This is a genomic window from Rhizobium sp. Leaf311 (assembly GCF_001423445.1).
Lineage (GTDB): Bacteria > Pseudomonadota > Alphaproteobacteria > Rhizobiales > Rhizobiaceae > Agrobacterium.
This window is the reverse complement of the sequence record NZ_LMNZ01000016.1, coordinates 1-57552: the sequence shown is the minus strand read 5'-3', so window position 1 is coordinate 57552 and position 57552 is coordinate 1. Positions and strand designations below refer to the sequence as shown.

The 57552-nt window shown below is 57.4% G+C and carries 52 protein-coding genes and 1 tRNA gene (1 of these 53 only partly in view); 24 read left to right on the top strand and 29 right to left on the bottom strand.

Translation table 11 applies throughout. The features are described 5' to 3' along the window. The 3 genes in view from ASF69_RS15380 to ASF69_RS15370 are tightly spaced (at most 38 nt apart) and all read left to right on the top strand, a layout consistent with a single transcriptional unit that may run on beyond the window. Positions 1-505, top strand: partial view of an ABC transporter permease gene (locus tag ASF69_RS15380; RefSeq protein WP_062588957.1) — the 3' portion only. Its footprint begins 440 nt before the window's first position; the window shows 505 of its 945 coding nt (coding positions 441-945); its start codon lies beyond the left edge, outside the window; its stop codon occupies positions 503-505. Beyond that, the gene (locus ASF69_RS15375) at positions 502-1452 is read left to right on the top strand and encodes an ABC transporter permease (protein ID WP_062588955.1); all 951 of its coding nucleotides are present in this window, start codon (positions 502-504) and stop codon (positions 1450-1452) included. The genes ASF69_RS15380 and ASF69_RS15375 overlap by 4 nt, the downstream gene beginning before the upstream one ends. A gap of 38 nt (positions 1453-1490) precedes the next feature. After that, a complete protein-coding gene (locus ASF69_RS15370; protein ID WP_062588953.1) occupies positions 1491-2411 on the top strand; it encodes an SMP-30/gluconolactonase/LRE family protein in 921 nt (306 codons plus the stop codon). A gap of 67 nt (positions 2412-2478) precedes the next feature. On the opposite strand, the gene treZ is transcribed toward ASF69_RS15370, so the two are convergent. From treZ to ASF69_RS15350, 4 genes are all read right to left on the bottom strand, one after another. Continuing rightward, complete coding sequence (gene treZ, locus ASF69_RS15365; protein WP_062588951.1) at positions 2479-4269, bottom strand: malto-oligosyltrehalose trehalohydrolase; 1791 nt, start codon at positions 4267-4269, stop codon at positions 2479-2481. A 55-nt stretch (positions 4270-4324) separates the two neighbouring features. Next, a complete protein-coding gene (locus tag ASF69_RS15360) occupies positions 4325-5488 on the bottom strand; it encodes a zinc-dependent alcohol dehydrogenase (RefSeq protein WP_062588950.1) in 1164 nt (387 codons plus the stop codon). Between the two features lie 296 nt (positions 5489-5784). Next, positions 5785-5860 (bottom strand) — tRNA-Ala (locus tag ASF69_RS15355). 149 nt (positions 5861-6009) lie between these two features. Next, entirely contained in the window at positions 6010-6396 is a 387-nt protein-coding gene (locus tag ASF69_RS15350; protein WP_062588948.1) for a TIGR02300 family protein, read from the bottom strand. 226 nt (positions 6397-6622) lie between these two features. On the opposite strand from ASF69_RS15350, the gene cmk reads away from it, so the two are divergent. Continuing rightward, on the top strand, positions 6623-7255 hold the full coding sequence (gene cmk / locus ASF69_RS15345; RefSeq protein ID WP_062588946.1) for a (d)CMP kinase: 633 nt from the start codon (positions 6623-6625) through the stop codon (positions 7253-7255). A gap of 170 nt (positions 7256-7425) precedes the next feature. After that, positions 7426-9126: a 30S ribosomal protein S1 gene (rpsA, locus tag ASF69_RS15340; protein WP_062588945.1), complete on the top strand. Its 1701-nt coding sequence runs from the start codon at positions 7426-7428 to the stop codon at positions 9124-9126. A 101-nt stretch (positions 9127-9227) separates the two neighbouring features. On the opposite strand, the gene ASF69_RS15335 is transcribed toward rpsA, so the two are convergent. Both ASF69_RS15335 and ASF69_RS15330 read right to left on the bottom strand, forming a co-directional pair. Beyond that, positions 9228-10838, bottom strand: a complete 1611-nt coding sequence (locus tag ASF69_RS15335; RefSeq protein ID WP_062588943.1) for a hypothetical protein — start codon at positions 10836-10838, stop codon at positions 9228-9230. A 278-nt stretch (positions 10839-11116) separates the two neighbouring features. Then, positions 11117-11743: a ribonuclease D gene (locus ASF69_RS15330; RefSeq protein WP_062588982.1), complete on the bottom strand. Its 627-nt coding sequence runs from the start codon at positions 11741-11743 to the stop codon at positions 11117-11119. A 162-nt stretch (positions 11744-11905) separates the two neighbouring features. Here ASF69_RS15330 and ASF69_RS15325 point away from each other — a divergent pair, with 162 nt between their 5' ends. Continuing rightward, on the top strand, positions 11906-12487 hold the full coding sequence (locus ASF69_RS15325; RefSeq protein WP_062588942.1) for a nucleoside 2-deoxyribosyltransferase: 582 nt from the start codon (positions 11906-11908) through the stop codon (positions 12485-12487). Positions 12488-12504: 17 nt separating this feature from the next. Continuing rightward, entirely contained in the window at positions 12505-13254 is a 750-nt protein-coding gene (locus tag ASF69_RS15320; protein ID WP_062588940.1) for an SDR family NAD(P)-dependent oxidoreductase, read from the top strand. Positions 13255-13529: 275 nt separating this feature from the next. Here the strand turns inward: ASF69_RS15320 and ASF69_RS15315 are convergent, their stop codons facing one another. The 7 genes from ASF69_RS15315 to ASF69_RS15285 all read right to left on the bottom strand — a co-directional run bounded on the left by ASF69_RS15315 (position 13530) and on the right by ASF69_RS15285 (position 21116). Beyond that, on the bottom strand, positions 13530-14867 hold the full coding sequence (locus ASF69_RS15315; RefSeq protein WP_280136389.1) for a Gfo/Idh/MocA family oxidoreductase: 1338 nt from the start codon (positions 14865-14867) through the stop codon (positions 13530-13532). Between the two features lie 170 nt (positions 14868-15037). Beyond that, positions 15038-16087, bottom strand: coding sequence for a Gfo/Idh/MocA family oxidoreductase (locus ASF69_RS15310; protein ID WP_062588936.1), 1050 nt, complete (start codon positions 16085-16087; stop codon positions 15038-15040). A 6-nt stretch (positions 16088-16093) separates the two neighbouring features. Then, on the bottom strand, positions 16094-16879 hold the full coding sequence (locus ASF69_RS15305; protein ID WP_062588934.1) for a ThuA domain-containing protein: 786 nt from the start codon (positions 16877-16879) through the stop codon (positions 16094-16096). A gap of 60 nt (positions 16880-16939) precedes the next feature. After that, positions 16940-17968, bottom strand: coding sequence for an ABC transporter ATP-binding protein (locus ASF69_RS15300; protein ID WP_062588933.1), 1029 nt, complete (start codon positions 17966-17968; stop codon positions 16940-16942). An 11-nt stretch (positions 17969-17979) separates the two neighbouring features. Next, entirely contained in the window at positions 17980-18813 is an 834-nt protein-coding gene (locus tag ASF69_RS15295; RefSeq protein WP_062588931.1) for a carbohydrate ABC transporter permease, read from the bottom strand. Further along, positions 18810-19784 carry a sugar ABC transporter permease gene (locus ASF69_RS15290; protein WP_062588929.1) on the bottom strand — a complete coding sequence of 325 codons (975 nt, stop codon included), beginning with the start codon at positions 19782-19784 and terminating at the stop codon, positions 18810-18812. The genes ASF69_RS15295 and ASF69_RS15290 overlap by 4 nt, the downstream gene beginning before the upstream one ends. A 66-nt stretch (positions 19785-19850) precedes the next feature. Next, positions 19851-21116 carry an ABC transporter substrate-binding protein gene (locus tag ASF69_RS15285; RefSeq protein WP_062588927.1) on the bottom strand — a complete coding sequence of 422 codons (1266 nt, stop codon included), beginning with the start codon at positions 21114-21116 and terminating at the stop codon, positions 19851-19853. A gap of 268 nt (positions 21117-21384) precedes the next feature. Here ASF69_RS15285 and ASF69_RS15280 point away from each other — a divergent pair, with 268 nt between their 5' ends. The 3 genes from ASF69_RS15280 (at position 21385) to ASF69_RS23385 (ending at position 23055) form a co-directional block, all read left to right on the top strand. Further along, on the top strand, positions 21385-22401 hold the full coding sequence (locus tag ASF69_RS15280) for a substrate-binding domain-containing protein (RefSeq protein ID WP_062588979.1): 1017 nt from the start codon (positions 21385-21387) through the stop codon (positions 22399-22401). Positions 22402-22541: 140 nt separating this feature from the next. Next, positions 22542-22736: a hypothetical protein gene (locus ASF69_RS15275; protein WP_062588925.1), complete on the top strand. Its 195-nt coding sequence runs from the start codon at positions 22542-22544 to the stop codon at positions 22734-22736. 151 nt (positions 22737-22887) lie between these two features. Next, entirely contained in the window at positions 22888-23055 is a 168-nt protein-coding gene (locus ASF69_RS23385; RefSeq protein ID WP_200939097.1) for a hypothetical protein, read from the top strand. A gap of 27 nt (positions 23056-23082) precedes the next feature. On the opposite strand, the gene ASF69_RS15270 is transcribed toward ASF69_RS23385, so the two are convergent. From ASF69_RS15270 to ASF69_RS15255, 4 genes are all read right to left on the bottom strand, one after another. Next, complete coding sequence (locus ASF69_RS15270) at positions 23083-23271, bottom strand: hypothetical protein (RefSeq protein ID WP_062588924.1); 189 nt, start codon at positions 23269-23271, stop codon at positions 23083-23085. A 137-nt stretch (positions 23272-23408) separates the two neighbouring features. After that, positions 23409-23792, bottom strand: a complete 384-nt coding sequence (locus ASF69_RS15265; RefSeq protein WP_062588923.1) for a response regulator — start codon at positions 23790-23792, stop codon at positions 23409-23411. Then, the gene (locus tag ASF69_RS15260) at positions 23782-27192 is read right to left on the bottom strand and encodes a chemotaxis protein CheB (protein ID WP_062588977.1); all 3411 of its coding nucleotides are present in this window, start codon (positions 27190-27192) and stop codon (positions 23782-23784) included. The genes ASF69_RS15265 and ASF69_RS15260 overlap by 11 nt, the downstream gene beginning before the upstream one ends. A 32-nt stretch (positions 27193-27224) precedes the next feature. After that, positions 27225-27809: a PAS domain-containing protein gene (locus tag ASF69_RS15255; RefSeq protein WP_244475491.1), complete on the bottom strand. Its 585-nt coding sequence runs from the start codon at positions 27807-27809 to the stop codon at positions 27225-27227. Positions 27810-28156: 347 nt separating this feature from the next. Here ASF69_RS15255 and ASF69_RS15250 point away from each other — a divergent pair, with 347 nt between their 5' ends. Beyond that, positions 28157-28330, top strand: a complete 174-nt coding sequence (locus ASF69_RS15250) for a Flp family type IVb pilin (RefSeq protein WP_244475490.1) — start codon at positions 28157-28159, stop codon at positions 28328-28330. Positions 28331-28345: 15 nt separating this feature from the next. On the opposite strand, the gene ASF69_RS15245 is transcribed toward ASF69_RS15250, so the two are convergent. Beyond that, positions 28346-29239 (bottom strand): methyltransferase domain-containing protein, encoded by an 894-nt coding sequence (locus ASF69_RS15245; protein ID WP_062588972.1) that lies wholly within the window; start codon positions 29237-29239, stop codon positions 28346-28348. 61 nt (positions 29240-29300) lie between these two features. On the opposite strand from ASF69_RS15245, the gene ASF69_RS15240 reads away from it, so the two are divergent. The 4 genes from ASF69_RS15240 to ASF69_RS15225 are packed head-to-tail and all read left to right on the top strand — an operon-like array spanning position 29301 to position 31701. Continuing rightward, positions 29301-30077: a ComF family protein gene (locus tag ASF69_RS15240; RefSeq protein WP_062588921.1), complete on the top strand. Its 777-nt coding sequence runs from the start codon at positions 29301-29303 to the stop codon at positions 30075-30077. 49 nt (positions 30078-30126) lie between these two features. Beyond that, complete coding sequence (gene grxC / locus ASF69_RS15235) at positions 30127-30381, top strand: glutaredoxin 3 (RefSeq protein WP_062588920.1); 255 nt, start codon at positions 30127-30129, stop codon at positions 30379-30381. A gap of 34 nt (positions 30382-30415) precedes the next feature. Continuing rightward, positions 30416-31276, top strand: coding sequence for a carbon-nitrogen hydrolase family protein (locus ASF69_RS15230; protein ID WP_062588919.1), 861 nt, complete (start codon positions 30416-30418; stop codon positions 31274-31276). Next, positions 31273-31701 (top strand): DUF1178 family protein, encoded by a 429-nt coding sequence (locus tag ASF69_RS15225; RefSeq protein WP_062588917.1) that lies wholly within the window; start codon positions 31273-31275, stop codon positions 31699-31701. Before ASF69_RS15230 ends, ASF69_RS15225 begins: the two co-directional genes overlap by 4 nt. 18 nt (positions 31702-31719) lie before the next feature. Here the strand turns inward: ASF69_RS15225 and ubiG are convergent, their stop codons facing one another. Next, positions 31720-32466 carry a bifunctional 2-polyprenyl-6-hydroxyphenol methylase/3-demethylubiquinol 3-O-methyltransferase UbiG gene (gene ubiG, locus ASF69_RS15220; RefSeq protein WP_062588915.1) on the bottom strand — a complete coding sequence of 249 codons (747 nt, stop codon included), beginning with the start codon at positions 32464-32466 and terminating at the stop codon, positions 31720-31722. A gap of 52 nt (positions 32467-32518) precedes the next feature. Continuing rightward, complete coding sequence (locus tag ASF69_RS23120; RefSeq protein WP_156462076.1) at positions 32519-32662, bottom strand: hypothetical protein; 144 nt, start codon at positions 32660-32662, stop codon at positions 32519-32521. Positions 32663-32685: 23 nt separating this feature from the next. On the opposite strand from ASF69_RS23120, the gene ASF69_RS15215 reads away from it, so the two are divergent. After that, on the top strand, positions 32686-33510 hold the full coding sequence (locus ASF69_RS15215; RefSeq protein ID WP_062588913.1) for an SH3 domain-containing protein: 825 nt from the start codon (positions 32686-32688) through the stop codon (positions 33508-33510). A 58-nt stretch (positions 33511-33568) separates the two neighbouring features. Here ASF69_RS15215 and ASF69_RS15210 read toward each other — a convergent pair whose 3' ends face one another. Beyond that, positions 33569-35425, bottom strand: a complete 1857-nt coding sequence (locus tag ASF69_RS15210; protein ID WP_062588911.1) for a DEAD/DEAH box helicase — start codon at positions 35423-35425, stop codon at positions 33569-33571. A gap of 354 nt (positions 35426-35779) precedes the next feature. Here ASF69_RS15210 and ASF69_RS15205 point away from each other — a divergent pair, with 354 nt between their 5' ends. From ASF69_RS15205 to ASF69_RS15185, 5 genes are all read left to right on the top strand, one after another. Beyond that, on the top strand, positions 35780-37057 hold the full coding sequence (locus ASF69_RS15205) for an aspartate kinase (protein ID WP_062588909.1): 1278 nt from the start codon (positions 35780-35782) through the stop codon (positions 37055-37057). Between the two features lie 170 nt (positions 37058-37227). Then, positions 37228-39495 (top strand): phosphoenolpyruvate--protein phosphotransferase, encoded by a 2268-nt coding sequence (gene ptsP, locus ASF69_RS15200; RefSeq protein WP_062588906.1) that lies wholly within the window; start codon positions 37228-37230, stop codon positions 39493-39495. Between the two features lie 29 nt (positions 39496-39524). Next, a complete protein-coding gene (gene prfA, locus ASF69_RS15195) occupies positions 39525-40604 on the top strand; it encodes a peptide chain release factor 1 (RefSeq protein WP_062588904.1) in 1080 nt (359 codons plus the stop codon). Further along, positions 40601-41467, top strand: a complete 867-nt coding sequence (gene prmC / locus ASF69_RS15190) for a peptide chain release factor N(5)-glutamine methyltransferase (protein WP_280136388.1) — start codon at positions 40601-40603, stop codon at positions 41465-41467. The genes prfA and prmC overlap by 4 nt, the downstream gene beginning before the upstream one ends. A 388-nt stretch (positions 41468-41855) precedes the next feature. Beyond that, the gene (locus tag ASF69_RS15185) at positions 41856-42713 is read left to right on the top strand and encodes a DUF4167 domain-containing protein (protein ID WP_062588902.1); all 858 of its coding nucleotides are present in this window, start codon (positions 41856-41858) and stop codon (positions 42711-42713) included. Between the two features lie 190 nt (positions 42714-42903). On the opposite strand, the gene hydA is transcribed toward ASF69_RS15185, so the two are convergent. Genes hydA through ASF69_RS15160 form a run of 5 tightly spaced genes read right to left on the bottom strand, consistent with a single transcriptional unit; the run spans position 42904 to position 47876 of the window. Further along, positions 42904-44352 carry a dihydropyrimidinase gene (hydA, locus tag ASF69_RS15180; RefSeq protein WP_062588900.1) on the bottom strand — a complete coding sequence of 483 codons (1449 nt, stop codon included), beginning with the start codon at positions 44350-44352 and terminating at the stop codon, positions 42904-42906. A 17-nt stretch (positions 44353-44369) separates the two neighbouring features. After that, the gene (locus tag ASF69_RS15175; RefSeq protein WP_062588898.1) at positions 44370-45635 is read right to left on the bottom strand and encodes a cysteine desulfurase-like protein; all 1266 of its coding nucleotides are present in this window, start codon (positions 45633-45635) and stop codon (positions 44370-44372) included. 23 nt (positions 45636-45658) lie between these two features. Then, the gene (locus ASF69_RS15170; protein WP_062588897.1) at positions 45659-46408 is read right to left on the bottom strand and encodes an amino acid ABC transporter ATP-binding protein; all 750 of its coding nucleotides are present in this window, start codon (positions 46406-46408) and stop codon (positions 45659-45661) included. Then, entirely contained in the window at positions 46405-47079 is a 675-nt protein-coding gene (locus tag ASF69_RS15165; protein WP_062588895.1) for an amino acid ABC transporter permease, read from the bottom strand. Before ASF69_RS15165 ends, ASF69_RS15170 begins: the two co-directional genes overlap by 4 nt. Positions 47080-47135: 56 nt before the next feature. Beyond that, positions 47136-47876, bottom strand: a complete 741-nt coding sequence (locus ASF69_RS15160) for an ABC transporter substrate-binding protein (RefSeq protein ID WP_156462078.1) — start codon at positions 47874-47876, stop codon at positions 47136-47138. Positions 47877-48081: 205 nt separating this feature from the next. Here ASF69_RS15160 and ASF69_RS15155 point away from each other — a divergent pair, with 205 nt between their 5' ends. Next, positions 48082-48780, top strand: a complete 699-nt coding sequence (locus ASF69_RS15155; protein ID WP_062588891.1) for a FadR/GntR family transcriptional regulator — start codon at positions 48082-48084, stop codon at positions 48778-48780. A gap of 123 nt (positions 48781-48903) precedes the next feature. Here the strand turns inward: ASF69_RS15155 and ASF69_RS15150 are convergent, their stop codons facing one another. From ASF69_RS15150 to ASF69_RS15140, 3 genes are read right to left on the bottom strand one after another with little or no spacing between them, the layout of a single operon-like run. Then, positions 48904-50220, bottom strand: a complete 1317-nt coding sequence (locus ASF69_RS15150; protein ID WP_062588889.1) for a cytochrome c — start codon at positions 50218-50220, stop codon at positions 48904-48906. An 11-nt stretch (positions 50221-50231) separates the two neighbouring features. Next, positions 50232-52001 carry a GMC family oxidoreductase gene (locus ASF69_RS15145; RefSeq protein WP_062588887.1) on the bottom strand — a complete coding sequence of 590 codons (1770 nt, stop codon included), beginning with the start codon at positions 51999-52001 and terminating at the stop codon, positions 50232-50234. Between the two features lie 3 nt (positions 52002-52004). Then, positions 52005-52709: a gluconate 2-dehydrogenase subunit 3 family protein gene (locus ASF69_RS15140; RefSeq protein ID WP_062588886.1), complete on the bottom strand. Its 705-nt coding sequence runs from the start codon at positions 52707-52709 to the stop codon at positions 52005-52007. Between the two features lie 1054 nt (positions 52710-53763). Between ASF69_RS15140 and ASF69_RS15130 the strand changes: the two genes are divergently transcribed. After that, positions 53764-54951, top strand: coding sequence for an acetate/propionate family kinase (locus ASF69_RS15130; RefSeq protein WP_062588968.1), 1188 nt, complete (start codon positions 53764-53766; stop codon positions 54949-54951). After that, positions 54944-57322 (top strand): phosphoketolase family protein, encoded by a 2379-nt coding sequence (locus ASF69_RS15125; RefSeq protein WP_062588882.1) that lies wholly within the window; start codon positions 54944-54946, stop codon positions 57320-57322. Before ASF69_RS15130 ends, ASF69_RS15125 begins: the two co-directional genes overlap by 8 nt. The last annotated feature ends 230 nt before the right edge of the window (positions 57323-57552 follow it).

Below are 57552 nucleotides of genomic sequence, written 5' to 3'. Positions count from 1 at the left end.
CGTGTTGATTTCAAAGCCGCCCGTGGTGCCCATGGCCATTGTCGCCAGCGTGGTGATTGCTGTCGTCTCCCATCTGCTGATCATGCGCAGCACATTCGGCGTCTTGCTTCGCGGCGTCGGTGGCAACAGCCGGTCCGTTGCCCGCGCGGGCTGGTCCGTGCTGGCGCTGAAAGGTGCCACATATGCCACCGCTGCCGTTTTCGCCGTTGCTGCCGGCATGGCCCTTGTGGGGTTGACGACCTCGGCGGATGCCAACATCGCCCTTCGCTACACCTTGCTGTCGATTGCGGGCGTCATCCTCGGTGGTGGTGAGTTTGTTGGTGGCAAAGTCTCGCCGGTTGGTGCCGTCATCGGCGCGCTAACGCTGACCCTCGCCGGGTCCTTCCTGTCCTTTCTGCGCATTTCACCGGATTGGCAGATCGGCGCGCAGGGCGCCATCCTCATCATCGTGCTGGCCTTGCGCCTTGTCATCAATCGCCGCGGACGGCAGGAGAAGACGCTATGAACCGCCTGGCAAAGCTTTCCCGGAAGCCCTGGCTGTGGTCCTTCGTTGCAGCCCTCGCAACGTGGCTCGTGACCATTCTCTTTACCGGCGGCGCCAGCACGGCCAGCCTTTCGCAGGCCACGCTCACCTTTGCCGCTTTCTCCGTCATCGTCGGTCTGGGGCAGATGCTGGTCATTACGCTCGGGCCGGGTAATGTCGATCTTTCCGTTCCGGCAACGATCACGCTATCGGGCACGGTGGCGTTGAAGGTCATGGATGGGCAGGACAACATGATCCTGCTCGGCCTTCTGGTCTCTGTTACGATTGGCCTTGCCATCGGCATTCTCAATTATGGCCTGATCAAATATCTGCGCATACCGCCCATCATCGCCACCCTGTCGATGAGCTTTCTCGTGCAGTCCTCGGCCATCTGGTACAATCGCGGCCTGCGGGTCAAACCGCCTGAAGCGCTCGCCTCCTTCAGCACAGGCACAAGTTTCGGGGTGCCCAACACGGCCATCGTTGCGCTTCTCATGTCGCTTTGCGTCTGGTGGCTGCTGGACAGATCGATGTTCGGGCGCTGGATTTCTGCCATCGGACAGAACGCCTTTGCAGCCCGCATGGCCGGAATTGCCGTGAATGGTTGCCGGTTGGCCACCTATGTCCTTTGTGCCGTCCTTGCCTCCGTCTGCGGTTACTTTCTGGCCAGCTTTTCCGGCGGTGCCGCCCTCAACATGGGCGCGGAATATCTGCTCATGTCGATTGCGGTCGTCGTTATCGGCGGGTCGGCGGTGGCGGGCGGAAACTCCAATGTGCCCGGCATCTGGGGTGCCTCGTTGTTCATGTTCCTGGTTGTGTCGATGCTGAATACCTACGGGTTCGGTGCCGGCGTGCGGCTGATCATGACGGGTCTCATCATCATCAGTGTCATCGTTGCCGCCAGCCGACCCGCCGGATCGGCGCGTTGAACAACATGAAATCACAACAACAATTACCGGAAACCATCATGCCGAACGCCCGCGCCGGGATTTACGAAATCCACGATCCACGCTTCCGCCACCTGATTGTCCCGAGTTCGGCTCTGGAAGAATTGTACAGCGATTGCCGCTGGGCCGAGGGGCCGGTCTGGTTCGCTGATCTGGAATGCGTGATTTTCAGCGATATCCCGAACCAGCGTTTGCTGCGCTACGCATCCGGCGGCGACGTTTCCATCTTTCGAGCACCGTCCAACTTCGCCAACGGCAACACGCGGGATCGAGAGGGCCGCTTGATCACATGCGAACATGGCGGGCGCCGCGTGACGCGCACCGAACTGGATGGCCGCATCACGGTGCTGGCCGAAAGCTTTGAAGGCAAGCGGCTGAATTCTCCCAATGACGTGGTCGTTCGGTCGGATGGCAGCATCTGGTTTACCGATCCAAGCTACGGCATCATGTCCGATTATGAGGGCTATAAGGCGAAGCCCGAGCTTGCCACCCGCAACGTGTTTCGTCTCGATCCTCTAAGCGGGGACCTCACCATCGTCGCAGATGATTTCGGCCAGCCCAACGGCCTGGCGTTCTCTCCCTGCGAAAAATTCCTCTACATCGCTGACTCGGCTTCGAGCCACGACGAGGCATGGCCAAGACACATCCGTGTCTTTGACGTGATGGATGGCTGCCGTCTGACCAATGGCCGTGTTTTTGCAACCATCGACAAGGGGTTGCCGGACGGCTTTCGTCTGGACACTGAGGGTAATGTCTGGACGAGTGCTGGAGATGGAGTCCACTGTTTTGCGCCTGATGGAACGCTTCTCGGCAAAATCCTTGTGCCGCAGACAATTGCCAACCTCACTTTTGGCGGACCGCGCCGCAACCGCTTGTTCATTACGGCAACTAGGTCGCTATATTCCGTGTATGTCTGCGCCACCGGCGCCCAGCACCCCTGACGCAGTATGAGAGTCTCACCTCGGAAGAGGTCGATTTCCGGCCCTATGCAGGCCGGAAATCAGCACATCAGGGATGTTTGAAGAAAAACGAAACGCTTCGGGGGATGACATCTGAAGAAGCCGCGGCACTCTGTTCCGGCCATATGCGTTCTCCGACATCATGAACGGAAACGGGCTGATCGGAGAGGTTGAGGCGCAACTGCAGGATGGCGCTTCCTATTTTCCAGTCGACAAACACGCAGTCGTCTGGCGCTTCCACCACTCGGCCGGAATATGCTCCAGCTTCTGGAAGCCAGGGCATGATTGTCTCACGACGAATTTCGATCAACCGCCGAAGCAGGGCCGACCATTCCTTGCCATCGGCAGTATCCGCCTTCGCCCAATCGAGCTTTGATCCTTCGAACGTGGCCTCAGCATTGGGGTCGGGAATATCCTTCTCTGATTTTCCTTCAGGATAGCCACCAAAATTCTCAGCCTGCGGCGGCCGATTATCGCGGATGGATTTCGCGAGTTCCCCGGTGTAGTCGGAAAAGAAATGGAACGGCCTTTCATCCTTATAGGTGTCCCCCATGAATAGCAGCGGCACCTGCGGGGACAAGATCAGCATCGCCGTCAGTGCCCGGTAAAAATCATCGTCTGCTGTCATATGCAACCGGTCGCCCATGGCCCGGTTTCCAACCTGATCGTGATTTTGTAGGAAGTGAATGAAGGCGGTAGGGGGCAGGCATTCGCTCGGAGGAAGCTCCGTGCCGACAATCGGCTCGCCAGGCTCCAGATATCCGGCGGACATAATCTTGCGCAGCTTGTCGAACGGGTGGTCGGCAAATTTTTCAAAGATACCGGACGTTTCGCCGGTGGCTATGCGACGAATGACGTGGTGGAATCCGTCATTCCAGTCCGCGATAAAAAGCCCCTCCGTGAGAAGGTCAGTGCCATTCGGCGGGTTTTCGATCATCAGATGCACCTGACGGTCGGTGAAAGACCGCCGAACCGTTGAGGAAATTTCCTCGAGAATATGAGGCTTGGTTTCATCCTTGATCGCGTCTACCGCATCCAGCCGTAGACCGTCCAGGTGGTACTCTCTCAGCCAATAGATCGCATTGTCGATGAAATAACGTCTTACAGGCTGTCGACTGAAATCGATTTGCGCACCCCAGTCGTTGTCTTGCCCCTCGCGGAAGAATTCAGGCGCGTAGACACCGAGGAAGTTCCCCTCGGGGCCGAAGTGATTATAGACAACGTCGAGGAAAACCATCAGGCCGAGCCCATGCGCCTTGTCGACAAAGGCCTTCAGGTCATCGGGAGAGCCATAAGCGCTATGCGGCGCATATTGCAGCACGCCATCATAGCCCCATCCCCTTGATCCAGGGAAATGCGCGAGCGGCATGATTTCGACCGCAGTTATTCCGATCTGTGCAATGTGTTCGAGCTTTTCCGCTGCTGCCGCAAAGGTTCCCGCTTCCGTAAAGGTACCTATGTGGATCTCCTGGACCAGCGTTTCGTGCCAGGGTCGCCCGCGCCAGTCCTGGTTTTCCCAGTTGTAAGCACGGGGGTCGGTCAGTACCGACGGGCCGAAAACATCGCCCTGTTGCTGGCGCGAGGCGGGATCTGCCACCACGCGCCCGTCGTCCAGCACGAACCCGTAAGTTTCCCCGAAAGGCTGGTGGTCGATGAAGACATCAAACCAGCCATCGTCGGAACGGGTCATTGCATGGTCGCCGGAAAGGCGGAGTTTTACTTGTTGCTGAGCGGGAGCCCACAGGCGAAACCTAGTTCCGCCTGCAACAAAAACAGGTCCCCAGGCTTCTTCGGCCCGGCTGTTTCCCTGTCCATCCTTAAGAGCCAGATTATCAAGCATGTAACGAACCCTGTAATTGCAAAAATACTGACGCTTTGGTTGCTCGTTCGGTGTGTCAGCCGTGCGGGCGAATGACGACCTTGACGCAACCATCGGTCTTGTCGCGGAAAGTCTTGTAGGCATCTGGCCCTTCTTGGAGGCCAATGCGGTGCGTGATCAGGAACGATGGATCAATCTTGCCATCCACAATCAGCTGCATCAGTGGCTCGAGGTAGCGCTGGACATGCGTCTGCCCGGTTTTCATGGTCAGGCCCTTGCCCACAAAGGCACCGAGCGGCGTTGGTACGGCAGAGCCGATGAAAACGCCGGGGAGCGAAACTGTGCCACCGGGGCGGCACGCAAGAATGGCCTGGCTGAGGGCATAGGGCCGCTCTGTCGATGTCATCTTGCTCTGAAGCGTTTCCATGACGCCTCCGGTCCCATGGCTTTCCATGCCGACCGCCTCGATTACGGCGTCGGGGCCCTGGCCGTTGGTCATGTCGAGAATGCGCTGCTGCAGGTCCTCGTCGTCATAATCCAGCGTTTCAGCGCCAGACTGCTGGGCAAGTGCCAGACGTTCCGGAATAGTGTCGATAGCGATGACGCGTTCTGCACCCAAGAGGAAAGCAGACTTGATCGCGAAAAGGCCTACGGGTCCGCAGCCAAATACGGCAATGGTCTGCCCGGGTTTGATATCGCAATTTTCCGCGGCCATATAACCTGTCGGAAAAATGTCACTTAGAAACAGAACTTGTTCGTCGCTGAGACCTTCAGGCACCTTGATGGGCCCGACATCCGCGTAGGGAATACGAAGATATTCAGCCTGGCCACCAGGGAACCGACCGTACATTTCGGAGTAGCCAAACAGTCCGGCTGTGGGATAACCGATTTGCTTGGCCTGCATTGCGCCGGATGGGTTTGAACGTTCGCAAAGCGAAAACAGGCCGCTCTTGCACATGCGGCAATCGCCGCAGGAAATGGTGAATGGGACGACGACCCGGTCTCCAACCTTAAGCTTGGAATTTCCGCGACCCACTTCCACCACTTCGCCCATGGTCTCGTGGCCCATGACATCGCCTGAATGCATGCCGGGCACGAACCCGCCATAAAGGTGAAGGTCCGATCCACAGATTGCGCAACTGGTCACCTTGATGATCGCGTCCCGGTCGTCCTGGATGATAGGGTCATCCACCACTTCACAACGAATATCGCCGCTTCCGTGCCATGTCAGAGCTTTCATGTGGGCGTTCCTTCTTGCTGAGTTCCAGAAGACGGATCAGGCCAACGGTCAAACTCTACCAACCTCATCATATCGAGGGCGAGCATCGTTCGGTTGTGATGGTCTTTTCAGTCAGGTTGAATGGGGAACACGCCAGAGGACCGAATGTTCCTCGATATTATCGCACCGCAAACAGGACGCGGACTGTTTCTTCAATGAAACGCACTTGAACGACGCAACAGCGACGGATTCGTTCTAGGATGAGCAATGCGCCGGATGATGATTTGAAATAGCGTGGAGAAACGATTTGAAGGATTTGGTGGAGCTAAGCGGGATCGAACCGCTGACCTCTTGCATGCCATGCAAGCGCTCTCCCAGCTGAGCTATAGCCCCATGAGGGTTCCGGCATTTATCCGGTTCCGGGAACCGAAGCGTTTGATTGCGTTCGGTGGCGGCTTGATACTTGCGCTGTGGTGCATTGGCAAGCCGAAAAATTCGCCCGACGACATTTTTTTGACGCCGGGCGAAAAATTGTGTGGAAATCAGGACTCGTCGTCGTCGCCGTTCACGCCGATGATGTCGGAAACATCGTCGTCATCTTCGTCTTCGTCGGCTTCCAGGAATGTATCGTCGTCATCGTCGAGTTCGACATCGTCGTCGCCGTCGATATCTGGAATTTCATCAGCGCTGGCATCGCCATCGGCGTCTTCCAGAGGCACCAGTTCGACTTCCGTGTTTTCGGTATCGACTTCGGCAACATCTTCCTCTTCAGCCTGCTCCATCTTTGCAGCGGCAGTCGTTTCCTCGAAGAAGGAAAGCGGCCAGGACTTGCCCGTATAAGGAGATACGATGGGATCGCGGTTCAGGTCGTAAAATTTCTTGCCGGTATCCGGGTCTGTGCGCTTGGTTCCAAGGTCCGCTTTTGCCACTGTCTAAGCCTCAAATTGTGAGATGAGTTCGGTGTTTACGCCGTGTTTCCGGCAGTAGACGGTAAATTCTAGCCGGTCCCATTAATCGCTGATGCCTTTCCTGTCAAAGATAAACTTCAAGAGCGGTCTGAGCGCTCCAGGTTCACGCCTCTCTTGATGATCGGTATCGGCACTTATAAGAAGCACCAGCATCATCCTTCGTTACGCCAGAGCAGGATATATTATAATGACTTTCACCATTGCTATCGATGGCCCAGCTGCCGCAGGCAAAGGCACGCTGTCGCGAAGGATCGCCGAGGTCTACGGCTTTCACCATCTGGACACGGGTTTGACGTATCGCGCCACAGCCAAGGCGTTGCTGGATGCTGGCCTGCCGCTGGATGACGAGGCCGTTGCTGAACGAACAGCGCTGACGCTGGATCTGGCGGGGCTGGACCGCGCTGTGCTGGCAAGACATGAGGTGGGGGAGGCCGCATCCAAAGTGGCGGTCATGCCGGCTGTAAGGCGCGCGTTGGTTGAGGCGCAACGTGGCTTTGCGGGCAAGGAGCCGGGCACCGTGCTGGATGGCAGGGATATCGGTACGGTCGTCTGCCCGGATGCGCAGGTAAAGCTCTATGTCACGGCTTCGCCGGAGGTCCGTGCGCGGCGCCGATATGACGAGATTGTTGCCTCTGGCAATGCCGCGGATTTCGACGCCGTTTTCGCGGATGTGAAGAAGCGTGACGAGCGCGATATGGGTCGCGCCGACAGTCCGTTGAAACCAGCTGAAGACGCGCACTTGCTTGATACGTCGGAAATGGGTATAGAGGCGGCGTTTCAGGCAGCCAAGTCGATCATCGATGCTGCTCTGAAGAAATGAGATTTGCGGGGACCCCGAAAGTTCGGACCCCGTTTAGACCGGAATGTCCCGAAAGCATGTCCTGCGCCGGAAAGCCTCACAATGTTCAAGAGGCGGGCATGGATTTCGGGAGTGATCAACGCGAACCCCCGGCGCTTTGTGCTCCTTGCGGAGCACTCTCAGGAGATTTAATGTCAGTAGCTACACCCACGCGCGACGATTTCGCAGCCCTGCTCGAAGAGTCCTTTTCTTCCAACGACCTTGCTGAAGGCTATGTTGCCAAAGGTATCGTTACGGCGATCGAAAAGGATGTTGCAATCGTTGACGTCGGCCTCAAGGTCGAAGGCCGCGTTCCGCTGAAGGAATTCGGTGCGAAGTCCAAGGACGGCACTCTCAAGGTCGGCGACGAAGTCGAAGTTTATGTTGAGCGCATTGAAAACGCTCTGGGCGAAGCCGTTCTGTCGCGCGAGAAGGCTCGCCGCGAAGAGAGCTGGGTCAAGCTCGAAGCCAAGTTCGAAGCTGGCGAGCGCGTCGAAGGCGTTATCTTCAACCAGGTCAAGGGTGGCTTCACCGTCGATCTGGATGGCGCTGTTGCCTTCCTTCCACGTTCGCAGGTCGACATTCGTCCGATCCGCGACGTAACGCCTCTGATGCACAACCCGCAGCCCTTCGAAATCCTCAAGATGGACAAGCGTCGCGGCAACATCGTTGTATCGCGTCGTACGGTTCTTGAAGAGTCCCGCGCCGAGCAGCGTTCTGAAATCGTTCAGAACCTCGAAGAAGGCCAGGTTGTTGACGGCGTCGTCAAGAACATCACCGATTACGGTGCGTTCGTTGACCTCGGCGGCATCGACGGCCTGCTGCACGTCACCGACATGGCATGGCGCCGCGTCAACCATCCTTCGGAAATCCTTAACATTGGCCAGTCGGTCAAGGTTCAGATCATCCGTATCAACCAGGAAACCCACCGTATCTCGCTCGGCATGAAGCAGCTCGAGTCGGATCCATGGGATGGCATCTCTGCCAAGTACCCGGTTGGCAAGAAGATCTCTGGTACCGTCACGAACATCACCGACTACGGTGCATTCGTCGAGCTGGAGCCAGGCATCGAAGGCCTGATCCACATTTCCGAAATGTCCTGGACCAAGAAGAACGTACATCCCGGCAAGATCCTGTCCACAAGCCAGGAAGTCGACGTTGTCGTTCTCGAAGTCGATCCTTCCAAGCGTCGTATTTCGCTCGGTCTCAAGCAGACCCTCGAAAACCCATGGCAGGCATTTGCCTACAGCCATCCGGCCGGCACTGAAGTTGAAGGCGAAGTCAAGAACAAGACCGAATTCGGCCTGTTCATCGGCCTCGAAGGCGACGTTGACGGCATGGTTCACCTGTCTGACCTCGACTGGAACCGTCCAGGCGAGCAGGTCATCGAGGAATACAACAAGGGCGATACCGTCAAGGCCGTCGTTCTGGATGTAGACGTCGAGAAGGAACGCATCTCGCTCGGTATCAAGCAGCTCGGCAAGGATGCTGTCGGCGAAGCCGCAACATCTGGCGAACTGCGCAAGAACGCCGTTGTTTCCGCTGAAGTCATCGGCGTGAACGAAGGTGGCATCGAAGTGAAGCTCGTTGCACACGAAGACCTCACATCCTTCATCCGCCGCAACGACCTGGCACGTGATCGTGACGATCAGCGTCCTGAGCGTTTCTCGGTTGGTCAGGTTCTCGACGCACGCGTCGTCAACTTCTCCAAGAAGGATCGCAAAGTCATGCTTTCGATCAAGGCTCTGGAAATCGCAGAAGAGAAGGAAGCTGTTGCTCAGTTCGGTTCGTCCGACAGCGGCGCTTCGCTCGGCGACATTCTTGGCGCGGCTCTGAAGAACCGCGGCGAGTAATCGTCCCTGCCTTTGAAATGAGAAACCCGCCGGAGCAATCCGGCGGGTTTTTTAGTTTTTGTCGCCCCATGCAGGCGCCAGCTGTTTGATCTGCTCAAGTCTCAGGACGCGTCGCTCATCCGCAGATAATAGGATTCGGCACTGCCCGCCGATGCATCATCATTCGCGCCATCGGAAAGGGAGTGGTCGATAATCTCGTCATTGGCGGCCGCACGCTCCTCCTGATCGGAGCCGCCGTCTGGTTGGCCTTCGCCACTGTCCTCCTCATATCCGCCTTCCGAGGACGGCCACCGCCCGCGCGGCGGCGCATCGCCCTCATGCTCGTCTTCGCCAGCGGGATAATGAACGAAGGGAAGCGGAATTCCTTCCTTGGCCATCATCGCTGCTGCTGCGGAATGCGGGCCGGGTTGGGTAAAAAGGGCGGCATCCAGCTCTGTCGCCGGTCCTGATCTATGCGCGACGGCTGCCTCGTGGCGCGGCATTGTGCCCGAGACCGCGTCTTCCTGCGCACTGTCCTTCGTTGAGGCCGGCATGTTTGGCGATGCCATAGCGTGCTGCTTTGCGAGCTGCTCATCCTGAGGCTGGAGGGCCTGCGGCGGCAGTCCGATTGCCTCATCCAAAACCTGCGCCTGGGCTGGGGTTGATCGAAGAAGCGCAGCCAGAAGCAATCCTTCCATGTCCTTGGCTGAAGCAGCAGCGAATGGGTTGGGCAAAGCGGAAGGGGCCTTACCATCGGCGGATTGGAGTGGTGCTGCCGGTGCCCTTCCGATGGGTACCGTCTCTTCGGGCAGCGTGGTCCTGACGGCGTGTACGTCCGTCGATAGGTTCTGAGCCTGAGGCGGTGTAGGACGCATTGCCGATGCAGGTGGTAATTCGCCGTCACTTTTTCCTGCTATTGCAAGCATGGCGCCGGGCGCGACAGATGTTGTGCTCGCGGACCCGCCAGCCGGAGTGGGTACAGAGGCCTGCGCTGCTGGTGCTGTCGCGCTAGCGGTCCGGATGGGCGGGTTACCCGAAGACGCAGCGGGTGGCGTCAGGCTTGCGCTTTGCGAGGGGGTGCCAATCCCTTGTGATTGAGACAGCGGGCGAGGCATCTGCTCGTCTCCGCTACCCATAAGCAAGGCGGTTTTCGCTGCTTCCGAGAGTGGGCTGGCGGGCAGGGCTGGTGCCATGGAAACACCCCGAACCGGCGGCGGCAGCGCTGTCAGGTTGGCGGGTATCAGATCCTGCAAATAGGAAGAGATCGGCGGCTTGGCGCCGCGCGCGCCGCCGCTGGAACGGGCAAGTTCAAACATGACAGCAAGCCGCGCCGCATCTGGCCCTGCCGAGTTTCTGAGGGCATCAGTGAGCATGGAAAGGGTGACGCCGCGCAGGATGGTACCCAATTGCTTTTCCAGCGCGGCACGTTCGTCGGCGGGCAGGGACTGCATCGTCATCACAAGGCGATCAATATAGGCGTCGGCCGCCTCGCCATCCATGCGGGCAATGTTCAGCAGTTTTCCGAGTGTTTCGGCAAGGACGCCGGCATTCTGTGCCAGACGAAGTTCTCCTGAAACCGCGCGAGCCATTGCGCTGGCCCCCGCTGTTGCATCCTCCTGCTCAATCTGGAGCGGAGCGATTGCCGCAGCCGCCGGTGTTACGTTTTCCGGACGGGTGCTGGCTGGCTGAAAAGAGATATCAACCGCCGAAACGGCGCTGACAGGCGGCAGCATGGCAGCAATTCCTTGTTGTTGATAGGCCGGAACGTCCTGCGCCGACGCGTATCAGCTACATTCGCACCTTTCCCGGATGGGAATCTCTGCGACATCACAGGTCCTATGGGCGACCGCTCATGCGGTGCGTGGATCGCTCAAGGTCGCGGGTCTTGCAAACCAATAGCGAAACGGAAATGTCGAATCATCTAAGGAGAGAGTGACCGCAAAAGATTAACGATCCGCTAACCAAGGTGGCGCGAAGTCAATGTCATTTTACGTATCAGGGGTGCCGACGATCAGCTGTGGGCGAAAATATCGGTGTCTTCCCAGCCAAGCAGATCAAGCTTGGCTCTGGTGGGAAGGAATGCAAAGCAGGCTTCGGCGTGCTCATAGCGGCCATCGCGCAGCAGGCGGGCAGTCAGCTTGTCACGCAGGGCGTGGAGGTAAAGAACGTCGGAAGCCGCATACTCCAACTGGGCCTGGGAGAGCTTTTCAGCCGCCCAGTCGGAGGATTGCTGCGCCTTGGAGATGTCGACTTCAAGCAGTTCCTTCAGATTGTCCTTCAGCCCGTGCCGATCCGTATAGGTGCGGCAAAGCCTCGATGCGATCTTTGTGCAGAAGACCGGGGAGGATGTGACGCCGAAGGTGTGGAACAGCACAGCGATATCGAAACGCCCATAGTGGAAGATTTTCTGACGCGCGGGATCTTCCAGCATGGCAACCAGATTCGGGGCTGACGTCTGTCCGGCGGCGATGCGAATGACGTCTGCGCTGCCATCGCCGGGGGAAAGCTGCACGACACAAAGGCGATCTCGACGCGGTATCAGGCCAAGCGTTTCCGTGTCGATGGCGATTGCGCCGGTATAGCGGTCAGCATCGGCCTTTGAAATATCGCCTTCATGATAACGGATCGTCGCTGCCATTCTTCTCTCCACGGCTGGATTGGTGTTGGGGCTATAACCGAAAGCGCTTGATTGCGATACCGCTTCATCTCGCTTTTCATGGCGGATGCGGCCTTGCGCGGCCATGAAGGCGCGCTGTAGGGTGCCTTCATAGTCTCTGGTTCTCAAAAGTGCTTCATCCCCATGTCAGTCAAAATCTATCTCGCCGGCCCGGAAGTCTTTCTGCCGAATGCACGTGAAATGCTGGACGCAAAGGCAGACCTTGCCCGTCAAGCAGGCTTTACGCCCCTTTCTCCGGGCGACTTGGAAATACCACCCGCGGATACGAAAATTGGCCATGGATGCAATATCAATGCCATCGACGAGCAAATGATGCTCGAAGCGGATGCGGTCATCGCCAACCTCACACCCTTTCGCGGTATTGCAGCCGATACTGGCACAAGCTACGAGCTGGGCTTCATGTGTGCCTTAGGCAAGCCGGTTTTTGCCTACACCAATATCGCCGCCAATCACTTTACGCGCATCCTGGGCCATTATGGTGGGGTGGCGACGCAGGATGAAACAGGACGGTACCGGGGCCCCGATGGACTTTCCATTGAGAATTTCGATATGGCTGACAATCTCATGCTCCATGGCGGCATCGTTCGGCGAGGTGGTGCCGTTGTCGTGGGCGACGCGCCTGCAGATGCAATTTACACCGACCTGACGGCCTTCAGGGAATGCCTTCGACGGGCAGCCGAGACACTTCTTAAAAAGACAGCTTGATAGCGGGAGATATTCATATGAGCGGAACAATTCTCATCACCGGGGCGACCTCGGGATTCGGTCTGGCAACCGCCCGCCTTTTTGCGAGGGACGGCTGGAAAGTCATTGGCACAGGCCGCCGCGCAGATCGTCTTGCGGCATTGGCAGCCGAACTCGGCCAGAACTTCCACAGCATGGTTTTCGATATTACCGACGAAGCGGCGATGGCATCGCAATTTGCGGCCTTGCCAGCGGAATTTCGAGACGTAGACATATTGGTGAACAATGCCGGGCTGGCACTTGGCACAGCGCCAGCACCCCAGGTTCCACTCAAGGACTGGCACACCATGGTCAACACAAACATTACCGGTCTGTTGAACATCACGCATCACCTACTGCCAGGTCTCATAGAGCGGCGTGGCGTCGTCATAAACCTGTCCTCCGTCGCCGCCCATTGGCCCTATGCCGGTGGCAATGTCTATGCCGCCACAAAAGCCTTTCTGCGCCAGTTTTCTCTGGGGCTGCGCTCCGACCTGCATGGCAAGGGTGTGAGGGTTACGTCAATCGAACCCGGCATGTGCGAAACCGAGTTTACCGTGGTGCGGACCGGCGGCAATCAGGACGCTTCAGATACGCTCTACAAGGGCGTCAATCCCATTATGCCGGATGATATCGCCAACACGATCCATTGGGTTGCGACCCAGCCCAAGCATATTAACATCAACAGCATTGAGATAATGCCGGTCAACCAGTCCTTTGCCGGGTTTCAGGTGCACAGGGACAGCTGATCACGCACCCCCAACAGGAATGTGATGAAAAACCGGGCATCGTTTCACGACCTATGCATTAAATGCATTGCTGCATTGCGAGACTGGCTCTGTTAAATTCCGGCACCATCGCTATATTTAAATCATCGAAGCGACGCACTCCTCCTCCCAGCGTCGCAAGATGTGGATCGACAACACTCCTCCTCCCAGTTGTCGATCAAGTTTAAAGCCTGCCGCACCTCCTCCCGCGGCAGGCTTTTCCACTTTCTGGGACATTTATCTCCATTCAGTCAGCACTAAATCCGGATGCCACGTGATTTCAGCATTGTCTGGATATCAACGGCAGATCCCGTTTCGATGGATGCGTTTGCCGCTATGCCTGTCAGAATGGACCATGCGCCGGATATATGGTCCGATGCGCGGCCGTGGCGGTCCGGCTCCATGGTATCGGGCGCAAATATGTAGCCAAGCATGACAGGATCAGCGCCGCCATGGGTGCCCTTGCCCTGGGCCACGTCGATCATCACCGGCTTCTCGCCCGCCAGGTGCAACTCCGTCGTCACCGCTTCCTCATCGGCATGAGCGCGAACGCCGCCAAAGACGCCATGCACTTCGACATGCTTGTGCGTGATTTCTCCCTTCGTGCCCTGAAAACGGATTTCCAGGCCTTCCCATGGGGAATAGGCGGTCAACGTATAGTTGGCGGTCACGCCGGAGGCGTAGCGGATATGGGCCTGCATCGTGTCCTCTATGCCGATATCGGCATCGAACACGCAACGATCACGGAAATAGCCATCCTCCTCCTCGGCGTCGAGGTAAAGAGAGCGCAATTGCTCGTCTGCGGAAAGATCCAGCCGGAAGGCGCATCGCTGCGCCACGGGACAGTCCGCGCAACGGGGCCCATGGTCCTGCAACCCCAAAGCAACGGCGGTTTCGGGACGGTAGAAGGCGCGTTGGCCAGAAGCAAAAACCTGTGTTGGCGCCGATGCCAGCCACCAGTTGAGCAGATCGAAATGGTGCGTGGATTTATGGACCAGAAGGCCGCCTGAATTTTCCTTCTGCCTGTGCCAGCGCCGGAAGTAATCCGCCCCATGGACGCGGTCGAGATGCCAGCGGAAGTCTACGGCGGTCACGGTTCCAATCACGCCGGATGCCAGCATGTCCTTGATCTGCGTGCGGGCAGGCGAATAACGGTAGTTGAAAGTCACCATGACCTTACGCCCCGTGCGGGCCTGCGCATCGACAATCTGCTTCAATCTGGCAAGATCGATCGTCAGCGGCTTTTCGCAGATAACATCGCATCCCGCCTCGAATGCACGCACGATATAATCCGAATGCAGGAAATCCGGCGTTGCGACCACGATCGTATCAGGCTTCTGCTCGGCAATCAGCTGGTCGAAATTCTCGGCAAGGTAGGTGGGAACGCCGTTGGTGCCGGGCCTGGAAATCGCCTTCGCAGCCTCTCCCAGCCGATGAGCATTGCTGTCACACAAGGCGACGATTTCGTGCCTGTCCGCGTAAGCTTCAGTCACGGAATCTCGGAACATCTTGTGACGCGATCCGCACCCTACAATGGCGATTTTCACTGCTTTACCCTTTGCTTTGCGTATCTGACCGCAGCGACATGCCCGCATCAACGATCTGAAGGTCGTACCGTAAATTGGTAGTATCTAACATTAAAGTCATAATATGATTTCAAGGCAAGCGGAATTGCGATGCTGCAATGCACTCATTTCACCGGCGCGGGCAAAGAAAAAGGCGACCCTAAGGCCGCCTCTTTTGGTTGTCTGATGAGAGAAACCGGTCACGCCGTGACCGAAATTTCGCGTCTTTCGCGGTCGGTGACGATGGAGAGATCCAGCACCTTCTGCAGGTTGGCCGCGTGGCGGAAATCGGGGTCTGCCTTGCCACCTTCCATCACGGCCTTTGCGAATTTCTGGTAGTTGGTTTCCACCGGCTCCACCTCGATATCCCGCCAGATTGCTTTTTCCACATCCTCGCCAAGGCAGCCGCGCAGGGTGGAATAGTCGGGCGTGTGGATCACCTCGACCGCACCCTTGTCGCCGTGCAGGCGAAGGCGCAGCTCGTTGAGGTGCCCCGTTGCCCACCGGCTGGCGTGAATCACGCCCATGGCGCCGTTTTCAAGCTCGGCGGTCATGGTGAAGCTGTCATTGGCGTCGAGATCGTAGACGTCGATCTTGTTGCCCTCATATTTCTCGAAGGTCTTCAGGCGTGTGAAGATGCGGTCGACATCGCTGGCTGCGCCGTAGGATGCGAAGTCGAGAATGTGGATGCCCACATCGCCCAGCACGCCGTTGGAGCCGTGCTTGGTGGACAGGCGCCAGAGCCACTTGCTCTCGGTCATCCAGTCCCCCCAGGCTTTGGAAACCAGCCAGCTTTGCAGATAGGAGGCTTCCAGATGGCGCATCTTGCCGATTTTGCCATCCAGAACCATCTGCCGTGCGGCCTGCAGCGGTGCCACATTGCGGTAGGTCAGGTTGACCATGGCGACGAGGCCGGATTTTTCCGCAGCATCGGCCATTTCAGCGGCTTTGGCATAGGTTTCGGCCAGCGGCTTTTCGCAAAACACATGCTTGCCCGCCGCCAGAAGCTTCAGGCTGGTCGGGTGGTGAATGGCGTCCGGCGTGACATTGGCAACGGCATCGAATTCGCCCCAGGCAATGGCATCGTCCAGCGATGTGAAGGTCATTGGAATATTGTGGCGCACGGCAAAGGCCCGCACGATAACATCATCCACATCGACAGCTGCGACCACTTCGACGCCAGAAATCTGCGAGAAGTGCATGGCATGCGTATTGGCCATGCCACCTGTTCCAAGAATAAGAAGTTTCATGATTGCTTACCTGTAGCCTGCTTCGCCTGCGGAGTGCAGCTTGGGACCACGCTCCTCAATCTTTTCCGGTGCCTGCTCAACCGGCACATTCGGGGCCTCGTGAATGGAGGTCAGCGCGCCAGCGGGGTTGTAGGCCCACTTCACAGAGTTGCTGATGACCTTCTGCACATTGGCATCGTGATAGGTCGGATAGGTCTCGTGCCCTGGTCGGAAATAGAAGATGTTGCCTGCGCCGCGCCGCCATGTCAGGCCGGAGCGGAAGACTTCGCCACCCTGGAACCAGGAAATGAAGACGGTTTCCAGCGGCTCGGGCACGGAAAACTGCTCGCCATACATTTCCTCATTCTCGAGTTCGAAATGTTCCGGCAGGCCAGCCGCAATCGGGTGGCGCGGGTTGATGGTCCAGATGCGCTCGCGTTCGCCCGCCTCACGCCATTTCAGCGCGCAGGGGGTTCCCATCAGCCGCTTGAACGGCTTGCAGAAATGGCCCGAATGCAGAACGATCAGGCCCATGCCTTCCCAGACACGCTTGGCCACGCGCTCAACGACCTCGTCGTTGACGGCGCCGTGGTCCTTGTGGCCCCACCATACCAGAACATCTGTCTTGTCCAGCCGCTCCTGCGAAAGGCCGTGCTCCGGCTCCTGCAGCGTGGCAGTGGTCGCATTGATGTCGGGCGAAGTGTTCAGCGCATCGGCAATCGTGTTGTGCATTCCGTTGGGATAGATCGAGCGAACGGTCTCGTTGATATGTTCGTGGATGTTTTCGCCCCAGACGACGGTATTGATGGTCATGTCATGCTCCTTGAAGTTCCGGCATGTGGGAGAACAGCCGGTGAAGATGTGTCGAGCGCCTCAGGCGGCGCGTGTTTGTGCTTTGAGCAGGGCCTTGCCCTCGGCGTCAAAGCGATGGATGTGTTCGGGCAGGGGAAGAAGGGTCAGCCTGTCACCGGTCTTGCGGGCAGAAACGCCGTCTTCGCGCACCACCACCGGCTCTTCCGTTCCCATGTCGACGTAGATGTAGCTGTCGGAACCCAGCATTTCCGAATGGACGATATCGCCTTCCCAGCCGCCACTGTCGGCTGCCGTTGCAGTAATATGTTCGGGCCGGATACCAACCGTATGCGCACCATAGGCTTGCGCCAACTTGCCCGTCAGAAAATTCATCTTGGGAGAGCCGATGAAGCCCGCCACGAATGTATTGACCGGTGTCTCGTAGAGTTCAAGCGGTGTGCCCACCTGCTCCACACGGCCATCACGCAATACGCAAATTCGGTCTGCAAGCGTCATGGCCTCCACCTGATCATGGGTAACATAGATCATTGTCGTGTCGGGCATACTGCGGTTCAATTTGGCTATTTCGAGACGGGTTGCAACGCGCAGCGCCGCATCGAGGTTCGATAACGGCTCATCGAACAGAAAAACCTTGGGGTCGCGCACAATTGCCCGGCCAATGGCCACGCGCTGGCGCTGGCCACCGGAAAGCTGCTTGGGCAGGCGTTCGAGATAGGGCGTCAGTTGCAGCATTTCCGCTGCCACTTCCACCCGCTTGCGGCGCTCGTCCTTGGTGGAGCCCGCAAGCTTCAGGCCGAAGGCCATGTTTTCGAACACGGTCATGTGCGGATAAAGCGCATAGGACTGGAACACCATGGCGACACCACGGGCCGCAGGCGCCAGGCGGTTCACCACCGTATCGTCAAAGGCAAGCTCTCCGCTGGTGATTTCTTCCAGGCCGCAGATCAGCCGAAGCAGCGTGGACTTGCCGCAGCCGGACGGGCCGACGAACACCATGAACTCGCCGGAGCGGATGTCCATGTCGACACCCTTGATTACATCGAAGGCACCGAAGGATTTGCGAACATTGCGCAATTGAATGCTGGTCATGAATGGGTCTCCTAACCTTTGACGCCACCGGCGGTCAGGCCGGAAATGATGCGTCGCTGGAAGATCAGAACAAGGATGACGAGAGGAACGGTCACGATGACGGAGGCCGCCATGATGGTTCCCCAGGGAATTTCGAACTGGGAACTGCCCGACAGCAGGGCAATAGCCACCGGCACCGTGCGCTGCTCGTTGGACGAGGTGAATGTCAGTGCAAACAGGAACTCGTTCCACGCCGCAATGAAGGCCAGCAGACCGGTTGTCACAAGTGCCGGCCACATCAAGGGCATGAAGACCTGCGTGATGATGACCCAGGGTGACGCGCCGTCAACAATGGCCGCTTCCTCGATTTCGACAGGCAGATCTCGCATAAAGGTGGTCAGAACCCACACCGTGAATGGCAGGGTAAAGATCATGTAGGAGAAGATCAGCGCAAGTGGCGTGTTGAAGACACCGGCCCAGCGGATCAACTCGAACAGTCCTGCAAGCACCGCAATCTGTGGAAACATCGAGACGGAAAGAATCGTCAGCAGGAGCAGCGAACGTCCTTTAAACCGCACCCGCGCCAGTGCGTAGGCTGCGGTAACCGCAAGAAACAGTGACAGGGCCACCACGCAGGAGGCAACCATCAGCGAATTTCCAAGATTGCGCAGGAAGCTGTCATTGCCCAAAACATTTGCATAATTGGCCAGTGAAATGCTGGTCGGCACATAGTTCACTTCAAACAGCGCCGTGCCGGTTTTGAAGCTTGTCAGGATTGCGTAGTAGAAGGGAAACACCGCCACGATGACGATGATGGCGACCAGCGCATAGAATGCAGCCGACTTGATAAGGGATGAAGCGGTCATCGTGCATCTCCATCGGTGTTCACCCGGCCAAGCCACATATAGATGATGGTGATGGATGCGATGATGAGGAACAGCATGGTCGACGCCGCCGCGCCATAGGCAAACTTGTCGAAATCGAACAGGTTCTCGCGGGCAAGGACAGACATGGTTCTCGTCTGCGCATTGTTGGGCGTCAAAATGTAGATGAGGTCGAAAACCCGCATCGCGTCCAGCATCCGGAAGATGACTGCGACCATCAGCGCAGGCCGGATCATCGGCAGCGTGACACGCCAGAACACCTTGATCGGATGAATACCGTCAACCTTGGCGGCCTCATACATGTCCTTCGGCACCATCTGCAGCCCGGCGAGAATGAGCAGCGCCATGAAGGGCGTCGTCTTCCAGACGTCCACGATCAGCACCGCTGTCATCGCCGTTTCGGGATTGGCGGTCCAGGCAATCTTTTGCGAGATGAGCCCAAGGCTCAGCATCATGTCATTGAGAATGCCGAACTGGTCGTTCATCATCCAGGCCCACATGCGCGCGGATACGATGGTTGGAATGGCCCATGGAATGAGAATCGCAGCGCGCACAATGCCGCGCCCCTTGAATTCGGCATTCAGAACGAGCGCGACAATCAGGCCCAGCACGGTTTCGACGGAAACGGAAACCAGCGTGAACTTCAGCGTGTTCCACACCGCGCCCCACCAAGCGGGGTCGGCAAGCAGGCCGCGATAGATGGTACGGCCGCTGCTCAGCGTGATCCAGGAAAGATAATTCTTCAGCCCAACGAACTGGGCGTCGGAAAGGCTGGTCAGCGATGCGTCGGTCAGGCTGAACCAGACGGTTCTGACCAGCGGCCATCCGGCAACCAGTGCCAGCGTGAGAAATGTCGGTGCAAGAAAAAGCCAAGCGGCGCGCAGACGTTCCGATTGAAGATCGGAGCCCGTCATGGCTGCAGCCGCAGGCGGCGGAGAAGCGTTTTTGGTCATGGAAAAGTCCCACCGGTTTAACAGTGGTCAGACGGCAGGTTAGGGCCGCCTGACTGTTACGGCTGATTACCAGCTGTTGCCCTTGAGATCGGTGAGCTCGACTTCAAGCAGTTCGAGGTTTTCGGCGGCCGTGCCGGTGCCAGACAGGGTGTTGTGAACAGCACCCCAGAACTTGGCGGAAACCTCGTTGTACTTCACCTTTGTCGCAGCTGAGGGACGCGGAACCGCGGTTTCGAAGATAGGCTTCCACAACGGCATGAATGGCTGTGCCGCGGCCACATCCTTGTCATCGTAAAGCGACGCGATGGTCGGCATGTTGGAAAGCTCGACGGCTCTCTTCTTTTGCGTTTCCTCGGAAGACAGGAATTTCACCAGCGCGATGGCTGCCTCCTGGTTCTTGGAATATTTGGACACTGCCGCATTCCAGCCACCCAGCGTAGAGGCGCCTGCCTCGCCTTCGGTACCGCCGGGCAATGGCACGACACCGAACTTGCCCTTGATGGCGCTGTCGTCACCATTGCCAAGCGCATAGACATAGGTCCAGTTGCGCATGAAGACGGAATTGCCGGTCTGCCAGACGCCGCGTGCTTCCTCTTCCTTGTAGGCAAGGGCGCCCGGTGGGGAAATGGTGCCAATCCAGCCCTTGGCGGTTTCAAGGGCGGCTGCGGCCTTCTCGTTGTTGATGCTGATATCGCCATTGGCTTCAACGATATGTCCGCCGCCCGCAGAGGCGATCCATTCCAGCGCGTTGCAGGTCAGGCCCTCATAGGCGCTGCCCTGGAACACGAAACCCCACATGTCCTTCTGTCCGGATTCGCGCTCCTTGTCCTGAATCTCCTTGGCTGTCTGCGACAGCTCAGCCCAGGTCTTGGGTGGCTGCTTGCCGTGTTTTTCCAGGAGGTCCTTGCGGTAGAACAGAGCCGGCGCGTCGGTGTACATCGGCATGGCCACCAGCTTGCCGTCAACGGTCTGCGAGGCAATGACGGATGGGAAATGCTTGGCGACCACATCCTTTGCGGCGTCCGTCAGATCCACGAACTGTTCCGCCAGCTGGGGTGCCCACACCACGTCGGTCTGGTAGACGTCGATATCCGTATTTCCCGCGGCCAGCCACAGGCGGTATTGGCTGAACTGCTCGCTGGACGAAGGCGGCATTGTCACCATCTTCACCTTGTGGCCGCTCTGCTTTTCAAACTCCGCCAGCCGCTCGCGAATGAAGTTCACGTTCTTGCCCGTCGAATTCAGGGCCATCGAGATTTCAGCAGCCTGCGCTGCAAAGCCCGTGGACAGCACGCTGCCGCACAGGAACAAAACTTTCATTGAAACATTCATCGTCAAAACTCCTCCATGCCGATTTCAATCATCCTCGAAATTGAAAACGCTTTCGACTTCGCAAAGCTGGCAAATTCGAAGCACGGTGTCAATGGGTCCCACTTGAAGCGTCATTCAGCCTGTTAACGGGTAAAATGTCGCAAAGTTTCCATGTGATTCCAATATATTATTGGAGCTGAAAGTGGTGTATTGAAACCGCTTTCAAAACTTTGCTGCTTGAAACTTTCTGTTGATGGCCGCATTCAAAAGAAAAATCCGGCGGGGACTCATGAAACTCAAGGAATTTGCGGAAAAGGTCGGCTTGTCTGCGACGACCGTCAGTCGCGCGCTAGGCGGGTACCCCGAGGTGCGTCCAGAAACGCGCGAGCGTGTCATGGAGGCGGCTCGCAAGTTCGGTTACCGGCCCAACGCCAATGCTGTTCGTCTGGTGACCGGGCGGGCAGGGGCCATCGGCGTCGTCATGGGGCGCAGCGGCGGAGGCCATTTCTTTTCCGAATTCATGGGCGGCATGGCAAGTCGGCTCGAGTCCGAAGATACGGACATCGTCGTCAGCGTCACCACCGATAATGATCTTGGCGAAGAATTGCGCATCTTTTCGCGCCTTGCCGCCAGCGGTCGTGTGGATGGCATCATCATTCATTCGCCGCGCCCCGATGACGAGCGTATCGCGCTTTTGGACAAGCTCGGCGTGCCATTCATCGTCCACGGGCGCTCACGCACCAAGTTCGAACATGCCTGGCTCGATATCGACAATCACGCGGTAACCTGTCTTGCGACAACGCATCTTCTGGAGCGCGGCCACCGCAGGATTGCCTTCATCAACGGTCCCAAGGGCCGCACCTTCGTCATCGACCGTGAGAACGGCTACCGGGATGCCCTTGGCGGCGCTGAGGTCGAGTTCGACCCGCGTCTGGTGCTGTCAGCCGCTTTCAGCGAGGAAACTGCTTTCCAGTTTGCCCGGTCGTTGCTTGAGCAGGCTGCCCGCCCGACCGCCTTTGTGGCTGGCGCGATGATGACGGCGCAGGGCGTCTATCGTGCGGCCAGCCAGCTCGGGCTCGTCATCGGCAAGGATGTGTCCGTTATCGCCCATGATGACGTCTTTCCGTATCTTACGCCGGAAAGCATGTTGCCCTCGCTCTCGACCACCCGGTCTTCTCAGCGCATGGCGGGAGAGCGGGTGACGGATCTGCTGCTGCAGATCATCGCCGGACGCCCCGTTGCGGAGTGTCAGGAACTCTGGCCGGTGGACCTGGTGTTGCGGCAATCCTCCGGCCCGGCCCCGTGATCATATTCGACGCGATACCGTAACGGATTGTCAAAAATCTGTGTGATATGTTTGCTATAATGCATTTAAGCTGTTGCTTCTGTTCGGAGGGAACGCGGGCCGCAGCTTATGCGTTATGATGCTCGAATAGGGAGGAAGCCATGTTCGATTTTCTGAAAGCAGCACCGCACCCGATCGTTGATGAAGACGAGACCGGCACCTATGCCGATGCCTTCCTTCAGATGACTGACGATAAGTCCGACTTAGCCTTCGTGCGCGAGTATGGTCATGAAGCGCACCTGCGAGACTACGGAGACCAGCGGGAGGTCGCGCGCAGCGCACTTGGCTTCGCATAATCCCTTTTTCGGAACTCCTCACCCATCTCAGCGTTTACCTTTCGAGAAATGAGGCGGGCAACGGGGCAAGAATGGACCGATCTCGGCAAGCGCAAGCGGACCGAACGGCGACTTCAAGCCCATTGCCCGCCTATAGCAGGAAGGGTTTTCGATGACCGCTATTCCAACAGAACCGGTGCCGGGCCCGGTACCACCGCTCCCGCCTCAGCCACCGGCCCTACCCGTGGGTGAACCAGAGCCTGACCGTTTACCTGACGATGAGCCGCTTCCAAACCCGGACGAGAACGACGAGCCTCCAATGGTCCTTGCGGCCTATTAGGGCGATCGCAAATTGGTCGCCCACGGCTTAAGGAGTGATGGAATCTTCGGGGTTTCTGTCCGCTTCGCAGCTGTAGCCTTCAGCGTCGTATTCCCTAATCGTGAAATCATAATCGCTGGGCAGGCCTTGCGCCTGCTCGGTGTTCATGATGCCAAATGGTATCACTGTTCCATCTCTGTCAGACACGCAAACCTCTACAACTGTTTTCTGTGTCATGACACTGTTCCTTAAGATCTGGAATCAAAAAGCCGCGCCCGGCCCCACTTCGGTGAGTCTGAGACGCAGCACGTGGTGTTGGAATGTCGCTGGCTTGGAAAAGTTCCGCGAAAATCGGTTAATTTTTCGAAGTCGCCTCAGGCGCTCGCGGTCCGCCGAGGTTCCGGGGCGTCCAGGAGCCTCTCGATCTGTTGTATCAGACTGCTCGGCAGGCAAGGCTTCTGACAAAAAGCGGATTCGGGATATTCGCGCTCTAGTGCCTTTCCATCGGCGTGACCGGAGTGAAAGACGAAGGGAACATTTGCTTCCCGCAGGCGATCAGCAACCGGGAAGACGTCGCCATCGGTTAGGCGCACGTCAAGGATGGCACAGCTGGGCGTGTTATCGGCGAGATAGTCGAGAGCTTCTTCAGTGCTTGGAAACGGTCCCGCGACGGTCCAGCCCTCGTCTTCGAGCGTCATCTGAATGTCCATCGCGACGAAAACTTCGTCTTCCACCAACAAAACAGTCTTATGCGTCATGTCGTACCTTGATCTGCATTGTCAGGGTATGCGTAAGGCTCGCCCCGTCCACTTCGGTTGTCACTGCGCCACCCAGTTGCCGGGCAGCACTTTTCATGAGAACCGTACCAAAACCGGCCGCTCCCGGCTCCTCAACGGGCTCAGAACCGATTTCGTTCCAAACCAAATGAATTTCTGTTTCCGTTTCACGCCAGTTGATCCGAAGCTGACCTTCGGATTTGCCGAGAACACCATGTTTGAGGGCGTTCGTAGACCATTCGTGAAGAATGAGAGTCAGCGGTGTAATGAAGTTGACGGCGATGAGGAAGTCTCGCCCTTCGACCTTAATCGAGGCGTGCCGGTTGTAAGGCGTCAAGATGGTGTCGATCAGCTCATGCACCGGTACCGCAGATGTCCGCTTTTGGTTGGATGCAAGCGAATGGGCGCTTCCAAGCGCCAGAATCCGCCCTTCGACATCTTTTACCAGCCCCTGAACCGTGTCGTGCTTGCGCGCTGCCATGCGCAAGATGCCGCCGATCATCGCAAAGAGGTTCTTTACGCGGTGATTCATTTCGTTGAGCATCAACTCGCGGGCTTCCGAAAGCTCATGCTCTGCCGTTACATCGACGCTGACGCCGATAATCCGAACAGGATCGCTCTCTGCCACGTGCCGAGCAAAGGTCTTCAGCCACCTTGGGCGACCGTTATGCGCCGTGATGCGGGATGTCAGCTCGAAGCCGGTATGGCCGTCCACCGCCGCATCAAGCGCATCGCGCAGCTGCTGACGGTCGACATCGTTGAAATTCTGAAGCACGGCTTGCAAGGCAGGCGTGCCGTCGCGTGTCTGCAGGAGCTCCATCGCGGCGCCGCCCAGCACGAACTCGCCGCGGTCAGGCAGATATTCCCATACACCGATGCCAGCAGCCTCGATTGCAAGCTCGTGCCGCTCCTGCTCGGCAGCCAGCTGGCTTTCGACATTGATGGCATGGGATATGTCGGTCATTACGATCGTTGCGCCGTCAATAGTCCCCTCGGCGGTCCTATAGGGCAAGATACGCAACGAAAACGTTCGCTCCTGCTCCCTGTCGAGCACCGTCTCGTTATATTCCGAACCGTCTTCCATCACGCTCTGAACGCGGGCCGTAAAGTCGAAGGAAGGAAAGCGGCTCGCGACATCGGAAAGTGGACGCCCGCGGTCTGTTGGTTGCAGGGGAAACATCGCCGTTGCCGCCCGCGTGTAGGAGCGCAATCTCATGCCCCTGTCCAGCACGATAACCGCAAGACTGGTCGAATCGAAGAAATTCCGCAGATCCGTGTTTGCGACAGTGACCTCGTCCACCTTGGACTTTAGTTCGTCGTTGACCGTCGTCAGTTCCTCATTGGTCGATTGAAGCTCCTCGTTCATCGACATCATTTCTTCATTGGAGCTTTTCAGCTCTTCATTGGCTGTTTCCAGTTCCTCGGTGGCTGACCGCAGCCTGTATTTTGCAGAGCGCAGTTCCCGCTCCAACGCCTCCACATGGCCGTTGCCCGGCTCCAACTCAATCAGTTCACTCGGCTCAAGCGGGGTGAATGTGGAGGTCTCCTGAAACACCAGAAGAAATGCGTTTTCTTCCAACGGATCGCAGACAATTTCCGTCTTCAGCATGCCAAAATCGGTCACGACGTCGATATTGCGCGCCACCACCCTGCGCCTCAAAGTATTCGCCTGTCGCACCAAGGCACCGAGTTGTTCCTTTACACCCGGGCGGGCGAGTGTGGCGGCGCTGGTTTCGTTGGTGCCGGACACGGGGAACTCAAAGTAGCGACTCAAGCGTCCGAAGGCAGCGATGATCTGGCCGTCGCTGTCCAGCACTACACTGGCAGGAGCGTAGCGCTCCATAAGGCGGGTCGTGGCCATCTGTTCGATGGTGTCAGAAATCTTTGGCGTTTCGGCCCGCGAAATGGCCTTGTGGCGTTCGTGCCGCTCACCCGGTAGCGGAATCGGATAACTTGGCGAGCCCGGCAGTCGCTCAAAAAGGCGTGCTTTCTGGTCGATCACCGAAAACACACTGTCGAAACGCCCCACGCTTTCCGACGAGCCCAGAAACAGAAAGCCACCCGGGCGGATCGCGTAATGCAGCAGTGGCATGACGGTTTTTTGAAGCTTGTCATCGAAATAGATCAGAAGGTTGCGGCAGGAAACCAGGTCAACCTTGGAAAAAGGCGGGTCCTTGATCAGGCTGTGACCCGAAAACCGGATCATATCGCGAATCTGGCCGATGAAATTGAACCGCTCCTTGTGGGGAATGACGTAATATTCCTGAAGCTCCTGCGGAATGTCGGCCAGAGACGCTATCGGGTAGGAGCCGTCGCGCGCAATCTTCAACATGCTTTCGTCAATGTCGGTGGCGAAAATCTGCACGTTGCATGGCATGCTCAATGCTCTCGCAGCCTCGGCAAACAGAATGGCAATCGTGTAGGCTTCCTCACCACTGGAACAGCCGGGAATCCAGACACGTACACCCTCTTCGGTTCCTTCCGCGTCCTCCATCAGCTTTTTGATGGCGGATTCGTAGAGAACATCGAACGAATGCCGGTCGCGGAAAAACCGCGTTACATTGATCAGGAGATCGCGGAAAAGCGCGTCGCATTCGCTGTGGTCCGATTGAACGCGGGCAAGGTATTCGTAGCCCTTGCTGATGCCCAGCACATGCATCCGGCGCTCTACACGGCGCACGAATGTCGTCTGTTTATAGCCCGTGAAGTCGTGACCGATCGTGCGTCTCAGCGCCCCGCAAAGGTCATCGACGATATCGATGACCTTGGATGCCTCTCGCTTGTCGACATCCTGGCTCCTACGAAAGAAGAACCCGCCGATGCAGGCGAGTATCTTTTGTGGCGGCTCCACGAAATCGACAAGGCCGGTGCCGGTTGCTGAGACTGGCATGCCATCATATTTTGCGGTGGCGGGATCCTGTACGACGCAAAGACCGCCATATTCCTTGATTGCACGCAGACCGGTCGAACCATCGGCTCCTGTTCCGGAGAGAATGACGCAGGCCGCATTGGCCTGCTGGTCGTTGGCGAGCGAGACGAAAAAGTCGTCGATGGGGCGTCGCAAGCCACGTGGCTGCGCAAAATCGCTTAGCACGAGCCGTCCCTGTTCAATGCTCAGCCCCTTGCCAGGCGGAATGATGAACACCGTGTCGGCTTCAATCTCCTCACCACCTTCGCACTGGCGCACGTTCAGCTGAGTGTGACGATCAAGAAGTTCCGCCAGCATACTCTCGTGATGTGGATCCAGATGCTGCACCACGACGAAGGCTAGACCGGTTGGAACTTTCGCGGGGCTCAGCATTTCGCGCAAAGCTTCAAGGCCACCGGCAGACGAGCCGACGCCGACAACGGGTACGGGGTGAACGAGAGGTTCCTGAGGCAAATTCTGTCCTTGAAATTTCGAAAGCTTGACTGTCAATACGGAGAGTTCTGTTCCAGTTCCGCCAATGTCAGTTTTGCTTGGGCGATGGTCGTCGTCGAATTGGCGATCGTCGCAAGCGTGCCTTCGATCATGATGTTGTGGTCGTCAAGAAGTGGCTTGATCCGGGTCAGCGCACTTCCAAGCTCGGACTCGTAGTCCTGCAGCAGATTTGGATGGGCACGGCTGATGTCGAATTGCGAGGCGAGGATGTACCTGACCACGCCGGAGCCTCCGGTCAGTTTTGACATGAACAGCAGGTTGACGAAGGGCTTGCCATCTTTCTTGAAGTTGACGATCGGTGTTCTTACGGTTGCCGGGCCGTCAGCGCGTAAAAAGTCGTGTATCTTGGCACGGGCCTCATCGTTAGGTGCTTTTTTTCCAGACGGGCTCGTTTGCAAAAACCTGCAATTCTTGCCCAGCACGTCGCTGCTGTCATATCCAGTCAGCTTGCAGAAGGGGTCATTGACCAGTGCGAGGCGGTTGTCTGCGTCGGCAAAGGACATTGCCAGCGCAATAGTGGATTTTTGGAAGAAATCCTGAAGCGGACCATTGATTTCAAGCTGGTTCATCGTGCTCATCGTTCAAACTTTTTGCAGGCCGTGGAATAACCGTCTGGTTGTTGAAAGGCTCCACGCAAAAGCACGGCAGGCCGTTTTCCGGGCGCGGATGCGGATATTACTGCAGTATTATGCAGCAAGATCAATGCGTATTGCCTAAAAAATGAATGCAAAATCTTGCTGCGAGCCGCAGCGGTACCGTCTCGGCGTGCTGCACTACACGGTATGGACGCATTTCGTGCGCGGGGCACCCCGGCGGTTCGCCGTGTAACGCTTTGCATACTTTGTTGCTGTAGGCTGCAATCTGCTTAACTGCGGCGCGTCCTGCGCGCAGGATCAAGGGAATTTCGGGGATGGCGGACTTATGTGTGCAGAAATTGATCGCGCTCCGCAATGATCGAACAGGGGCAACCGCAATCGAATATGGTTTGATCATTGCCATCATTTCGGTGGCCGTTATCGTGGGAATGGAAAGCATTCGCGACAGCATTCTGGCCATGTTCGATTTGGTGGCGACGACTTTCACCAACGCTAGCTCCTGATAATCCTTTAGACCGTCACTTTCCGCCCGGCGGCAGCTTGATCTCTGCAGTCTTCAAGGCGTCCGCCAGACGATGTTTCGCCGAACCGGGTTTGAGCGGTTTCTGCTGGCTTTCATGCGGTGCCCAGCCGGAAACATATATGATCGAGAAAGTGGCACGGATGCGGCCATCGGCATCACTGTATTGTTCCGCGTAGAGTTCCGCTGCGCGCATCAGAAAGCGCCTGTTCAGCGGTCTGCGGCTGCGCCCGGTCAGCGGGTTCGCCATGCCCATGGCGCGCAGGTCCCGCATCAAGGGTAAAATCGAGTCATACCGCACCGTATAGGTTTCCGTATCGGTGACCGGCAGGGCAAAGCCCGCCCGTTGCAAAAGCGCACCCACATCGCGCACATCGGCAAAGGGGACGACGCGGGGGCTGGCGCCACCGGTCAGTTCCGCCTCGGTCGTTAACAGAACATCGCGAAGCTCCTGCAGCGTTCCGCTTCCCGGTATGGCGGCCAGAAACAGGCCGTCGGGCTTCAGTGCACGGCGGATCTGGATCAGCGTACCGGGCGTGTCATTGGTCAGGTGCAGGGATAGCGGTGATACAATGAGGTTTGCCGACGCCGGTGGCAGCGGCACGTCCTCAAGCGGCGCAACCTCGATGGCCTCGCCATCGCCTGCAAATTCGGCGTCGGTCTCCACCCTTGTCACGGCGTCGACTTTGCCGGTCTGCAAAAGGCGCTGCGCCGTTACACCCGTTGCGCCGTGCAACTCCACCGCCGTGTCGAAGTGGCGCTCGACAATGGCAATCCGGTCTGCCAACTCCTCTGCGGCAATGTCCAGCAGGAACAAGGCCTTGTTGTCGCCAAGGCGCAAAGCGCGCTTGCGGTTGGCGGCAATCAGACGAGGGTCGAAAACTATGTCCATGGCATCATCCATCCAAACTTTGCAGTCGCAAAGGCACCCGTTCGCGCCTATTGTCAACTCCATGGGCTACGGGGAAAAGCTGTTTTCGAGAGGTGTTTGCGCCTCGGTGCTGGGCGGTATCGCGCGCGCCGTTGCGGATATTGTCTATCCGCCGTCCTGCGTTGGCTGCGGCCGCCAGACGCAAAAGGGCGGCGCGTTTTGCGTGTCGTGCTGGGCAGGCGTTCATTTTATCGAGCGGCCCTATTGCGAGGTGCTCGGCATTCCCTTTGCCCGTGATCATGGTCCCGATGTCCTCAGCGCGCAAGCCATTGCCGAGCCGCCGCCCTTCGAGCGTCTGCGGGCAGCGACCATTCATGATGGTGCGGCCCGCAGGCTGGTCCATCAGCTGAAATATCTAGACCGAACCGATCTTGCCCGGTTGATGGCATCATGGATGCTGCGGGCGGGCGATGGGGCGGTGGAGGCGTGTGATTATATCATTCCGGTGCCGCTACATCGCCGCCGGTTTCTGGCACGCCGTTTCAACCAGTCAGCGGAGTTGGCCCGGCACCTCTCGGCGCTGTCCTCAAGGCCGTTGCTGGCGTCCACCCTGGTCAGAATCAAGCCCACCAGCAGGCAGGTCGGCCTGTCGGCCCGGGCCCGCAAGGAGAACGTGCGCGGGGCCTTTGGCATCGCGTCAGGGCGGGAAGGGGACGTCATGGGAAAGCGCATCGTGCTTGTCGATGACGTCTACACCACAGGTGCGACGGTGGCGGCTGCAGCGCGTCGTTTGAAGAAGGCCGGCGCCGAAGATGTCACTGTTTTGACCTTTGCAATGGCGATTTCCGGGCCTATATGACACGGCAGGGAAACGGGGCCACAGGCCCATAGTGCAAGGGATATGACTGATGGCATCCGTTACGATCTACACACGGGATTTCTGCGGCTATTGCGCCCGTGCCAAGGCTCTTCTGGAGAGCAAGGGCGTCGAGTTTACCGAATACAATGCCACGGCACATCCTGATTACCGCAAGGAAATGATGGACAAATCCAATCGCAACACATTCCCACAGATCTTCATCGGCACGCAGCATGTCGGCGGCTGTGACGATCTGCACGCGCTGGACCGCGACGGCCAGCTGGACGCGCTTCTGGCCAACTGACATCGACAAGACGACGACATAAGGGAACGCAAAGATGAGCTTCAAGGCCGCCGCAATCCAGATGTGCTCGGGCACCGATCCGAAAACCAATGCCGAAACAATGGAACGGCTCATTCGCGAGGCAGTGAGCCAGGGCGCGGTCTATGTTCAGACGCCGGAAATGACGGGCGCGATCCAGAAGGATCGCGCCGCGCTAAAAGCGGTCCTCAAGGATGAAAAGGGCGACATCGTGGTGCTGACGGCTGCCAAGCTCGCGCGCGAGCTTGGCATTTACGTCCACGTGGGCTCGACCGCCATTGCCCGCCCGGATGGCAAGATCGCCAATCGCGGTTTCCTGTTTGCGCCCGATGGCGAGCGCATCTGCACCTATGACAAGATTCACATGTTCGACGTTGACCTGGACAATGGTGAAAGCTGGCGCGAAAGCTCGGCCTATGAACCCGGCACGCAGGCGCGCGTCGCGGAACTGCCGCTGGCGACATTCGGCTTTGCCATATGTTACGACGTGCGTTTTCCATCGCTGTTTCGAACCGAAGCGGTAGCAGGCGCTGAGATCCTTACCGTTCCCGCCGCCTTTACCCGCCAGACGGGCGAGGCGCATTGGGAAGTCCTTTTGCGCGCCCGCGCCATCGAGAACGGGGCGTTCCTGATTGCCGCGGCGCAGGCCGGCACCCATGAGGATGGTCGCGAGACCTTTGGTCACTCCATGATCATCGATCCCTGGGGTAACGTTCTGGCGGTCGCAGGCGGTGAGGGCGAGGAGATTGTCTTTGCCGATATCGATCCTTCCGCGGTCACTGCGGCCCGCAGCAAGATCCCCAATTTGAAAAACGCCCGCGATTTCAATCTCGACACGGTCAAGAACGCGGCTGCTGCGGGAGGCGGCCTGCAGTGATCCGCTATTCGCTCCGTTGCGAAAAAGCCCATGAGTTCGAGGGCTGGTTTTCCGGTAGCGCCGATTTCGACGACCAGCAGCAGCGCGGCCTGATCGGCTGCCAGGTTTGCGGCTCGGTGCAGGTTTCCAAAATGCTGATGGCGCCCTCGGTCTCCACCGCGCGCGAAAAGGAGGCCACGCGCACGCTGGCACTCGATACGGCCCAGAAGCAGGCTTTTGCGAAGATCAGGGAAACGCTCGCCACCATCCGTGCCAATGCCGAGGATGTCGGCGACAAATTCCCGGAAGAGGCCAGGAAGATTCATTATGGCGAAGCGGAAGAGCGTGGCATCATAGGCCAGGCAAGCGCGCAGGAAGCCCGGGCGCTGATCGAGGAGGGCATCGAGGTCGCACCCCTTCCGGTGTTGCCGGATGACGTCAACTGAGGTATCGCCCGGCGGCGCTTAGGCCGGGCGTTTGGCCAGCACCATGTAGTTCACCTCCATGTCGGGGGAGAGGTTCCAGCGGTCCTGAAGCAGATTGTAGAAAACGCCCGTGCGGTGGATGATCTCCATTCCATCCGCAAGCATCGGCTTTTCCAGTTCGTCGGGGCGCACCAGCTTTTCATATTGGTGGGTGCCGCGCGGCAGCCAGCGCAGCACGTTCTCAGCAGCGAAGATCGCAAGCGCGCGGGCTTTCAGCGTGCGGTTGATGGTGGCGGCAAACATCAGCCCGCCGGGTCGCACCATCTTTGCGCAGGTCGCCACAAACAGGTCGACGTCGGCCACGTGTTCCACCACTTCCATGTTGAGAATGACATCGAAGGTTTCGCCAGCCTGTTGCAACTGCTCGGCGGTCACGGCCCGATAATCCACAGCCACATTGTTTTCGCGCGCGTGTGTCGAGGCGATGCCAATGTTCTTTTCAGAAGGGTCGGCCCCCACCACATCGGCACCCATGCGCGCCACAGGCTCAGACAGCAGACCGCCGCCGCAGCCGATATCCAGAACCCGCAGGCCTTCCAGGGGGCGGTGGCCCTTCGGGTCTCGGCCAAAATTGGCGCAGACGCGGTTGCGGATATAATCCAACCGAACGGGATTGAACTTGTGCAGCGGGCGGAACTTGCCGGTGGGGCTCCACCACTCCGCAGCCATGGCGGAGAAGCGGTCCACTTCGCTCTGGTCGACGGTCGTCTTTGCGCTCTCGCTCATGGTGATGCTCCATTCTGTCCTGTCCCTGAAGTCGGATGATTGACCTGTGAAGTCAAGGGGCGGCGGCCATCATCACAGGCAGCAGAGCTGCGCCTTCCTGTCGCAAGGAACTGAAATCAGGGGCTTTTCGTTTCATGCTGCGTTCATCATCAAAGGCGTATTTTCTGCAGCGTTGAAAGCCGATGTCGGCGGTCAAGCCTGTGCTTGAGGGAGAATGAAGTGAAGAAGAAACTGTTTGGTGCCCTTGCGCTGCTTGCGCTTGTTGCCGCCCCGGCCATGGCTGAAGCGGCGACTCAGGGTTTCGCCACGGCCAACGTCAATATGCGGTCTGGCCCCAGCACGGCCTATCCCGCCGTGGTGGTCATTCCCAACGGCGAACCGCTGACCATCCATGGCTGCCTGTCGGACACGCCGTGGTGCGATGTGTCGTTCAGCTATGGTCGCGGCTGGGTTGCTGGCCGTTACGTTCAGGCCATCTATCGCCAGAACCGTGTCTATGTGGAGCCGCGCTACTACCGTGATCTCGGCGTGCCGATCATCACATTCGAAGCCGGCCGCTACTGGGACCGTTACTACCGTGACCGCGATTTCTATCGTGAGCGTGACCGCTGGCGCCGTCCGGCCGGTGGTGGATACTGGAATGCGCCGCCGCCCCGCGGTGGTTATGATCGCCCCCGTCCACCTCGCGATGAATGGCGCGATCAGCGTGGCGGCGACCCGCGTGGCCGCGGCCCGAATGATGGCCGTTGGGAAGAGCGCTATGGCGACTGGAATCAGGATGATCGGCGTCGTCCTTCCCTGCGTGACAACGACAATGACCGTCCGCAGTGGAACAATGACTCCCGCGACCGCAACTCCGTCCGCGACCTTGAGCGTGACAGACAGCGCGACAGAGACCGTGATCCCAATCGCAGCGATTTCAACCGCCCCCGCCCGGATGGTAGTGGCAGACCGCGTCCCGATGGCAATCTGCCACCAAGACCACCACAGGAAAATCAGGTGTTTGGCTGCATCGTCGGCTCGCCCGGCTGCCCGCCGCGATAAGCCCAACAAGGCTGCATGACATGAAAAAACCCGGCGGAAATATCCGCCGGGTTTTTTGTTAGCTGCGATCCTGCTTCTTTGGCCCGCGTTTTTCAAAGGGCTTGTCTTTTTTGCCTTCGAATTTCGCTGGCTTGCCTCCGCTCGAATGGTCACCGGCAGGCTTGGCCTTCTTCTTCCAAGGCTTGTCATCGCCGGGACGACCGCCAGCATTGTCGGACTTGACGAATTTCTTCTGCGCTCTCGGTGGGCGCGTGTCTTCACGGTTGGCACCGGTCATGTCGGGCTTGCCGTCCATGGCCTTCACGCGGATGCCCTTTTCCAGCATCATGTCCTTGCCAAGCGCCGAAGTGAAACGGTCCACCGCATCTGCGGCCAGTTCCACATAGGTCTCGGTCTGCTGCATGCGGATCGCGCCGATGTCCTGGCGTGTCAGCTTGCCGAAGCGGCAGAGCATCGGAATAAGCCAGCGTGGCTCGGCATTCTGCTTGCGACCCACAGACAGTGTAAACCAGCCGCTGTCGGAAAAGTCGGAACGGTCGCGACGCGGCTCGTTGTTTTCGACGTGTTCGAAGCTGTCGCGACGTGGCTTGCGGCCATCCAGCGAAACCTCGGCAATGTCTTCAGGTGCAGAGCGACCGGAATGATAGAGGCGCACGAAAGCAGCGGCGACCTTCTCGGCACCATGCTGTTCCAGCAGCTTGGTGACGAAATCGCGCTCGTCGTCATTGACGTTTTCCTGCAGGGACGCATCGGCCAGAAGCCGCTCGCCATCGCGCTCGATGATCTCTTCGGCAGATGGCGGACGCACCCAGGCGGGACTGACCTTCGCGCCTTCCAGCAGGCGCTCGGCCTTGCGGCGCTGGCTCATTGGCACGACGATCGCGCTGACGCCCTTCTGGCCCGCGCGGCCGGTACGGCCCGAGCGGTGCAGCAATGTTTCGGAATTGGTAGGCAGATCGGCGTGAATAACCAGTTCCAGCCCTGGCAGGTCGATACCACGTGCAGCAACGTCCGTTGCCACGCAGACCCGGGCGCGGCCATCGCGCATGGCCTGCAGCGCGTGCGTACGCTCGTTCTGGCTCAACTCGCCAGACAGTGCCACGACGGAGAAGCCGCGATTGTTCAGGCGCGCTGTCAGATGGTTGACGGCGGCGCGGGTGGAGCAGAACACGATGGCATTGCGGGCTTCATAAAAGCGCAGCGCATTGATGATGGCGTTCTCGCGGTCGGATGGCGAAACCACCATGGCGCGGTATTCGATATCGACGTGCTGCTTCTGCTCGGATGTCGTCGCAACGCGCACGGCATTCTTCTGGTAGCTTTCGGCAAGCTTGGCGATGCTGCGCGAAACCGTGGCAGAGAACATCAGCGTGCGGCGCTCCGCTGGCGATTCTTCCAGAATGAATTCCAGATCTTCGCGGAAGCCGAGGTCGAGCATTTCGTCGGCCTCATCCAGCACCACGGCGCGAATGGACGAAAGGTCCAGCGCCTTGCGCTTGATGTGGTCGCAGAGGCGGCCCGGCGTGCCGACGATGATGTGGGCACCGCGTTCCAGCGTTCGGCGTTCGGCGCGGATATCCATGCCGCCAACACAGGAAGCAATGGACACACCGGTGAATTCGTAAAGCCATTCCAACTCGCGTTTCACCTGCATTGCAAGTTCGCGCGTCGGAGCAATGGCGATTCCCAACGGGGCGCCTGCGGGGCCGAAGCGGCCGTTCTTCTGCAACAGCGTCGGCGCAATGGCGATGCCGAAGGCAACGGTCTTGCCAGAGCCCGTCTGGGCGGAAACCAGCGCGTCCTGTCCATCCAGCTCAGGCGCAAGCATCGCCTTCTGAACAGGTGTCAAATCTTTATAGCCGCGTTTTTCCAACGCCTGTGCAATCGCCGGGGCGATACCCTGGGTTTCTGTCATATACCGTCTTTCGGATATTGGGCTGCCTGCATCCGCTTGAAACCATTAGATCATAAGGGTTATAAAGCAGCCGACACGGGCCATTTCGGCCATTCAGCCAGTTGAATTGACGCGCTCATACTGGAAATGGCGAGGTTTGTACAGACCACAGCGGTACGCTTGTCGCATTGGAACGCGCGCGTCGGGTTCGGCTTCGCCTTCAAGGCGTACCGTGCGGTCCATAAACGGCATTGCGTGGACCATGCCTTTTCGCTATGAGACCCGCAACTTGAGGCCTTTCCTTCAGGGGAGGCCGACTGGGTTGTGCTCTTGCCCACCGCATCCGGTGGCAAATTGGGATGGTACTGGTCAACTATGGCTCGCATTGTCATGAAATTCGGCGGCACGTCCGTCGCAAATCTCGAACGCATTCATAATGTCGCACGGCATGTGAAACGCGAGGTGGATGCTGGCCATGAAGTGGCCGTTGTCGTTTCCGCCATGTCCGGCAAAACCAACGAGCTGGTGGACTGGGTTCAGAACACGCCGAAGGTTGCCGGTTCCAAGGAGACCTCCTTTTACGATGCGCGCGAATATGACGCCATCGTTGCATCCGGCGAACAGGTGACCTCGGGTCTTCTGGCTATCGCCTTGCAGTCCATGGGCATCAATGCCCGTTCCTGGCAGGGCTGGCAGATCCCGATCCGCACCGATAACGCCCATGGCGCTGCCCGCATTCTGGATATTGATGGCTCCGATATCATTCGCCGCATGGGCGAAGGACAGGTTGCCGTTGTTGCCGGTTTCCAGGGCTTAGGCCCGGACAACCGCATCGCGACGCTGGGTCGTGGTGGTTCCGATACGTCGGCCGTTGCCATCGCTGCTGCCGTTAAGGCAGACCGTTGCGATATCTATACCGATGTCGATGGCGTCTATACCACCGACCCGCGCATCGTGCCGAAGGCGCGCCGCCTGAAGAAGGTGGCCTTCGAAGAAATGCTGGAAATGGCGTCTCTTGGCGCAAAGGTCTTGCAGGTTCGCTCGGTCGAGCTTGCCATGGTGCACAAGGTTCGCACCTTCGTACGCTCCAGTTTCGAGGATCCCGATGCGCCGGGCATGGGTGACCTTATCAATCCGCCCGGTACTTTGATTTGTGACGAGGAAGAAATCGTGGAACAGGAAGTCGTAACCGGCATCGCCTATGCCAAGGATGAAGCACAAATCTCGCTGCGCCGCTTGTCAGACCGGCCGGGCGTGTCTGCTGCCATTTTCGGACCACTGGCCGAAGCCCATATCAATGTCGACATGATCGTGCAGAATATCTCTGAAGATGGTTCGCGCACCGACATGACCTTCACCGTGCCCTCGGGCGATATGCCAAAGGCCATCAAGGTTCTGGAAGACAACAAGACGCAGATCGGCTTTGACGTTGTTCAGAACGAGACGGGTCTGGCCAAGGTGTCGGTCATCGGCATCGGCATGCGCAGCCATGCGGGCGTTGCGGCCAGCGCTTTCAAGGCACTTGCTGAAAAAAACATCAACATCAAAGCCATCACGACGTCGGAAATCAAGATTTCCATTCTTATTGACGGTGCCTACGCGGAACTTGCAGTTCGTACTTTGCATTCTGCTTACGGTCTGGATAAGAGTTGATTCTGTAACGTCGATACACGTCATCCGATTCTTTTCGGATTGATTGAGTCCTAGACGTTGCGTTGACTGCGCATCCCTGCCGTCCGGCTTGCTGTGCAGGCTTTGTTTTGGGGGATCCTTTGATGCGGGCCGTCGTGGCCCGCATGTGAAGGTGTCAGGGAGCACACGCGATGAGAGACCTTTCCGCAGGTCCACGCGTTCTTCTCAAGCGGCTTCGCGAAATGATGGCGGAGCACCTTGAGCCACAAGAGCGCCTCGACCAGATTGTCCGACAGATCGCCAGCAACATGGTGGCGGAGGTTTGCTCCGTCTATGTGCTTCGCTCGGACAGTGTGCTGGAGCTTTATGCCACCGAAGGATTGAACAAGGACGCCGTCCATCTTGCCCAGTTGAAAATGGGGCAAGGTCTTGTCGGCACCATCGCCGCATCGGCCCAGCCGCTCAATCTTTCCGATGCGCAGGCGCATCCTGCATTTCGCTATCTCCCTGAAACTGGTGAAGAAATTTATCATTCCTTCCTGGGTGTACCGATTTTGAGATCCGGTCGCACTCTTGGCGTTCTTGTCGTTCAGAACAAGACCAGCCGGACCTATCGGGAGGATGAAGTTGAAGCGCTTGAAACAACCGCAATGCTTATTGCGGAAATCGTGGCGAGCGGTGAATTGAAGAAAATCACCCGTCCCGGCGTGGAATTGGACCTGACACGGGCCGTTTCCATCGATGGCGATGCCTATGGCGAAGGCATCGGCCTTGGTCACGTTGTCCTGCACGATCCGCGAATCGTCGTCACCAATCTGCTCAACGAAGACGCCGACATGGAAATCACGCGGCTTGCCGAGGCTATCGGCTCGCTGCGGCTGTCCATCGACGACATGCTTCAGCGCCGCGATGTCGCGACCGAAGGCGAGCATCGTGAAGTTCTGGAAACTTACCGCATGTTTGCCCATGATCAGGGCTGGGTGCGGCGCATGGAAGAGGCCATTCGGAATGGCCTGACGGCGGAAGCTGCGGTCGAGAAGGTGCAGAGCGATACCAAGGCGCGCATGATGCGCCTGACCGATCCCTATCTGCGTGAGCGGATGCATGATTTCGATGATCTGGCCAACCGGTTGCTGCGTCAGCTGATCGGTTTTGGTGGTCGCGGACCAGAGCAGGAATTTCCGACGGATGCCATCGTTCTGGCCCGCGCAATGGGTGCCGCCGAACTGTTGGACTATCCGCGCGAGAAACTGCGCGGGCTGGTTCTGGAAGACGGCGCGGTTACTAGCCACGTCGTCATCGTCGCCCGCGCCATGGGCATTCCCATCATTGGCCAGGCGGTCGGCATCGTTGCGCTCGCAGAAAACAACGATCCCATCATCATCGATGGCGACGACGGCCAGGTGCATCTGCGCCCGGTAGTAGACCTGCAGCGCGCCTATGAAGAGAAGGTCCGCCTGCGCGCCAAGCGTCAGGAACAGTTCCGCGCGCTTCGCGATGTCGAGCCTGTCAGCAAGGATGGCGTGCGCGTCGATCTGAAGATGAATGCCGGCCTGCTGGTCGATCTACCGCAGCTGGACGAATCCGGCGCTGACGGCATCGGTCTGTTCCGCACCGAGCTGCAATTCATGATCGCCTCCAACATGCCGAAGGGCGAGGAACAGGAAGCATTCTATCGCAGCGTTCTGCGCAACGCCAAGGGCAAGCCCGTCACCTTCCGCACGCTCGATATCGGCGGTGACAAGGTCGTGTCCTATATGCGCGGTCAGGAAGAGGAAAATCCGGCGCTTGGCTGGCGCGCCATCCGCCTGTCGCTCGACCGCCCCGGTCTTATGCGGACCCAGATGCGTGCCCTTCTGCGCGCCGCTTCGGGTGCCGAACTGCGCATCATGCTGCCAATGATTACTGAAGTGGCCGAAATCCGTGCCGCCCGCGAGCTTCTGCAGAAAGAAGTGCAGCATCTGTCGAAATTCGGCCATTCGCTGCCGCGCAAGCTGCAATTTGGCGCCATGCTGGAAGTGCCGTCGCTCATGTGGCAGCTGGATGAGCTGATGTCTGAAGTCGATTTCGTCTCGGTAGGTTCAAACGACCTTTTCCAGTTCACAATGGCGGTGGATCGCGGCAACGCCCGGGTTTCTGACCGCTTCGACAATCTCGGCAAGCCCTTCCTGCGAATCCTGCGCGATATCGTTCGAGCCGGAACACGCAACAACACCCATGTCACGCTATGCGGGGAAATGGCGAGCAAGCCGCTTTCCGCCATGGCGTTGATCGGTCTTGGGTTCCGCTCGATTTCCATGTCGCCAACAGCCATCGGTCCGGTCAAGGCCATGCTGCTGGGACTGGATGTGGCGACGCTTTCGGAAGAGCTGGAAGCGGCACTTGACGACAACAAGTCGGTGGAAAGCACGCGCCAGCTGCTTTTGCGCTTTGCAGCGACCCATTCCATCCCTATTTGAGAATGACGAAAAATTGGAGTGCGTGACAGGTGGCGAAGCTTCCCGTCGAGAAAATGCGTGAGCTTGAGCGGCGTTTCGGTGAAATCGAAGCGCGCATGTCGGCTGGCCCTGCCGCTGATGTCTATGTAAAGCTGGCGTCGGAATATTCTGAATTGCAGCCGGTGGTCAAAACCATTCGGGAGTATGAGAAGGCGCTGGCAGAAGTGGCCGATCTCGAAGCGCTTCTTGCCGACAAGTCGACTGACAGGGACATGCGCGATCTTGCCGAAGCCGAGCTTCCGGAAATGTCGGAGCGTATTGAACAGCTCGAGAAAGACATGCAGATTCTTCTTCTGCCGAAGGATGCTGCGGATGAGAAGAGCGCCATCGTTGAAATCCGTGCCGGTACGGGCGGCTCGGAGGCTGCACTTTTCGCTGGCAACCTCTTTCGCATGTATGAACGCTTCGCCAGCACCAAGGGCTGGAAGGTTGAGGTCCTTTCTGCCAGCGAAGGAGAAGCAGGGGGCTTCAAGGAAATCATCGCCACCATTACCGGACGCGGCGTTTTCTCCAAGCTGAAGTTCGAATCCGGCGTTCACCGCGTTCAGCGCGTCCCGGAAACCGAAGCGAGCGGGCGCATCCACACCTCTGCGGCAACGGTTGCGGTTCTGCCAGAGGCTGAAGAGATCGATATTGAAATTCGCCCTGAAGACATCCGCATCGATACGATGCGCGCTTCGGGCGCTGGCGGCCAGCACGTCAACACCACGGACTCGGCGGTGCGTATCACCCACCTGCCGACCGGTCTTATCGTGACGTCGTCAGAAAAATCCCAGCACCAGAACAGGGCGAAAGCCATGCAGGTGTTGCGTTCGCGTCTTTACGATATCGAGCGCCAGAAGGTGGACAGCGAAAGGTCGGCGGACCGCAAGAGCCAGGTCGGCTCCGGCGACAGGTCTGAACGCATCCGCACCTATAATTTCCCGCAGGGGCGCGTGACCGATCACCGCATAAATCTCACCCTTTACAAGCTGGACCGCATGATAGAAGGCGATATCGATGAGATGGTCGATGCCTTGATCGCCGATTATCAAGCCGGCCAACTCGCCCAGCTTGGCGAACAACAGTGACGGGAACTTCGCGCACCGTTCGCGAGCTCGTCGCTGCGATGCGTGCGCGTCTTGGCGCCGCGCAACTGGCCGATCCACTGAACGATGCGCGTTTGTTGATCGGCGAGGTGCTTGGCTTCTCACTTACAGACTTCCTTCTGAATGATCAGCGGCCTGTGAGCGCAGATGAATTCGCGCGGATAGAGGCCATGATTGCCCGTCGTGAAAAACGTGAACCCGTGCACCGCATTCTCGGCCACCGCGAATTCTATGGCCTCGATCTGCTCCTGTCGCCCGGCACGCTGGAACCTCGGCCCGATACGGAAGTGCTTGTCGATGCTTTGCTGCCTCACCTCCGACGCCTGATTGCAGTCAAAGGTCAGGCCCGAATTTTGGATATGGGTATCGGCACGGGTGCTATCTGTCTTGCGCTTCTCCACGAATGCCCGGGCGCGACGGGCCTCGGCAGTGATATCTCACGCGACGCCATTCGGACGGCGCGAAGAAATGCGGAGCGTCATGGCTTGGCTGACCGGTTTGAGACCGTGGAAAGCAACTGGTTCGACCAAATTTCCGGTCGTTTTGACATAATCGTGTCGAATCCGCCCTATATACGGTCAGATGTGATCGGAACGCTGGATCGTGATGTCAGGGATTTCGATCCGATGGCTGCACTGGATGGTGGCGAAGACGGGCTGGCGCCTTACCGAGACATTGCCGAAAATGCAGCGGATTTCCTTGGGGATGACGGGCTTGTCGGCCTTGAAATCGGATATGATCAGAAGCTAACTGTGACGGCCCTGTTTGAGCACAACGGGTTTCGGTGCGTCGAAGCTGTGAAAGATTTTGGCGGCAATGACAGGGCATTGGTATTTTGCAAATAGATTGCATCAATCCTATATGCTTTTTGTTCAAGGATATTTTGCAAAGCAAAAGAAAAGGCTTGGATTTCCGCAGGAAGCGGGATAGTTTGCGGCAACATGCTGGGTGGCTGAGGGCGAATTTAGATTCGCCAGAGTATGGATCAGTCCCGAAGCGGGTTTCTTTTAGAACCCTGAAAGGCTGGGCATTCCCGGCATGTGAATCAGTAAACTTTGTTCGCAGGCGGCTCGATGCAGCATTTGCGCATCCGGGCATTATACGCGAGGTCTTTGTCCAAAAGGCAAGGCGCGCGGTGGGAGCATTTCGGTAGACTGGCCGTGATAGCCGTTATTCCGGATTGCATCGTAACAACGAGAATTATCAGCAAAACAGAATTCAGGTGAGCAATTGATGAGGCCAGGACAGCAAAACAAGCGCGGCCGGGGGCGTGGTAGCAACAACAATAACAGCGGTGGCGGTGGCGGAAATAATAATAACAATTTCAACCGCAAAGGCGGCAATCCACTAACCCGCACCTACGACAGCTCCGGTCCCGATGTTAAGATCCGTGGCACGGCCCAGCACATAGCCGAAAAATACGCGACACTCGCACGGGATGCCCAGAGCTCCGGCGATCGCGTCATGGCCGAGAACTATCTGCAGCACGCGGAACATTATAACCGTATCATCGCAACTGCCCAGGCGCAGATGCAGGAACGCTTCCAGCGTGATGATCGCGGCGAGTTCCAGCAGGAGCGCGATGGTGACGAGATTGACGGCGACGATAACGACGACAACGTCGGTTCGATGTCGTCGGCACAAGATCATTCAGAACAGCGTTCGCAGCGCAACGAACAGCCTGAACGCCAGGAGCGGCAGGACCGTTCGGAACGTCAGGATCGCCCGGAGCGGCAGGACCGCAATGAGCGACGCGACCGTCGTGAGCGCCCGGCCCGGCCAGAACGCCAGCCGCGTGAAGCGCAGGACGAAAACGGAAACAACAACAGCAACGCACCCGCGCCAGTTGCTGCTCCTGTTTACGACGCGAGTTCAGCGCCTCAGCCTGTAATCGAAGGTACGCCGAAGGAAGTTGCCGTCGAAGAGGAAGCTCAGGGCAGCACCGCAGCAACGGAGCGCGCTCCACGTCGTCCGCGCAGCACAAGCCCACGTCCCCGTCGTCCGCGTCGTACAGCGGGTGAAGAGGGCGAAGCCGCTGCAGAAGGATCTGAAGGCGGCGAGGCTCCTAAACTGGAAAACGCCGCGGACTAATCCGCATATTCTGCCAAGATTAAAAACCCGGCTTGCCCGGGTTTTTTTATGCTTTGCGCGCAGCTGTGCGAGTCGAGGAGATGGTTCGCGTGGTGCTCGCCTGCCAGCTGGCAGATTGCGGAATCGAAGGGTTGAGGGTCTAAAGCGCCACTGGGTTATAGATCGGCTTTTGCAGCGCCCCTGCCGTTACTCACAATTCTGCTGCTTGTCCTGATTTGCCAGTGTCAATTTTACGGGCGTTTACGAGAGAGGACGTTTGGCGGGAAACGTACTGGCCGCCAGCCTTCGCATCCGCGAGCAGGCCGTCATTGATGACGGATTTTCCGCGTAACAGAAGCCGTATTGGCCAGCCCTGAACCTCAAGTCCTTCATATGGCGTGTAGTCAGAGCCATGAGACAGCAAGTCGTTGGTGATTGTCACCTTCCGTGCGGGATCCCAGAGTGCGATATCGGCATCCGCGCCGACGGCGATCGTCCCTTTGTTTGGATAGAGGCCGTATAGCTTGGCGTGGTTGGTGGACGTCTGCGCGACGAACTGGTTGAGCGATATGCGACCCTTCATCACGCCCTCGGAAAAGAGAATCGGCAGGCGGGTTGCCACGCCGGGAATACCGTTCGGTATCCAGCGAAAGCTTCTCTTACCCTTCTCGTTCAGTTTTCCCTGCGGGTCGTCATAGCGGAATGGGCAATGGTCTGACGAGAACAGATCAAAGACATCCTGTTCCAGACCCTCCCAGCAGGCATCCTGGCTCTGTGTGTCGCGAGGTGGCGGCGAGCATACAAATTTCGCGCCCTCAAGCGCGTCCTGGTCAAGGTCTGCGGCCGTCAGCATTAGATATTGTGGGCAGGTTTCGCCTGCGATCTTCTGGCCTCGCATTCTCGCTCTGCGGATTTCCTCCATGGCCTCACGGTTGGAAACGTGAACGATGACGATAGGAACGTCCACGATTTCCGCCAGAGACAAGGCACGGTGCGTCGCTTCACGTTCCGCTGCAATTGGGCGCGTGGTGGCATGGTATTTTGGCGCAAACTTGCCTTCGTCCTCGTGACGTCCGATCAGATAGCGAATTGCATCTTCGTTCTCACAATGGACCATGACGAGAGCACCGGTGCGCCGCGCCGCATCCAGCGTGTCCAATATCTGGTCGTCACGCAGTCGCAGCCCTTCATAGGTCATGAAGACCTTCAAAGAGGTGTAGCCTGCAGCGACGAGGGCTGGGAGTTCCTGCCCCAAGACCTCGGCAGTCGGATCGGTTATGACCAGATGAAAAGCAACATCCGTATAGCATTTCCCCTCGGCTTTGGCGTGATACTCCTTGAGGGCCTCCCGGAGTGTCTGGCCTTTCTCCTGCATGCAGAAGGTCAACACCGTGCTGTTGCCGCCGATAACGGCAGAGCGCGTCCCGCTTTCGAAGTCGTCAGCCATGACGACGCCTTCTCCAGAGGGCTGGTCCAGGTGGACGTGGCTGTCGATTCCACCTGGCAATACGAAGAGGCCCGTGGCGTCGATGATTTCTGCTGCGTCTCCAAGCCCCGTGGAGAGAGAGGCGATCTTTCCGTCGAGAATACCGATATCGCAAACGAAGGTATCGCTTGCCGTCGCTACGGTTCCGTTCCGGATGATTGTATCAAAGCGCATCGATTCCCGTCCTTTTCTCAGCTTGCTCTGGCAAAACCCGTTTCACTGGTGAGAATTTTATCGAGAGCCTGCGTGAAGCGGTCCACTTCTTCAAGCGTATTGTAATGAACCATCGATACCCGCAGCATTCCGCCGTGATCGGTAAGGCCAAGATACTCCGCAAGCCGGCGTGAGTGGAAATCGCCGAAACGCATTGCGATATTATGAGCGTCCATCGCTTTGCAGATCTCACCAGCATCGCGACCATCAAATCGAAAAGCGATCGTGGGAACTCTGGAACTGTTCACATTGTGGGTTTGGCCGATGATCTGGCAGTCGTTTCGCGAGCGCAGATAGGACAGAAGTCTTTCGGCCAACACGTCTTCCTGAGCGGTTATCGCCTTGAACGCGGTGGTGATGCGGCTGCGGACACTGCCCGTGTCGCCCGCTTGTTCGCCGAGGCTTGCCAGATAGTCGACGATTCCACAGGTGGAGTAGGCGAGCTCGTAATTCGGGTTGCCGGGCTCCAGCTTGCCAGGAACTTTGTCCTTGCCGTAGAAATAGTGATAAAGCGTGTCGAGCTCCAGCAGGTGATCATACTTGCCGTACATGAGAGCATAGTGGGGGCCATAGGTCTTGTAGAGGCTGAAGACATAGTAGTCTGCATCAAAAGCCTGAACGTCTACAAGGCGGTGAGGAGCGTAGGCAACCGCATCCACACAGAGCCGCGCGCCCCGTGCGTGGACGAAGTCTGCAATAGCACGGATGGGATTGATCGATCCTAGAATGTTGGAGACGTGTGTGACACAGACAAGCCGTGTCTTGCTAGACATCAGCGGCTCAAGGTCTGCCAGGTCGAGGGTGAGGGTGTCTTTGTTGAGCGGCCAGAACTTGATCGTAACGCCGACTGATGTCAGGCGATCCCAGGGACCAATATTGGATTCGTGATCGCTTACGGTGACGATGATCTCGTCGCCAGATGCAAGCTGGCTTTCCATGGCGCGCGCCAGATTTTGAAGCATCGCAGTGGTTGAACTGCCAAAGACAATTTCCTCGGGCCGGTTCGCATTCACAAGATGCATCGCGGCCGTGCGGGCTTCGTAAAGTGCTGCCGCCGCCTTCTGGGATACTTCGTAGGACCCGCCGATCTGGACGTTACGCTCGATCAGAAAGCTGTTGATCCGGTCGATTGCGCCCTGGAGTATCTGCGAACCACCGGCATTGTCAAAAAAGCTCCAACCTCTTCCCAGTCCTGGAAACTGACTGCGCACGAATTCCAGATTGAGTGATGGGGTGTCGTTCATGGGGTGTCCTCCACAGACTTGATTTAGTGATTGAGTACGGCGCGCAGGAAGCTGCGCGTTCTTTCTTCTTGTGGGTCGTCGAAAATCTGCTGAGGGGTGCCCATTTCAACGAGTTTTCCGCCATCCATGAAGATGACCCGGTCTGCGACTTGTTTGGCAAAGCCCATTTCATGCGTAACGACGATCATGGTCACACCTGTGCCCGCCAAACGCCGCATGACATCGAGAACTTCACCGACCATCTCGGGGTCGAGAGCGGATGTGGGCTCATCAAACAGAAGCACCTTAGGCTCCATGGCCAGCGCGCGCGCTATGGCAACGCGCTGCTGCTGACCACCGGAAAGCTGGCCAGGAAACTTGTCTGCCTGCTCCGATATGCCCACACGGGCCAGCAGGTCTCGTGCCTTTATGGCGGCTTCAGCTTCACCCAAGCCACGAACACGCATCGGTGCCAACATGACGTTTCGCAACACCGTCATGTGGGGGAAAAGGTTGAAGGACTGGAACACCATGCCAACTTCGGCCCGAACCTTGACCAGTTCCTTGCCGGGACGCACCCTTATTCCATCAACCGTAATCATACTCTCGGGAGAGAACGGTTCCAGATGATTGATGCAGCGGATCAGCGTTGATTTGCCTGAGCCTGACGGCCCGATGATGCAAACGACCTCACCTTCAGCGATATCAAGATTGATCCCATGAAGAACCGTGTAGGTTCCATAGGCTTTGAACAGGTTCTCAACCCGGATAAGACCTTTGTGTTGGGATGTCATCTGCGCCTCCCAGCGCCGAAGCGCGTTTCCAGCCGGGACACGACTGCCACCATCGGCCACAGCAGGAATACGTAAATCACCGCCGCACCGATCAAGGGCGTGGGGTTTGCTGTCAGCGCTTGCGCCTGGGTCGCCTGCTTCAGCAGGTCGGGCATCGCAACAACCGACGCCAAGGCTGTATCCTTGAGAACGTTGATGGAATTGTTGGTGAGCGGAGGGATTACGATCCTCACCGCTTGTGGAAGAATGATGTCTGCCATCGTATGCCGGTTGGAAAGTCCCAAGGCTGCAGAGGCTTCAAACTGACCGACCGGAATTGCATCGATACCGGCACGAAAAATTTCCGCGGTGTACGCCGCTGAGACAAGTGAAAGAGCTGTGACCGCCGAAAGGAAGGGCGATAGCCTTATCCCAACAAAGGGCAGTGCGTAGTAGATGACGATGAGAAGGACGAGCAGGGGTATCGATCGCAGGACGTCCACATAGATGCGGATGAGCACCACGATTGTTTTCGGCGCGTAAAGCCGTGCCACCGCAAGAACAAGGCCACCGACCAGACCTGCGACGATGCTGACGATGCCTATCTGCAGCGTGACCACAAGTCCCCACAAAAGCTGAGGCAGGCTCTGAACGAAGACATCGTAGTTGAAGAAGGTATTGAGAAGATTCATGCCGCTAGGCTCCGTTGGGCCAGCGGAGTTGCTATCCGCTGGCGGCTATGGCGCTATCAGTTCTTCGGCATGTCCAGGACTGTTACGGTCGATGTCTTCTCTTCTGCTGGTGCCCCGAACCAGGTCTGGTGCAACTTGGCCAGATAACCGTCCTTCTTCATTTCGGTAATCGCCCCATTAACCTGCTCGGCCAAAGGATCGCCCTTGTTGAACATGACGGAGTATTTTTCTCCCGTTGGAATGCGGGCCACCACTTTCAGCTCCGGCTTGTCCTTGACGTAATAGAGCAGGGCAGGAATATCGCTGATGTATCCGTCGATTCGGCCCGCGACGAGATCGAGCATTGCAGGAGACAAGCCCTCGAAGCGGCGGATGTCCGAGAATTTGTATTCGCTCTTGCTCTTCTCTGCCCACATGTCGCCGGTAGAACCGGTGTCCACCCCGACCACCTTACTAGCCATCTCGCTCAACCCCGTAATGCCGGATTTTGCTGTGACGGTGAGCGACTGATCACTGTCATAATATGGCTGGGCGAATGACACGGATTCGAGTCGCTTTGGAGTGATTGTTATCGATGAGATGGCCATGTTGATGCGACCGGACTGCACCGCCGAAAACAGGCCGTTGAACGGCGTGTTGACGAATTCGACGGACTTGCCCAAGCGCTTGGCCACCTCGTTGACGAGGTCAACCTCGAAGCCGACAACCTTGCCCGTTGCGTCCTGAAATTCCCATGGAACGTTGCCGATATTGGCACCGACCACGAGGTCGGCGGCCCTGGCAATCTGCAGGCTCATGAGAGAGATGCCTGCGGCGATCGATGCAGTTATAAACGTCGCTGTTATGCGTTTCATCAGTGTTCCCCTTGTTATTTGATACACGATCACACATTGTGGTCTAACTGGTCGGACCAGTTAGACCACACAAGCATGGACTTTCCGCCTTGGCAAGACGTGATGTTGAAAATAGATGTTGAATCAGTGACGAAAGGACGAGCGCGAGATGCTGAACAAGACGCTTCTGCCACAGACCGTGGCTCGCGAGATCCAGAACCTGATACAGACAGGTGTCCTGAAGCCGGGCGAGAAAATTCAGTCGCAGCGCGAATTGTCGGAACGGTTCGGCGTCAGCCGCGCTTCGCTCAGGGAAGCCCTGTTGACCTTGGAAACTCTCGGCATGGTCAAGACCGAGGCAGGGCGGGGCACCTTTGTTACCTCACCGGCAGAGCGGGCCGCCGGTCCCGCCGCAAACATGGCGCCTTGGCGATATTCCCAAAGCTACTCGGCTTTTGACGTTTTTCAGACGCGCGCCCTTCTCGAGGGAGAGGTCGCAAAGCTAGCGGCCGGAAGGCTGACGCAAAGGCAACTGGACGAGATGGAACAGGCAACCGAAACAATGGAACGTTCCTGGGAAAAGCAGGATGTCGTGTCCAATGTCGAGGCCGATTTGCAGTTTCATTCGACCATCGTTTCCGCCTGCTCCAACCTCATGCTGCAGGCGCTCTACCAGACTGTGCGCGAGCTCATCACTGAGACGCAACGTCAGCCTATTCCCATCACCGATCCTGAACGCATGAAGAATTCCATCGCGGAACACCGTCGCATCATCAATGCGCTACGCCTCAATGACGGAAATCTGGCGAAGATCGAAATGGAAACGCATATCCGCAATACCGCGAGATGTGCAGGGCTCGATCCCTAACTGGGCATGGTTCGGTGTGAATAAAACGGATCGAGCCGATTGGAAGAAAGCTTAAGCCCGCCGCAATATTTGCGGCGGGCTTTGTTGTTGAACGTCTGGAAGGCGCTGAATGGAAATTGTTCCTCAGTGCCCTTTACCCAAGTTTCTGACGACACTGACGTCCTGTGCGGTGACTTCAGGCGCCTTGTTAGACCAGGCGTTTCGCAGGAAGGTTGCAAGTGCGGCTATTTCCTCATCCGACAAACGATCCTCGTAACCCTGCATTCTGACCTTCATCGGACGCTGCTCGGTCGAGGGTAGCTCTGCACCATGCAAGATGACGCTGATCAGACCCTTGGTCGATTTCGCGGTGACCAGAGAGTTGCCATCGAGTTCCGGGAATATCTCGGGCGCACCCTTTCCATTAACGAAGTGACAGCCGCCGCAATTGTCGAGATACAGCCGTGGCCCCAAGGGCATGTCTGCTTTGGCGCTTGAAAGCAATTGCTCAGTGTCGGTTGGCGCGTCTGCCTTCTTCGCTTCCGATGGCTTGGTAGAGCCGATCTTCTTCAGGTAGCTGGCGATTGCCTTGTTGTCGTCGGTCGTCAGATATTGCGTGGAATCTCTCACCACCAGCATCATTTCACCGGTCGCAGTGGAATGGGCGTTGCGAGCGGTTGCGAGATAGGCGGCGGTTTCTTCCACCGTCCATTTTTGCGGACCGCTGTCGGGCCCTCTGAGATCAGGCGCCGTATAGTTGTCGATTTCGCCGCCCGTCAGGAAGCTTTGCGATGTTTCGTCAATGCCATCCTGCGTCATAAGCACAGAGCGCGGGCTATGGCATGCAGCGCAGTGGCCCGGACCTTCGACGAGATATTTACCGCGGTTGAAGATGCCGTCTTCCGCTGCGTTGGGTTTGAAACCGGCCTCGCCCCGCAGAGCGACCCAGTTCCAGGCACGCAGGCCGAATCGCATGTTGAATGGAAATGCGAGTTTCGTCGGTTCGACCTTGTTGGAGACGGGTTTTACCTCGTGCATGAAGTAGTCGTAGAGCGCAACGACATCTTCTTCTGTCAGCTTTCGGTAGTTCTCATAGGGCATCGCCGGGTAAAGATGCGTTCCATCAGGTGTTACGCCATCATAGAGAACGGCGCGGAAGTCATCGAGCGTATAGTTGCCGATGCCGGTTTCCTTGTCCGGAGTGATGTTGGTGGTCCAGATCGTACCCATAGGGCCTTGAATGGCGCGACCGCCAGCAAAGGGCGTGCCGCCCTCATTGGTGTGGCAGGCCATGCAGTCGCTGGCGCGCATGAGATATTCTCCACGCCCCTTATCAGCCTTGAAATCTGCGGCCAGTGGGGAGGGTGGTTCCGTGCGTTGAACGGGTATGAAAATGAAGGCCACGAGGCAGGCAATTCCTACCACTACGAGGATAGCGAGAAGTTTGAGGAGCTTTTTCATCGTGACACTCCTCAAACCAGCGGCCGTGGGTTCGGAAGATAATCCTTACGGATATGCTCTGCCGCCCAATAGGCGAGACCACCGACCATACCCGTCGGGTTGTACTGAGTGTTCTGCGGAAAGGCGCCAGCACCGAGAACGAAGATATTGTGCTTGTCCCAGGCCTGGAGGTAGCGGTTGACAGCCGACGTCTTCGGGTCATCTCCCATGACGGAACCGCCGACATTGTGCGTCGTCTGGTAAGGCCTCACATCATACATCGCGCCTTCCTTCTTGAAGCCCTCCTGCATCGATGTGGGGTTGAGCGCCTTTGCAATCGGCTCGATCTTCGACTTCATGAACTGGGTCATGCGGATGTCGTTGGCATTCCAGTTAAAGGTCATCCGCATCAGGGGGCGTCCGTGCCGATCCTTGTAGGTTGGGTCGAGGTCGAGGTGATTACCGCGATAGGCCATGTGCGATCCGTGGGAACCAATCGACATGGAGTGGCCGTACCATTCCCCTACGGCCTCTTTCCACTTGGCACCCCAGCTCGGTGTGCCGGCGGGAAGCGCCATGGAGCGGATTGGCTGACCGTTGGACTGGCCCGCGGAAATGTAGGAGCCGCCTATGAAGCCCTCCCGGCCGAAATCGATATTGTCGATGCCAAAGTCGTCTATGGTCATGCCGTTCGCACCGGTGCCGATGAACGGATTGAACACTTCGTCCTTGAAGAACAGGGTGTAGCCGCCATTCATCTGGTAAGCATAATTGCGCCCGGTGACACCTTCATTTGTGTTCGGGTCATAGGGTTGGCCGATGCCGGAGAGCAGCATGAGGTGGACATTGTGAAGCTGATAGGCGGCAAGGATCACCAGATCGGCTGGCTGGAAGACCTCTTCCTGCGCCTTCTCGTCGAAATAGGTGACGCCAGTCGCCGTCTTGCCATCTGGAGCCATCTCGATGCGAAGGACTTCCGCTTGCGTCCGGTACTCGAAATTGGGTTTGCGTTTCAAAGCGTCGAGAATGGCTGTTTGCGGAGACGACTTGGAATAATTGTAGCAGCCATAGCGCTCGCAGAAGCCGCAATGGTTACAAGGACCCATCTGCATCCCGTATTCATTGACATAGGCTTGCGAAGCAATCCCGCCGGGACGAGGGAAGGGGTGATAACCCATTGACTTCGTAATCTCGCCGAATTTTGCACCGTCCCAGGTCGTTGGCATCGGCGGCATCGGATAGTCACGTGAACGGGGAGCCTCGAATGGATTTCCGCCCTCGATCTTTTCTCCCTTGATATTACCCGCCTTGCCGGAAATGCCGGCAACGCGTTCGAACCGATCGAAGAAGGGTTCAAGTTCGTCATAGGTGACAGGATAGTCCTGAAGGTTCATGTCCTCTGGGATGATGGAAGCGCCCCAACGCTCCTCAACATGGGAACGAAGACGATATTCCGAGGTCATTGGACGCCAGTTCAGCCCATTCCAGTGAGTGCCCGCACCGCCGACGCCGATACCTGGAAGAAACGATCCCAGACTGCGATACGGCAGCGCCACTTCGCTGTCGTTTCGCCGGATGGTGACGGTGGAGTTGCGAGGCTTTTGCATCATGCCCAGACGCACACCGTATTTCAGCTCATCGATCATCTCGGGATACTGAAAGTCCGGGACGGTATTCTGATCGTGACCGCGCTCAAGGGCGACGATCTCCAGACCGTCCTGCGCGAGTTCCATTCCGAGAATCGAGCCGGTCCATCCCAGACCAACGATAACGACGTCTTTCTTCTTTTCTACTCGTGTCATCGGTTAAGCCCTTTCACCGGAGATGGAGACAGGCCCCAATGGATATTTGACGTTGTGCTTGAGGACCCACTCCTTGTAGGAGCCTCGGGCGCCTGGAAATCCGATATATGTCCAGGCCTGCATCTTGTGGTTTCCGCCATAGATGGGATCGGCGAAATATCCCTCCTTGGTGTTGCCCAGCAAAATCGAGAAGAAATCACGGATTTCAGGAGCAAGCTTCATTTCATCCTTCTGGAGAGATGTCAGCGCCTGATCCTGGAGCGTTGCGTCCAGCTCCATGAAGATCTTCCCGTGTGTCGTCCGGCACCATTCATCGAAAACCGGAATGGCCATTTGATAGATTTCCAGAGGTGTCAAAGGCGTCTGCCAGCCGCGCAGCGGGCTCGCGGCAGCCTCATGAGGGCCTTCCATGTACCAGTCGGCCGCCCGACCGTAGTCTCCGGCCAATTGCATATCGATGAAGACGGGAACTCTTGCTTCGATGGCGCCGGGGCCGGTCCCTTCCGAAGGAATGAGCCTTGCGACTGCGGCGACAACAAAAGCCCACTCACTGGGCTTGAGACAGATCGGCTTGTAGGCGTCCAGGGCAACAGGTTCAGGCGTTTCCTCTGCCTTTACCGGGACTGCCGTCAATCCGGCCACTGCTGCACTTGCGGCTGATGCTTTGAGGAAATTTCTACGGGAAGGACGGCCAGGAAGGTCTCTCATGGGCAACTCGCTTCGTGACTGACGTCACATTGAAATGTTGAAGGCTCATCGAACGATGAGCGAGGCGGGTACTGCGATGTATCGCCGCAGGTCGATGCGCACAAGGACAGATAAGACAGAAATTGTTCGTTTTAGCAATTTTTAGAAATAGTTTTTCGTTATTGTACTAAAAAGAGGAACAAAATCGATGATTTAGATCGCTCTCGCTCTAGATGAGGAGATGGAAATTTATGCATCCGTTCCGAAAATCCATGCCAGCGTGGGACGCAGGCATCCCTGCGTTGCAAGCTGTGGTCTGACGGCACCAAATTTCGGGCCGCTGGATCTCGCTGATTTTATTTCGAAGTGTCCGCAGTATCGTCTTCCGCTGAATGCTTCCACGGTTGGCTGCGAAAACACTTCACAATAGCCGCAGCATGAGGTCCCGTCTCAAGTTCCCTACAAACGACCGTAGTTGCCGACTGGTTTGCCAGTCGGCTTGGAAAGACCTGAACGGAGGACTGCAGATCAACTGAAAATCTAATGTGCTGTAATCCTGCTTAATGGGACGGCAAGGATTTGCGATTGGTGCAGGACTTCGCTGCAATTCTGTGATAACCAGTAACTCCGCGACCTCAACATGGTCGGGACACGCTGAGCAGGACCGAAGTCCCTGTTGTGGATGATGATCTTCGTCTGCAGAAAATGCCTCGCAATATCTCGGTGAGGCAGGGTTTGACGTCGCCACCGCGCCAAGCGGATTAGAACTGCAGGTGAGACTGCAGCGCTTTCTTTCGACATCTTTCTTTCCGCTGACGCCGACGGCCTTGCCGTTACGTCGGTTTCCAAAAGGCTTGAGGATGCTCGTTCCGACAGCATCCTTCAGCTTCGACGCACGCCATCGCACCAACCGGGCGAATGGACTCTGTTCTGCGTCGAAATGCGTTTGGACGGTCGACCGTGCAAATTTTCACTTGTCTATATTTGACCCTGATCAAAGACAGAGGGGTGGGCAGCCCGTTTTAATCCGCCTGTGACCGCCGAAAGGCTGTCAGAATATGAGGTTGCGAACGTTATGACAGTCGCCCTGGTTTTCAATGCGGGTTCTTCGAGCCTGAAGATTGCGGTTTACCGGTTGGATCCGGGGCAGCCGGTGCAAATATCGCGGGGCATTTTGCGCATTGGCACCAAGCCGCAGCTTGAGGTCAGCACATCATCGGCAAAGGAGGTTGTTGACCTTGACCCCGGCGCCAGTCTCGACAGGAAGCTCATCCGGGACTTGATAGGCAGGATGTTGCCTCCAAACTCGACCATCGAGATATGCGGGCATCGTATCGTTCACGGCGGGCCGACATTTCACAAGCCGGTCCTGTTGGACCAGCAGACAATTTCTGAAATTGAAAAGCTGGGCTCATTTGCTCCGCTTCACATCCCTCCCGCTCTTGAGGTTATTCATGCGGTCAAAGAGGACTACCCGGATGTCCTCCAGACTGCCTCCTTCGATACGGCTTTTCACAGCTCTCTCTGCAATCTCGCGAGTCGCTTCGCCATTCCCGCGTCGATGCACGAGCAGGGTTTGCGACGCTATGGCTTTCACGGCCTCTCCTACAAACATGTCGCCTCGGAACTGGCAACATTGGACCCCGATCTGGCTAAAGGTCGCGTCATCTGCGCCCATCTGGGCAGTGGGGCCAGCCTGTGTGGAATGGTCGAAGGCGTCAGTATCGACACAAGTATGGGATTTTCCGCACTAGATGGCGTACCCATGGCGACCCGGCCAGGGTCGCTCGATCCCGGCGTTCTGCTGCATCTTCTGCGAAACAACTTCGCTGGCGCCGATGAACTCGAAGATTTTCTGTATCACAAATGCGGACTGTTGGGCGTCTCAGGCAGGAGCGGCGACATACGCGACTTGCTGGATGACTTCCATCCGGCATCGCAGGACGCTGTAGACCTGTTTTGCTTCAGAATTGCCGGCGAAGTCGGAAGGTTGGCGGTCTCACTTGGCGGGATCGACGCCCTGATATTCACGGCAGGGATTGGCGAGCATCAGCCGGACGTCAGAAGCAGGATCATCCGCCATTTGTCATGGCTGGGCATCACTCTCAGCGAAGCCGCCAACAGGGCGAATGCGACGATCATCAGCACAAAAGAGAGCGGTGTGGCGGCGCTGGTTGTCCCCACCGACGAAGAAAAAGTCATCGTGCAGGAATCCATTCAAGCCATAGCCGAACACCGGCTGGAGGTATCGAAACATGCTTGAGAATGCCACAGTAAGCGTAACAGATCACGAGCTCGAACACATTGATCGTTACTGGCGGGCTGCCAACTATCTTTCCGTTGGACAGATTTATCTAATGGATAATCCTCTCCTGAGAGAGCCGCTCTCTGCGCAGCACATAAAGCCGCGGCTTTTGGGGCATTGGGGAACGACGCCCGGCCTGAATTTCATCTACGCACATCTCAATCGCATCATCCGGCAACGCAATTCTGACCTGCTATACGTATGCGGTCCAGGGCATGGCGGCCCCGGGATGGTTGCCAATGCCTATCTGGAGCAGACCTATAGTGAAGTCTATCCGGACGTTGCCCAGAATATCGACGGCATGAAGCAACTCTTTCGACAGTTCTCCTTTCCAGGCGGCATACCGAGCCATGTCGCGCCCGAAACTCCCGGTTCGATCCACGAGGGTGGTGAATTGGGATATGCTTTAGTCCACGCGTTTGGTGCCGCCTTCGACAACCCCGATTTGACCGTTGCCTGCGTCGTCGGTGATGGTGAAGCGGAAACGGGTCCAATTGCGGCGGCCTGGCACTCTACGAAATTTCTCAATCCCACAAGAGACGGGGCAGTTCTGCCCATCCTTCATCTAAACGGCTACAAGATCGCGAATCCCACTCTGCTCGCACGCATGGACGAGCGTGATCTGGCCGATCTGTTTGCCGGATATGGATATGAGCCGCTTTTCGTTGAAGGTTCGGATCCAAGATTCATGCACCGTAAAATGGCTTCGGCGCTGGACCTTGCCTTCGACAAGATACACGCAATTCAAAGCCAGTGGCGTTCAAACCCTCTTCAAAGTGGATTACCACGCTGGCCGATGATCATTCTGCGCAGTCCCAAGGGCTGGACAGGACCGGTAGAAGTGGACGGAAAAAAGGTCGAGGGCTTTTGGCGTTCTCATCAGGTTCCGGTCAACAATTGCAGGGCAGATGCCGCGCACCGCGATATTCTTGAAAAATGGCTGCGCAGCTACCGTCCCGATGAGCTCTTCGATCACGAGGGCAGTCTGAAACCAGAGCTTCGGCAACTGGCCCCCGTCGGACCGAAACGCATGAGTGCCACGCCCCATGCCAACGGAGGCATCATACGCAAGGAACTCAAATTACCCGAGATCAAAGCCTATGCTGTCGCTATCGAAGAACGCGGCGCCAGCCAGATCCAGTCCACGGAAGTACTGGGGCGATATCTCAGGGACATTTTCAAGCTCAACGAGGAAGCCAGCAATTTCCGGGTCTTTGGTCCCGATGAAACGGACTCGAACAGGCTGGGACCCGTGTTTGAAGCAACCGACCGGGTCTGGATGGAAGAAATCGAAGGATATGATGTCCACCTCGCAAAAGATGGACGAGTGATGGAAGTGTTGAGTGAGCATCTTTGCCAGGGGTGGTTGGAGGGTTACCTCCTGACTGGCAGACATGGGCTTTTCTCCTGCTACGAAGCCTTCATCCACATCATCGACTCCATGCTCAATCAGCATGCCAAATGGTTGAAGGTCTCCCGTAATCTTGCCTGGCGAGCACCGATCTCGTCGTTGAACTATCTGCTTTCATCCCACGTATGGCGGCAGGACCATAATGGCTTCTCGCATCAGGATCCGGGATTTCTGGATCTGGTGGCCAACAAGAAGGCTGATATTGCGCGCATCTATCTGCCGCCTGACGCCAATACGCTGCTGTGGGTCGGTGACCATTGCCTCAAAACCTATGACCGTGTGAATGTCATTGTTGCCGGGAAGCAACCGGCTCCACAGTTCCTGACGATGGATGAAGCCGTGGCCCATTGCGAAAAAGGCATCGGTATCTGGGATTGGGCGAGCTACGAGGGCGGCTCGGCCTCACCGGATGTGGTCATGGCGTGCGCGGGCGATGTTCCGACTATGGAAACCCTGGCGGCTGTCATGATTTTGCATGAGAAGATACCTGGCTTGAAGATCAGGACTGTGAATGTCGTCGATCTCATGGCGCTTCAAGATCCAGCCCAGCATCCTCATGGATTGGACGAGGGACTGTTCAACGCCATATTCACGGCAGACAAGCCGGTGATATTCGCGTTCCACGGCTATTCATCCCTCATACATCGGCTGACCTATCGGCGCACAAACCACCGCAACTTCCACGTACGCGGGTTTAACGAAGAGGGTACGACAACCACACCATTCGACATGACTGTTTTGAATGAGCTTGATCGATATCACCTCGCGCTTGAGGCTATCAAACGCGTTCCAGCGCTGGCCAGCCGTTTCCCGAATGTTGTAGCCGCCTTGACCAATGAGCTGGAAGAACATTCGCGATACGTCAGAGCTCAGGGAGAAGACATGCCAAAGATCCGCGATTGGCGTTGGAAAGCTTGAACGGAGAACGATTGCAGATCAGGCCGCCGGGATCATGTCACGGCGGCTAAGTTAAGGGTCAACAGCCCAAGGGTGAGAGCGTCAAAAGAGCCGCAAAAGGAAGGGAAATCGAAATAAACATTAAAAATCATACATTTGATGATTTTTTTGATATTTCTTCAAGGGTGAGTGTTGACTTGTTTGAGGGGTGTCCTCTATAAGTCCGCTCACTGACGAGGGCGGCGGCGCTG

Bases quoted from the DNA above. Each gene is read 5' to 3' on its own strand.
- ASF69_RS15160 (WP_156462078.1), bottom strand. From the start codon at position 47,876: ATGAGCCTGCAGATTGCCAGGGCCGCCGACCTCGTGGTCGGTGCCAAT.
- ASF69_RS15125 (WP_062588882.1), top strand. From the start codon at position 54,944: ATGCTTGAGAATGCCACAGTAAGCGTAACAGATCACGAGCTCGAACAC.
- ASF69_RS23385 (WP_200939097.1), top strand. From the start codon at position 22,888: ATGACCGCTATTCCAACAGAACCGGTGCCGGGCCCGGTACCACCGCTC.
- ASF69_RS15305 (WP_062588934.1), bottom strand. From the start codon at position 16,879: ATGACCATCAATACCGTCGTCTGGGGCGAAAACATCCACGAACATATC.
- ASF69_RS15205 (WP_062588909.1), top strand. From the start codon at position 35,780: ATGGCTCGCATTGTCATGAAATTCGGCGGCACGTCCGTCGCAAATCTC.
- ASF69_RS15150 (WP_062588889.1), bottom strand. From the start codon at position 50,220: ATGAAAAAGCTCCTCAAACTTCTCGCTATCCTCGTAGTGGTAGGAATT.
- ASF69_RS15295 (WP_062588931.1), bottom strand. From the start codon at position 18,813: ATGACCGCTTCATCCCTTATCAAGTCGGCTGCATTCTATGCGCTGGTC.
- ASF69_RS15275 (WP_062588925.1), top strand. From the start codon at position 22,542: ATGTTCGATTTTCTGAAAGCAGCACCGCACCCGATCGTTGATGAAGAC.
- ASF69_RS15265 (WP_062588923.1), bottom strand. From the start codon at position 23,792: ATGACGCATAAGACTGTTTTGTTGGTGGAAGACGAAGTTTTCGTCGCG.
- ASF69_RS15360 (WP_062588950.1), bottom strand. From the start codon at position 5,488: ATGAAAGCTCTGACATGGCACGGAAGCGGCGATATTCGTTGTGAAGTG.
- ASF69_RS15130 (WP_062588968.1), top strand. From the start codon at position 53,764: ATGACAGTCGCCCTGGTTTTCAATGCGGGTTCTTCGAGCCTGAAGATT.
- ASF69_RS15155 (WP_062588891.1), top strand. From the start codon at position 48,082: ATGCTGAACAAGACGCTTCTGCCACAGACCGTGGCTCGCGAGATCCAG.
- ubiG (WP_062588915.1), bottom strand. From the start codon at position 32,466: ATGAGCGAGAGCGCAAAGACGACCGTCGACCAGAGCGAAGTGGACCGC.
- ptsP (WP_062588906.1), top strand. From the start codon at position 37,228: ATGAGAGACCTTTCCGCAGGTCCACGCGTTCTTCTCAAGCGGCTTCGC.
- hydA (WP_062588900.1), bottom strand. From the start codon at position 44,352: ATGCGCTTTGATACAATCATCCGGAACGGAACCGTAGCGACGGCAAGC.
- ASF69_RS15185 (WP_062588902.1), top strand. From the start codon at position 41,856: ATGAGGCCAGGACAGCAAAACAAGCGCGGCCGGGGGCGTGGTAGCAAC.
- ASF69_RS15245 (WP_062588972.1), bottom strand. From the start codon at position 29,239: ATGGACATAGTTTTCGACCCTCGTCTGATTGCCGCCAACCGCAAGCGC.
- ASF69_RS15270 (WP_062588924.1), bottom strand. From the start codon at position 23,271: ATGACACAGAAAACAGTTGTAGAGGTTTGCGTGTCTGACAGAGATGGA.
- ASF69_RS15230 (WP_062588919.1), top strand. From the start codon at position 30,416: ATGAGCTTCAAGGCCGCCGCAATCCAGATGTGCTCGGGCACCGATCCG.
- rpsA (WP_062588945.1), top strand. From the start codon at position 7,426: ATGTCAGTAGCTACACCCACGCGCGACGATTTCGCAGCCCTGCTCGAA.
- grxC (WP_062588920.1), top strand. From the start codon at position 30,127: ATGGCATCCGTTACGATCTACACACGGGATTTCTGCGGCTATTGCGCC.
- ASF69_RS15315 (WP_280136389.1), bottom strand. From the start codon at position 14,867: ATGCGGGCATGTCGCTGCGGTCAGATACGCAAAGCAAAGGGTAAAGCA.
- ASF69_RS15165 (WP_062588895.1), bottom strand. From the start codon at position 47,079: ATGAATCTTCTCAATACCTTCTTCAACTACGATGTCTTCGTTCAGAGC.
- ASF69_RS15310 (WP_062588936.1), bottom strand. From the start codon at position 16,087: ATGAAACTTCTTATTCTTGGAACAGGTGGCATGGCCAATACGCATGCC.
- ASF69_RS15330 (WP_062588982.1), bottom strand. From the start codon at position 11,743: ATGGCAGCGACGATCCGTTATCATGAAGGCGATATTTCAAAGGCCGAT.
- ASF69_RS15370 (WP_062588953.1), top strand. From the start codon at position 1,491: ATGCCGAACGCCCGCGCCGGGATTTACGAAATCCACGATCCACGCTTC.
- ASF69_RS15285 (WP_062588927.1), bottom strand. From the start codon at position 21,116: ATGAATGTTTCAATGAAAGTTTTGTTCCTGTGCGGCAGCGTGCTGTCC.
- cmk (WP_062588946.1), top strand. From the start codon at position 6,623: ATGACTTTCACCATTGCTATCGATGGCCCAGCTGCCGCAGGCAAAGGC.
- ASF69_RS15145 (WP_062588887.1), bottom strand. From the start codon at position 52,001: ATGACACGAGTAGAAAAGAAGAAAGACGTCGTTATCGTTGGTCTGGGA.
- ASF69_RS15255 (WP_244475491.1), bottom strand. From the start codon at position 27,809: ATGAGCACGATGAACCAGCTTGAAATCAATGGTCCGCTTCAGGATTTC.
- ASF69_RS15290 (WP_062588929.1), bottom strand. From the start codon at position 19,784: ATGACCAAAAACGCTTCTCCGCCGCCTGCGGCTGCAGCCATGACGGGC.
- treZ (WP_062588951.1), bottom strand. From the start codon at position 4,269: ATGCTTGATAATCTGGCTCTTAAGGATGGACAGGGAAACAGCCGGGCC.
- ASF69_RS15320 (WP_062588940.1), top strand. From the start codon at position 12,505: ATGAGCGGAACAATTCTCATCACCGGGGCGACCTCGGGATTCGGTCTG.
- ASF69_RS15280 (WP_062588979.1), top strand. From the start codon at position 21,385: ATGAAACTCAAGGAATTTGCGGAAAAGGTCGGCTTGTCTGCGACGACC.
- ASF69_RS15325 (WP_062588942.1), top strand. From the start codon at position 11,906: ATGTCAGTCAAAATCTATCTCGCCGGCCCGGAAGTCTTTCTGCCGAAT.
- ASF69_RS15140 (WP_062588886.1), bottom strand. From the start codon at position 52,709: ATGAGAGACCTTCCTGGCCGTCCTTCCCGTAGAAATTTCCTCAAAGCA.
- ASF69_RS15335 (WP_062588943.1), bottom strand. From the start codon at position 10,838: ATGCTGCCGCCTGTCAGCGCCGTTTCGGCGGTTGATATCTCTTTTCAG.
- ASF69_RS15375 (WP_062588955.1), top strand. From the start codon at position 502: ATGAACCGCCTGGCAAAGCTTTCCCGGAAGCCCTGGCTGTGGTCCTTC.
- ASF69_RS15170 (WP_062588897.1), bottom strand. From the start codon at position 46,408: ATGACATCCCAACACAAAGGTCTTATCCGGGTTGAGAACCTGTTCAAA.
- ASF69_RS15240 (WP_062588921.1), top strand. From the start codon at position 29,301: ATGGGCTACGGGGAAAAGCTGTTTTCGAGAGGTGTTTGCGCCTCGGTG.
- ASF69_RS15210 (WP_062588911.1), bottom strand. From the start codon at position 35,425: ATGACAGAAACCCAGGGTATCGCCCCGGCGATTGCACAGGCGTTGGAA.
- ASF69_RS15300 (WP_062588933.1), bottom strand. From the start codon at position 17,968: ATGACCAGCATTCAATTGCGCAATGTTCGCAAATCCTTCGGTGCCTTC.
- ASF69_RS15175 (WP_062588898.1), bottom strand. From the start codon at position 45,635: ATGAACGACACCCCATCACTCAATCTGGAATTCGTGCGCAGTCAGTTT.